This is a genomic window from Alcaligenes sp. 13f (genome assembly GCF_020496585.1).
GTDB lineage: Bacteria > Pseudomonadota > Gammaproteobacteria > Burkholderiales > Burkholderiaceae_B > Alcaligenes > Alcaligenes phenolicus.
Genome location: NZ_JAHKKC010000022.1, coordinates 1 through 56,019 on the forward strand (window position 1 = coordinate 1; position 56,019 = coordinate 56,019).

Annotated in this window: 55 protein-coding genes (1 of these 55 only partly in view); 32 read left to right on the forward strand and 23 right to left on the reverse strand. The window is 56.6% G+C overall.

Annotated elements, in window-relative coordinates:
- Positions 1-693 precede the first annotated feature (693 nt).
- Complete coding sequence (locus KOE80_RS16285) at positions 694-1,059, forward strand: DUF4870 family protein (RefSeq protein ID WP_009459779.1); 366 nt, start codon at positions 694-696, stop codon at positions 1,057-1,059.
- 191 nt (positions 1,060-1,250) lie between these two features.
- On the opposite strand, the gene KOE80_RS16290 is transcribed toward KOE80_RS16285, so the two are convergent.
- The 3 genes from KOE80_RS16290 to KOE80_RS16300 all read right to left on the reverse strand — a co-directional run bounded on the left by KOE80_RS16290 (position 1,251) and on the right by KOE80_RS16300 (position 3,679).
- Complete coding sequence (locus tag KOE80_RS16290) at positions 1,251-1,829, reverse strand: hypothetical protein (protein WP_060186989.1); 579 nt, start codon at positions 1,827-1,829, stop codon at positions 1,251-1,253.
- A gap of 18 nt (positions 1,830-1,847) precedes the next feature.
- Entirely contained in the window at positions 1,848-3,293 is a 1,446-nt protein-coding gene (locus tag KOE80_RS16295) for a cryptochrome/photolyase family protein (protein WP_226349514.1), read from the reverse strand.
- Between the two features lie 107 nt (positions 3,294-3,400).
- On the reverse strand, positions 3,401-3,679 hold the full coding sequence (locus KOE80_RS16300) for an SWIB/MDM2 domain-containing protein (RefSeq protein WP_009459783.1): 279 nt from the start codon (positions 3,677-3,679) through the stop codon (positions 3,401-3,403).
- Positions 3,680-3,997: 318 nt separating this feature from the next.
- Here KOE80_RS16300 and pyrC point away from each other — a divergent pair, with 318 nt between their 5' ends.
- Both pyrC and KOE80_RS16310 read left to right on the forward strand, forming a co-directional pair.
- Positions 3,998-5,056 (forward strand): dihydroorotase, encoded by a 1,059-nt coding sequence (gene pyrC, locus KOE80_RS16305; protein ID WP_035271903.1) that lies wholly within the window; start codon positions 3,998-4,000, stop codon positions 5,054-5,056.
- An 87-nt stretch (positions 5,057-5,143) separates the two neighbouring features.
- Positions 5,144-5,944: a hypothetical protein gene (locus KOE80_RS16310; protein WP_083053146.1), complete on the forward strand. Its 801-nt coding sequence runs from the start codon at positions 5,144-5,146 to the stop codon at positions 5,942-5,944.
- A 4-nt stretch (positions 5,945-5,948) separates the two neighbouring features.
- On the opposite strand, the gene ruvB is transcribed toward KOE80_RS16310, so the two are convergent.
- Positions 5,949-7,019 carry a Holliday junction branch migration DNA helicase RuvB gene (ruvB, locus tag KOE80_RS16315; protein WP_003803078.1) on the reverse strand — a complete coding sequence of 357 codons (1,071 nt, stop codon included), beginning with the start codon at positions 7,017-7,019 and terminating at the stop codon, positions 5,949-5,951.
- Positions 7,020-7,220: 201 nt separating this feature from the next.
- Here ruvB and KOE80_RS16320 point away from each other — a divergent pair, with 201 nt between their 5' ends.
- Positions 7,221-8,180 carry a threo-3-hydroxy-L-aspartate ammonia-lyase gene (locus tag KOE80_RS16320; RefSeq protein ID WP_088450737.1) on the forward strand — a complete coding sequence of 320 codons (960 nt, stop codon included), beginning with the start codon at positions 7,221-7,223 and terminating at the stop codon, positions 8,178-8,180.
- Between the two features lie 72 nt (positions 8,181-8,252).
- On the opposite strand, the gene ruvA is transcribed toward KOE80_RS16320, so the two are convergent.
- The 6 genes from ruvA to KOE80_RS16350 form a co-directional block, all read right to left on the reverse strand.
- Positions 8,253-8,834 carry a Holliday junction branch migration protein RuvA gene (gene ruvA / locus KOE80_RS16325; RefSeq protein WP_083053148.1) on the reverse strand — a complete coding sequence of 194 codons (582 nt, stop codon included), beginning with the start codon at positions 8,832-8,834 and terminating at the stop codon, positions 8,253-8,255.
- Positions 8,835-8,852: 18 nt separating this feature from the next.
- A complete protein-coding gene (ruvC, locus tag KOE80_RS16330; RefSeq protein ID WP_226349515.1) occupies positions 8,853-9,398 on the reverse strand; it encodes a crossover junction endodeoxyribonuclease RuvC in 546 nt (181 codons plus the stop codon).
- Between the two features lies 1 nt (position 9,399).
- On the reverse strand, positions 9,400-10,992 hold the full coding sequence (gene purH, locus KOE80_RS16335) for a bifunctional phosphoribosylaminoimidazolecarboxamide formyltransferase/IMP cyclohydrolase (protein ID WP_226349516.1): 1,593 nt from the start codon (positions 10,990-10,992) through the stop codon (positions 9,400-9,402).
- Positions 10,993-11,018: 26 nt separating this feature from the next.
- Positions 11,019-11,258 carry a helix-turn-helix domain-containing protein gene (locus KOE80_RS16340; RefSeq protein ID WP_003803089.1) on the reverse strand — a complete coding sequence of 80 codons (240 nt, stop codon included), beginning with the start codon at positions 11,256-11,258 and terminating at the stop codon, positions 11,019-11,021.
- A 55-nt stretch (positions 11,259-11,313) separates the two neighbouring features.
- Positions 11,314-12,309 (reverse strand): tRNA dihydrouridine synthase DusB, encoded by a 996-nt coding sequence (gene dusB, locus KOE80_RS16345; RefSeq protein ID WP_021446962.1) that lies wholly within the window; start codon positions 12,307-12,309, stop codon positions 11,314-11,316.
- A 96-nt stretch (positions 12,310-12,405) separates the two neighbouring features.
- A complete protein-coding gene (locus tag KOE80_RS16350) occupies positions 12,406-13,566 on the reverse strand; it encodes an FAD-dependent monooxygenase (protein ID WP_035271914.1) in 1,161 nt (386 codons plus the stop codon).
- 126 nt (positions 13,567-13,692) lie between these two features.
- Between KOE80_RS16350 and KOE80_RS16355 the strand changes: the two genes are divergently transcribed.
- The 4 genes from KOE80_RS16355 (at position 13,693) to KOE80_RS16370 (ending at position 17,217) form a co-directional block, all read left to right on the forward strand.
- Positions 13,693-14,142, forward strand: a complete 450-nt coding sequence (locus KOE80_RS16355) for a hypothetical protein (RefSeq protein WP_226349517.1) — start codon at positions 13,693-13,695, stop codon at positions 14,140-14,142.
- 340 nt (positions 14,143-14,482) lie between these two features.
- Positions 14,483-14,818: a hypothetical protein gene (locus KOE80_RS16360; RefSeq protein WP_226349518.1), complete on the forward strand. Its 336-nt coding sequence runs from the start codon at positions 14,483-14,485 to the stop codon at positions 14,816-14,818.
- A 33-nt stretch (positions 14,819-14,851) separates the two neighbouring features.
- Positions 14,852-15,706, forward strand: coding sequence for a cytochrome c oxidase assembly protein (locus tag KOE80_RS16365; protein ID WP_009460099.1), 855 nt, complete (start codon positions 14,852-14,854; stop codon positions 15,704-15,706).
- Between the two features lie 17 nt (positions 15,707-15,723).
- The gene (locus KOE80_RS16370) at positions 15,724-17,217 is read left to right on the forward strand and encodes a M48 family metalloprotease (RefSeq protein ID WP_226349519.1); all 1,494 of its coding nucleotides are present in this window, start codon (positions 15,724-15,726) and stop codon (positions 17,215-17,217) included.
- 28 nt (positions 17,218-17,245) lie between these two features.
- On the opposite strand, the gene KOE80_RS16375 is transcribed toward KOE80_RS16370, so the two are convergent.
- Positions 17,246-18,376, reverse strand: a complete 1,131-nt coding sequence (locus tag KOE80_RS16375; protein ID WP_226349520.1) for a YheT family hydrolase — start codon at positions 18,374-18,376, stop codon at positions 17,246-17,248.
- Positions 18,377-18,442: 66 nt separating this feature from the next.
- A complete protein-coding gene (locus KOE80_RS16380) occupies positions 18,443-18,655 on the reverse strand; it encodes a zinc-finger domain-containing protein (protein ID WP_021446957.1) in 213 nt (70 codons plus the stop codon).
- A gap of 285 nt (positions 18,656-18,940) precedes the next feature.
- On the opposite strand from KOE80_RS16380, the gene KOE80_RS16385 reads away from it, so the two are divergent.
- The 3 genes from KOE80_RS16385 to KOE80_RS16395 all read left to right on the forward strand — a co-directional run bounded on the left by KOE80_RS16385 (position 18,941) and on the right by KOE80_RS16395 (position 21,452).
- Positions 18,941-19,627 (forward strand): AzlC family ABC transporter permease, encoded by a 687-nt coding sequence (locus KOE80_RS16385; RefSeq protein ID WP_009460096.1) that lies wholly within the window; start codon positions 18,941-18,943, stop codon positions 19,625-19,627.
- Complete coding sequence (locus KOE80_RS16390; RefSeq protein WP_009460095.1) at positions 19,627-19,962, forward strand: AzlD domain-containing protein; 336 nt, start codon at positions 19,627-19,629, stop codon at positions 19,960-19,962. The genes KOE80_RS16385 and KOE80_RS16390 overlap by 1 nt, the downstream gene beginning before the upstream one ends.
- A gap of 113 nt (positions 19,963-20,075) precedes the next feature.
- Positions 20,076-21,452 carry a DEAD/DEAH box helicase gene (locus KOE80_RS16395; protein ID WP_080748056.1) on the forward strand — a complete coding sequence of 459 codons (1,377 nt, stop codon included), beginning with the start codon at positions 20,076-20,078 and terminating at the stop codon, positions 21,450-21,452.
- On the opposite strand, the gene KOE80_RS16400 is transcribed toward KOE80_RS16395, so the two are convergent.
- The gene (locus KOE80_RS16400) at positions 21,432-21,821 is read right to left on the reverse strand and encodes a thioredoxin family protein (protein ID WP_009460093.1); all 390 of its coding nucleotides are present in this window, start codon (positions 21,819-21,821) and stop codon (positions 21,432-21,434) included. The two genes, KOE80_RS16395 and KOE80_RS16400, sit on opposite strands and share 21 nt — an antisense overlap.
- Before the next feature lie 73 nt (positions 21,822-21,894).
- Here KOE80_RS16400 and KOE80_RS16405 point away from each other — a divergent pair, with 73 nt between their 5' ends.
- The 3 genes from KOE80_RS16405 (at position 21,895) to KOE80_RS16415 (ending at position 24,383) form a co-directional block, all read left to right on the forward strand.
- Entirely contained in the window at positions 21,895-22,713 is an 819-nt protein-coding gene (locus KOE80_RS16405; RefSeq protein WP_226349521.1) for an EI24 domain-containing protein, read from the forward strand.
- Positions 22,703-23,512: a competence/damage-inducible protein A gene (locus KOE80_RS16410; protein WP_035271923.1), complete on the forward strand. Its 810-nt coding sequence runs from the start codon at positions 22,703-22,705 to the stop codon at positions 23,510-23,512. Before KOE80_RS16405 ends, KOE80_RS16410 begins: the two co-directional genes overlap by 11 nt.
- 121 nt (positions 23,513-23,633) lie before the next feature.
- A complete protein-coding gene (locus KOE80_RS16415) occupies positions 23,634-24,383 on the forward strand; it encodes an IclR family transcriptional regulator (RefSeq protein WP_035271925.1) in 750 nt (249 codons plus the stop codon).
- 33 nt (positions 24,384-24,416) lie between these two features.
- Here the strand turns inward: KOE80_RS16415 and KOE80_RS16420 are convergent, their stop codons facing one another.
- Complete coding sequence (locus KOE80_RS16420; protein WP_009460090.1) at positions 24,417-24,629, reverse strand: hypothetical protein; 213 nt, start codon at positions 24,627-24,629, stop codon at positions 24,417-24,419.
- Here KOE80_RS16420 and phaP point away from each other — a divergent pair.
- Positions 24,628-25,227, forward strand: a complete 600-nt coding sequence (gene phaP / locus KOE80_RS16425; RefSeq protein WP_009460089.1) for a TIGR01841 family phasin — start codon at positions 24,628-24,630, stop codon at positions 25,225-25,227. The two genes, KOE80_RS16420 and phaP, sit on opposite strands and share 2 nt — an antisense overlap.
- Before the next feature lie 134 nt (positions 25,228-25,361).
- Here phaP and KOE80_RS16430 read toward each other — a convergent pair whose 3' ends face one another.
- From KOE80_RS16430 to KOE80_RS16455, 6 genes are all read right to left on the reverse strand, one after another.
- Positions 25,362-26,396 (reverse strand): quinone-dependent dihydroorotate dehydrogenase, encoded by a 1,035-nt coding sequence (locus tag KOE80_RS16430; protein ID WP_060186980.1) that lies wholly within the window; start codon positions 26,394-26,396, stop codon positions 25,362-25,364.
- A 21-nt stretch (positions 26,397-26,417) separates the two neighbouring features.
- A complete protein-coding gene (locus tag KOE80_RS16435) occupies positions 26,418-27,140 on the reverse strand; it encodes an arginyltransferase (RefSeq protein ID WP_226349522.1) in 723 nt (240 codons plus the stop codon).
- Between the two features lie 48 nt (positions 27,141-27,188).
- Positions 27,189-27,917 (reverse strand): leucyl/phenylalanyl-tRNA--protein transferase, encoded by a 729-nt coding sequence (gene aat, locus KOE80_RS16440; RefSeq protein ID WP_083053156.1) that lies wholly within the window; start codon positions 27,915-27,917, stop codon positions 27,189-27,191.
- A 2-nt stretch (positions 27,918-27,919) separates the two neighbouring features.
- Positions 27,920-28,510 carry an NUDIX hydrolase gene (locus KOE80_RS16445; RefSeq protein ID WP_009460085.1) on the reverse strand — a complete coding sequence of 197 codons (591 nt, stop codon included), beginning with the start codon at positions 28,508-28,510 and terminating at the stop codon, positions 27,920-27,922.
- 20 nt (positions 28,511-28,530) lie between these two features.
- Positions 28,531-29,133 (reverse strand): DUF2946 family protein, encoded by a 603-nt coding sequence (locus tag KOE80_RS16450; protein ID WP_226349523.1) that lies wholly within the window; start codon positions 29,131-29,133, stop codon positions 28,531-28,533.
- Between the two features lie 111 nt (positions 29,134-29,244).
- A complete protein-coding gene (locus tag KOE80_RS16455) occupies positions 29,245-29,802 on the reverse strand; it encodes a MarR family winged helix-turn-helix transcriptional regulator (protein ID WP_021446953.1) in 558 nt (185 codons plus the stop codon).
- An 840-nt stretch (positions 29,803-30,642) separates the two neighbouring features.
- On the opposite strand from KOE80_RS16455, the gene aspA reads away from it, so the two are divergent.
- The 3 genes from aspA (at position 30,643) to hppD (ending at position 34,303) form a co-directional block, all read left to right on the forward strand.
- On the forward strand, positions 30,643-32,061 hold the full coding sequence (aspA, locus tag KOE80_RS16460) for an aspartate ammonia-lyase (protein ID WP_009460082.1): 1,419 nt from the start codon (positions 30,643-30,645) through the stop codon (positions 32,059-32,061).
- Between the two features lie 147 nt (positions 32,062-32,208).
- Positions 32,209-32,958, forward strand: coding sequence for a sulfite exporter TauE/SafE family protein (locus KOE80_RS16465; RefSeq protein WP_226349533.1), 750 nt, complete (start codon positions 32,209-32,211; stop codon positions 32,956-32,958).
- A 268-nt stretch (positions 32,959-33,226) separates the two neighbouring features.
- Positions 33,227-34,303: a 4-hydroxyphenylpyruvate dioxygenase gene (gene hppD / locus KOE80_RS16470; protein ID WP_026484753.1), complete on the forward strand. Its 1,077-nt coding sequence runs from the start codon at positions 33,227-33,229 to the stop codon at positions 34,301-34,303.
- Between the two features lie 98 nt (positions 34,304-34,401).
- Here hppD and KOE80_RS16475 read toward each other — a convergent pair whose 3' ends face one another.
- Both KOE80_RS16475 and KOE80_RS16480 read right to left on the reverse strand, forming a co-directional pair.
- Positions 34,402-35,535 carry an HPP family protein gene (locus KOE80_RS16475; RefSeq protein WP_009460080.1) on the reverse strand — a complete coding sequence of 378 codons (1,134 nt, stop codon included), beginning with the start codon at positions 35,533-35,535 and terminating at the stop codon, positions 34,402-34,404.
- Between the two features lie 55 nt (positions 35,536-35,590).
- The gene (locus KOE80_RS16480) at positions 35,591-36,031 is read right to left on the reverse strand and encodes a hypothetical protein (RefSeq protein ID WP_009460079.1); all 441 of its coding nucleotides are present in this window, start codon (positions 36,029-36,031) and stop codon (positions 35,591-35,593) included.
- A gap of 127 nt (positions 36,032-36,158) precedes the next feature.
- On the opposite strand from KOE80_RS16480, the gene gspG reads away from it, so the two are divergent.
- The 11 genes from gspG to gspF are packed head-to-tail and all read left to right on the forward strand — an operon-like array spanning position 36,159 to position 46,129.
- The gene (gspG, locus tag KOE80_RS16485; RefSeq protein ID WP_203145521.1) at positions 36,159-36,629 is read left to right on the forward strand and encodes a type II secretion system major pseudopilin GspG; all 471 of its coding nucleotides are present in this window, start codon (positions 36,159-36,161) and stop codon (positions 36,627-36,629) included.
- Position 36,630: 1 nt separating this feature from the next.
- Positions 36,631-37,101: a prepilin-type N-terminal cleavage/methylation domain-containing protein gene (locus KOE80_RS16490; protein ID WP_226349524.1), complete on the forward strand. Its 471-nt coding sequence runs from the start codon at positions 36,631-36,633 to the stop codon at positions 37,099-37,101.
- Entirely contained in the window at positions 37,098-37,457 is a 360-nt protein-coding gene (gene gspI, locus KOE80_RS16495; protein ID WP_083053158.1) for a type II secretion system minor pseudopilin GspI, read from the forward strand. Before KOE80_RS16490 ends, gspI begins: the two co-directional genes overlap by 4 nt.
- A complete protein-coding gene (locus KOE80_RS16500; RefSeq protein ID WP_035271938.1) occupies positions 37,454-38,053 on the forward strand; it encodes a type II secretion system protein J in 600 nt (199 codons plus the stop codon). The genes gspI and KOE80_RS16500 overlap by 4 nt, the downstream gene beginning before the upstream one ends.
- Complete coding sequence (gene gspK / locus KOE80_RS16505; RefSeq protein ID WP_035271940.1) at positions 38,050-38,910, forward strand: type II secretion system minor pseudopilin GspK; 861 nt, start codon at positions 38,050-38,052, stop codon at positions 38,908-38,910. The genes KOE80_RS16500 and gspK overlap by 4 nt, the downstream gene beginning before the upstream one ends.
- 4 nt (positions 38,911-38,914) lie before the next feature.
- On the forward strand, positions 38,915-39,880 hold the full coding sequence (locus KOE80_RS16510) for a GspL/Epsl periplasmic domain-containing protein (RefSeq protein WP_226349526.1): 966 nt from the start codon (positions 38,915-38,917) through the stop codon (positions 39,878-39,880).
- Positions 39,877-40,428: a type II secretion system protein GspM gene (gene gspM, locus KOE80_RS16515; RefSeq protein WP_226349527.1), complete on the forward strand. Its 552-nt coding sequence runs from the start codon at positions 39,877-39,879 to the stop codon at positions 40,426-40,428. The genes KOE80_RS16510 and gspM overlap by 4 nt, the downstream gene beginning before the upstream one ends.
- Positions 40,425-41,171, forward strand: coding sequence for a type II secretion system protein N (gene gspN / locus KOE80_RS16520; RefSeq protein ID WP_088450704.1), 747 nt, complete (start codon positions 40,425-40,427; stop codon positions 41,169-41,171). Before gspM ends, gspN begins: the two co-directional genes overlap by 4 nt.
- Before the next feature lie 13 nt (positions 41,172-41,184).
- Positions 41,185-43,497, forward strand: a complete 2,313-nt coding sequence (gene gspD / locus KOE80_RS16525) for a type II secretion system secretin GspD (RefSeq protein ID WP_226349528.1) — start codon at positions 41,185-41,187, stop codon at positions 43,495-43,497.
- Positions 43,494-44,912, forward strand: coding sequence for a type II secretion system ATPase GspE (gspE, locus tag KOE80_RS16530; protein WP_060186973.1), 1,419 nt, complete (start codon positions 43,494-43,496; stop codon positions 44,910-44,912). The genes gspD and gspE overlap by 4 nt, the downstream gene beginning before the upstream one ends.
- A gap of 14 nt (positions 44,913-44,926) precedes the next feature.
- Positions 44,927-46,129 (forward strand): type II secretion system inner membrane protein GspF, encoded by a 1,203-nt coding sequence (gspF, locus tag KOE80_RS16535; protein ID WP_035271952.1) that lies wholly within the window; start codon positions 44,927-44,929, stop codon positions 46,127-46,129.
- 99 nt (positions 46,130-46,228) lie between these two features.
- Here the strand turns inward: gspF and KOE80_RS16540 are convergent, their stop codons facing one another.
- On the reverse strand, positions 46,229-46,792 hold the full coding sequence (locus KOE80_RS16540; RefSeq protein WP_035271953.1) for a recombinase family protein: 564 nt from the start codon (positions 46,790-46,792) through the stop codon (positions 46,229-46,231).
- 665 nt (positions 46,793-47,457) lie between these two features.
- Between KOE80_RS16540 and KOE80_RS16545 the strand changes: the two genes are divergently transcribed.
- The 3 genes from KOE80_RS16545 to KOE80_RS16555 form a co-directional block, all read left to right on the forward strand.
- Positions 47,458-48,654, forward strand: coding sequence for an EAL domain-containing protein (locus tag KOE80_RS16545; RefSeq protein ID WP_170978584.1), 1,197 nt, complete (start codon positions 47,458-47,460; stop codon positions 48,652-48,654).
- Entirely contained in the window at positions 48,651-55,934 is a 7,284-nt protein-coding gene (locus KOE80_RS16550) for a YadA-like family protein (RefSeq protein WP_226349529.1), read from the forward strand. Before KOE80_RS16545 ends, KOE80_RS16550 begins: the two co-directional genes overlap by 4 nt.
- A gap of 74 nt (positions 55,935-56,008) precedes the next feature.
- A protein-coding gene (locus KOE80_RS16555) for an OmpA family protein (RefSeq protein WP_226349530.1) crosses the window boundary here: on the forward strand, positions 56,009-56,019 show its 5' portion. Its footprint extends 763 nt past the window's final position; the window shows 11 of its 774 coding nt (coding positions 1-11); its start codon is at positions 56,009-56,011; the stop codon falls past the right edge of the window.

The following is a 56,019-nucleotide window of genomic DNA, read 5'->3' on the forward strand; positions in this document are numbered from 1 at the left end:
TGTGAAACGCCTTTGCGCCGATGATAGTGGACGGACGTCTGTGAAAGTAGGTCATCGTCAAGCTCTTATTCCTCAAAACCCCCGCAAGCATCCCTTGCGGGGGTTTTGTTTTAGGCGGCGACAAAAGAGCAGGCTACCGGCCTGTCTCGGATTGTTCGAAGGCCTGGCCCTGGATCACCCGGTTCAGGCGCACCGCCACCCCTCCTGGCCCGTTCTGGGCTGCGTGTATTCCTTATTCTTACCGACGCCGTTTGGCCTAAGCCTAGTAGATCGGTCGTGGCATTCTGTCCCTGCACCATAGGATTGACGTTCAATCCGTCGCTGCCTATCTGCAGGGTGGTCGGTCGCTCCACTCTTGCTGTGCCGACTGTTTGTTGTGGAGGCGCGCCTATACACCGCTTCCTCTTCTTCTTCTTCTTCTTCTGCTGCTGCTGCTGCTTTTTTTTATACTGCTGATTGCCCTGGGTAGTGACGCTAATCGGCATGCGCGGTGCCTGTTCTATGAGTGGCCCGCATAGCGTTTGTTTCTTCGGTAACTGCATAGAACGTGACTGGATCATAGAAGCGGCGTTTCATACGCCGCTTCTTCTACCTTGATGGTGGTAGCTCTGCCACTGTCATACGGTTAATGCTCAAAGTATGGGTAAAATAGTTCGGTATAGTTATTGTTAATGCTTGTTTCAGGAGAACCGAATGAATCAGCCCATTAGCCCCGAGCTTGAACCAGGCTTGTCGCTGCGCAAGATTACGCACATCTGCTATGGCTTGTTTTCTTTGGCTATGATCAGTGCAGGTATCTTCGGTGCTGCAGCTGTAGCAGCTGTGATTCTGGCTTACGTCAAACGCGGTGATGCATCGGGCACTATTTATGCCAGCCATCTGGATTGGGTCATCAAGACTTTCTGGTGGGGACTGTTGTGGGTGGTGTTGAGCGCTTTGCTGACGACCATCTTTATTGGTTGGGTAACCGCTCTGGTAGCCATGGTATGGATCATCCACCGTCTGATTAAAGGCTGGTTGGCTTTGGCAGGTGGTCAGGCTCTGGGCCACGACTACTAACGCGATCCCATTTCAGTAGTGTTCTGGCGTAGCCCAGAAAGAAATATTTAAAAGGTGCTCAGATGAGCACCTTTTTTTATTTGATGTTGCTTTGCTTGGGCTTGCTCAGATTTGGCCAGCATCTGCTTGGCTATGCACCCCGGTTCAGGCCCTTGGTCGGTGCGTTTCGCTTATCCCTGTTGAGGAAGACTTTAAGGTGCCAGCAGGTGGATCTGTTCGACATGCATATGATGCAGGCACTCACGCAGCAGCAAGAGGTAAATACCCAGGTTTTGATTATTGACCAGCTGATGGATATTTTCCAAAGAGCCCGCGTTGATCATTTTCAGGCTGACCGCTCCTTGGCTGGCTGCTGCATACAGGGTGAACAGGTCGTCAATCATGTCCCGATTAAGAGTGTGCTGCTCGCTGCCTTGAGCTTCTGTGAGCCAGACGCCAAGCTCTTCAGCAAACTCCCCAGCGGCAAACACCATGAACTGACGCAGATCCAGGCTGGCTGGCATGATCGCGTCTTCCACGACCTCGATAGCATGTTCCAACTGCGCTGCGCGCGAGCTGGAGTCTGCGAAACAGCTTGCCAAGAGCTGGACCCCACTAAGTTCCGGGAAGTGCTCGGTATGAACAGGGACACCTTTATGAGCCATGCTTATTTCGGCGTGATCGGAGCCGAAATCAAGGATAGCCACTTGTGCTTGAGGATGAGCGGTTTGCAGGTTTTGCAGTAATACCGGGGTACTGGCTGGAGGTGGTGGTCGGGAGCTGTCTGACATAAATATCCTTAAGGTATTTCAATCCGTTTGCTCTTGCTCTCCTGCTTGCTTGAATAGCGCCAAAGCAAGATGCCGTTGTGTGTCGTGATCCACGATGGGGGCCGGGTAATCCTGTCCCAGCCTGAATTCGATAGGAAGCTGCTTGGCCTGCCAGGGGGCATGCACGGCCTGCTTGTCCAGGGAAGCCAGCTCGGGGACATACCGTCGTATGAATTGCCCATCAGGATCAAATTTACGCGATTGGGTAATGGGATTAAAGATGCGAAAGTAAGGCTGCGCATCACATCCGGTAGAAGCGGCCCATTGCCAGCCTCCCACATTGGAAGCCATATCGTAATCAAGCAGCTTCTGAGCGAAATATTGTTCACCCCAACGCCAGTCTATCAGCAAGTCTTTCACCAGAAAGGAAGCGCTGATCATACGGAGCCGGTTGTGCATATAGCCTGACTGGTTCAATTGACGCATGGCGGCATCCACAATCGGGTAGCCGGTCTGGCCTTCTTTCCAGGCCTGGAACCAGTCTTCGCGATTAGGGAAGGGCAGATCCTTGTAGGCGGGCTTGAAGCTCTCTGAGGCCGTTTCAGGGTGGTGCCACAGGAACTGCTGATAGAACTCTCGCCAGATCAATTCGCTCAGCCATGTTGCTGCGCCCTCGGAGTCGCTGGGCCAAGCTAAAGATACCGCCTGGCGGATCGAGAGGGTTCCAAAGCGTAGATGGGGGGCCAGATAGGATACCCCTCGTTTGGCTGGAAAGTCTCGGCGCTCCTGGTAAGCGTGGATTCTGGGTTCGAATTCTTCCAGCAAGGTTTGGGCGCCTTGCCAACCGGCGGGGTTCAGTAGTTTTGCGCGAGACTCGTCTTGAAAGCCCAATTGCTCCAAGCCAGGCAAGGCTTGCTCGGGCAGCGCGGCCCATTGGCCTTGCGAGCAGTCGTATGCTTGCACATGTTCAGATTGGATACGCGCCAGCCAATTGCGCTTGTAGGGCGTAAAAACCGTGTAGGGCTGCTTCTGTTGGGTCAGGATTTCATCCTGCGCAAAGATCACCTGGTCCTTGAATAGCTGCAGTTCCATGCCTTGTGAGGATAGAGCATGGCTGACAGCCCGATCCCGCGTGATGGCCGCAGGCTCGTAGTCCTCGTTTGTATAGACGGTTTTTGCATTCAGGCTGATCGCCAATTCTGGAATTTTCTGTACGGGGTCCCCATAAACCGTGATCAGTTCACTGCCATTTTGACGCAGCTGCTCCTGAACCTGTAGCAGGCTGTCGTAGATAAAAGCCAGTCGGACATCATTGGCGGGTAAGGATTGCAGGATGGTGCTGTCAAAGACAAACACACAGGCTACAGGCAAACCACTTTTCAAGGCATGGTGCAAGGCAGCATGATCGTGCAAACGTAGATCACGGCGTAGCCAGCACAAGGCGCGTGGGGGTTGAGCGGGCGGGGTAGAGAATGAAATCGACATGAAGACGAGAAAGCAGCGGACTTGATGCCGCCAAATGAAAAAAGGGCCGCGGCTGAAAGCTCAGCGGCGCGGCCCGATATTGCCAGAGGTGCCTGGGCACCCCGTGCTTATTTCAGGTGAGCGCTGACCAGCTTGGTCAGTTCAAACATGGAGACCTGGTCCTTGCCGAACAAGGGGCGCAGCTTGGCGTCGGCATTGATGTTGCGACGGTTCTTGGGATCCTGGAGATCGTGTTTCTTGATGTATTCCCAGATTTTCTTCGTAACTTCAGTACGCGGCAGCGCGCCAGAGCCAATCACCGCAGCCAGTGTTGGGCTAGGAGTGAGTGGTTTCATGAAGGCTGCATTGGGTTTGCGGGTAGCAGGCTTTTTTTCAGTGCTGGCCATGAACGGAACTCCTGAGAAACGAGTTGAAGGGGCGGGTTATGCGCTAGGGCACGACTTGTCTGTCAGCATACCGTGATACTCCCGATACGTCCAAGTCCTTTGTGAGCAAGAGCTTTGCGGGTCTGTAAGCAGATTTTCCAGTGTTTACAGGCTGCTGCAACGCACTATGGATTTGGGTTCGGGATTCCTGTGCCAATCATGCGCAGCACAGGTAGCTGTAGCATAATGATGGATTCGGCCTGCTGAAAGGCAATTGTGGCACCTGTTGCTTTATTGACGGTTCAAAGCACGGGCCTTTGTTTGATATTGAGTAAAGATATGAGCCCTACTGTGGATACCCTGGTCATTCGTCGTCCTGATGATTGGCATTTGCACCTGCGCGATGGCGCTGTGTTGGAATCGGTCTTGGGCCATACCGCGGCACAATTTGACCGGGCTATCGTCATGCCCAACCTGACGCCGCCCGTTACCGCAACGGCACAGGCTCTGGCCTACCGCGAGCGTATCCTGACCGCTTTGGCCAAAACTGAGTACGCTGGCAAGTTTGAGCCTTTGATGACCTTGTACCTGACCGACAATACTCAGCCAGAGGAAATTGTCCGCGCCAAGGAAAGCGGAGTTGTGCATGGCGTCAAGCTGTATCCTGCCGGTGCCACCACCAACTCCGACGCGGGCGTGACAGATTTGTTGAAGAACTGTTCCAAGGTGCTGGCCCAGATGCAGGAATCGGGTATGCCTTTGCTGATGCACGGAGAGGTCACAGACCCCAGCATCGACTTGTTCGACCGGGAAGCCGTATTCATCGAGCGTGTGATGATCCCCATGCGCAAGGCCTTCCCCGAACTGAAAGTGGTGTTTGAGCACCTGACCACGGCAGAGGGCGCTGCCTATGTGAGCCAGGCGGAAGGCCCGGTTGCCGCAACCATCACCGCCCATCACTTGCTCTATAACCGTAATGCTTTGTTCCAAGGCGGTTTGCAGCCACACTGGTACTGTTTGCCTGTCTTGAAGCGCGAGAAGCATCGCCAGGCCCTGGTTGATGCTGCCACCAGCGACAGCAATCGTTTCTTCCTGGGTACAGACAGTGCACCACACTCGCGTAGCCGCAAAGAACAAAGTTGTGGCTGTGCGGGCTGTTATACCGCACTGCACGCGATGGAGCTGTACGCATCGGCTTTTGACAAGGCTGGCCGTCTGGATCGCCTGGAAGCCTTTGCCAGCTTGAATGGCCCTGCTTTCTACGGCCTGCCCGTCAATGAAGGAACAATGACCTTGCAGCGCAGCCAGTTCACGATCCCCGAGTCTGTGGAGATGGCCGGTGAGCCATTGATTCCTCTGGCTGCCGGTCAAGCCCTGGACTGGAGTGTGGTGAGCTAAGGATGACAGAAGCCGCCTGGCTCCAGCGTCTTTACTAGCGCTGAGTCAGGCTGCTCTGGATACCTGGTTTCACCGCGAGATACCGTCGTGGAAACTGCTTTTCTTGATGTGGCGTGGTCTGCCTTGGCAGTCCGCATGGCCGCCACCGCTTTGGTTGTTGTTCTGGTGTCGTGGTCAGTGGGCGCATTTGGCCCATTGATTGGTGGTGCTCTGGCGGGTTTGCCCATGGTGTTGGGCCCCGGCTTCTATTTTCTGTCCCAGCAGTTCCCCGCCGATTATGTGCAGCAGGCGGCAACCTATGCCGTGTATTCGCTTAGTGCGACTCAGCTGTTTTTGCTGCTCATCATTCTTTGTGCTCCCACCTTGTCGCCTTGGCGCACCTTATTGTGTGCGGTCGCTGGTTGGGCGGTGGCCGCCTTGCTCTTGTCCTTCATGCCCGTGCAACCTGTGTTGGGGCTGGCTTTGTTTATTGCTGTGACTGCGTTCAGTTTGCGCGTGTCGCGTCGTCTGGCCGGCATGAAAGGGACCAGCAAAGCAAAAGCGGGTTGGGGCTTGCTGATATTCAGAGGGGCCTTGGCAGGACTTCTGGTTGCTATCGTGACCACCAGCAGCTCTTTGCTGGGGCCGAGCTTGTCGGGGCTGATCATGGCTTTCCCCATTGGCTATACCGTGGTCGCCGTGACCATTCACCAAACCTTGGGTGCAGCCAGCTTGGTCGCGACGTTGCGTTCGGCCTTGTGGGGAACAGGCAGTCTGGCGGGGTTTTGCACCACGCTGGCGTTGACCTTCACGCATTTACACTGGCTGACAGCCTTGCTGCTGGCTGCCGCCGTGTCGATTGCGATTACCTTGCTGTTGGTGTTCCGCCCCTGGGCTCGCCGGGGCTAAGCGCTTATTCTGCGTCGAACAGATCCTGACCCTGCGTGTTGCGTGGCGGCGTGAGCCCCAGGTGACGCCAGGTGTTCAGGGTAGCAATGCGGCCTCTTGGGGTGCGTTGCAAAAAGCCATGCTGGATCAGATAGGGTTCGATCACATCTTCGATCGTGTCGCGTTCTTCACCAATGGCAGCCGCCAGGCTGTCTACCCCAACCGGGCCACCGTCGAATTTATGCACGATGGCCTCCAGCAATTTTCTGTCCATCAAATCCAGGCCTTGTGGATCCACTTCCAGCATGGACAGGGCAGCCTGTGCGCATTCGGTATGGATGATGCCGCCGGTTTTGACTTCGGCGTAATCGCGTACTCGGCGCAGAAGTCGGTTGGCAATACGCGGGGTGCCACGCGAGCGGCGGGCAATTTCGTAGGTGCCTTCATCCGTCGTGCTGACATTCAGTAACCCGGCACTGCGCGCCACGATATGCGTCAGATCTTTGACGTCATAAAACTCCAGACGGGACACAATGCCAAAACGGTCACGCAAGGGGTTGGTCAACATGCCGGCACGAGTCGTGGCACCGACCAGGGTGAAGGGCTGCAAATCCAGTTTGACGCTGCGTGCTGCCGGGCCTTCGCCAATCAGGATGTCAATTTGAAAGTCTTCCAGTGCCGGATACAGAATTTCTTCGACGACGGGAGACAGGCGATGGATCTCGTCAATAAACAGGACGTCGTTAGGTTCCAGGTTTGTCAGCAAGGCGGCCAGATCGCCGGGGCGCTCCAGCACGGGGCCGGAAGTCTGGCGCAGGTTCACGCCCATTTCATGGGCAATGATGTGGGCCAGCGTGGTTTTACCCAAACCGGGAGGGCCAAACAGCAAGACGTGGTCCAGCGCTTCCTGGCGTTGGCGAGCAGCCGCAATAAAGATTTCCAGCTGTTCGCGCGCCCGAGCTTGCCCGACATAGTCCTCCAGCATCTTGGGTCGCAAGGCGCGTTCGATGGACTCTTCGTTGGGTGACAAGGGTTTGGGCGTAATGATGCGCTGTTCAGAAGGCAGGCTGGAGAGCGAATCGGAATGTATGGCCATGATGACTACGCTGATTGAATATACAGTATGGTACACCAAGCACCCACCGCCTGAGTATCAGGGCACATGGCAGTGTGCATGGAATGCGTGGGCAAATCGGTCATCCGTAGCAGCCAGGCTGGATTTGTCCGGCCAGCGCTAGGCTGCTTCGCATGGCATCGCGCATAATGTGGGTTGGAGTTTTTAATCGAGATTTTAGCCATGTCCTTGGAATTACCTGATTTTGCTGATGTTGTAGCCGCCGCTGAACGCTTGGCGCCTGTGGCACACCGCACACCGGTCTTGACTTCCGCAACCTTGAACGAGCGCCTGAATGGCGAAGTCTACTTCAAGTGCGAGAATTTTCAGCGTATTGGTGCTTTCAAGTTTCGCGGTGGGTTCAATGCGCTGGCGCAGTTGAACGAGCAGCAGAAAAAAGCAGGGGTCGTCGCTTTTTCCTCGGGCAATCATGCGCAAGCTGTGGCCCTGTCGGCCAAGCTCTTGGGGATACCGGCCACCATCATCATGAATTCGGATGCTCCGGCTGCCAAATTGGCGGCAACGCGTGGCTACGGTGCCAAAGTGATCGAGTACGATCGCTTGACCCAAGATCGTGCCCAAATTGCACAAGAGCTGGTCGAGCGTGAAGGGCTGACCTTGATTCCTCCCTTTGCGCATCCTGATGTGATCGCGGGGCAGGGGACGGCGGCACTGGAGCTGTTTCAGGACGTGCCGGACTTGCAGCAGTTCTATGTTCCATTAGGGGGCGGTGGCTTGCTGTCGGGCTGCTTGCTGGCCGCCAAGGCTATGGCACCGGCTTGTGAAGTCTTTGGTGTTGAGCCGCAGGCTGGGGATGATGCCCAGCAGTCCCTGCGTAGTGGGGAGATCGTCAAGATTGCTCCGCCTGCATCGATTGCTGATGGGGCGCTGACCCAAGCTTTGGCACCCATGACGTTTGAGCTGATTCGCAGCATGATTACAGATATTTTGACGGTGCCTGATACCGAGCTGGTTCAGGCCATGCGTTTCTTTGCAGAACGCATGAAGATGGTTGTGGAGCCTACAGGTTGCTTGGGTGCCGCGGCGGTAATGCGTCAGGGTGATTTGCAAGGCCGCAAGGTTGGCGTACTGATCAGTGGTGGGAATGTGGATGTATCCGCCTTGGGGCGTCTGCTCGCTTGATAAATGGAATAGTTTAAAAAAGTCGGGCCGTTCATATGAACGGTCCGACTTTTTATACATAGCAGTGTCGTCTCAAGCGCGTGACAGCGATTTCAGCGCTTGCTTGATCCCTTCTGACACATCAATATCATCCGGCAAGGCTTTGACAGCAACACTGGCTTCCTTGTTGGAGTAGCCCAATGCTTCCAACGCGTGCAGCACATCATCACGGCTATTGGGAACGGCGCTGACTGTACCGCTGCTGCCCAGGTCTGCACCCAGCTTGCCACGCAGTTCCAGTAAAAGACGCTCGGCTGTTTTCTTGCCTATGCCTGGAATCTTGACCAGACGGGACGTTTCCTGGCGCGTAATAGCATCGGCCAGTTCTTCTGCACTCATGCCCGAGAGCAAGGACAGCGCGGTGCGGGCACCAATGCCCGTGACTTTGATCAGTGCCTTGAAGGTGCTGCGCTCGTTCAGGCTGGAAAAGCCAAACAGCACGTGAGCATCTTCACGAATAGCCAGATGGGTGAACAGATTGACCTGTGCGCCCAGCTCTGGCATTTGGTAGAGCGTACTCATAGGTACATCGATTTCATAACCGACCCCCCCCACATCCACACAGATGGTAGGCGGCTGTTTTTCGATCAAGGTACCCCGGATGCGACCTATCATGACATTCCTTCTGGAGAGTTAACCCAAGATCCGGCCTGCGCGAATGCGACGGCGCGGCCCGGTGGTGATGGCTCCGCTTTTTTGCAGGCCGCCCACCACACTGCTGTGATGAGCATGACTGATGGCGCAGGCCAGAGCGTCGGCCGAGTCCGGTGCGGGCAGGCCGTTCAGCTGCAAGAGCCGCTGGACCATCAGCTGGATTTGTTCTTTGGCAGCATGGCCGCTGCCGGTGACGGTTTTCTTGATCTGCAACGCTGTGTATTCATGTACATCCAGGCCGGCTACGGCCAACGCACACAAAGCGGCGCCCCGTGCCTGCCCCAGCAAAAGGGTAGAGGCAGGGTTGCTGTTTACGAAGACTTTTTCGATGGCAGAGGTATCGGGCTTGCTTTGCTCAATCACCTCGGTGATGTGAGTCAGAATCAGCTTTAGCCGCTCTGCAAGAGGCAGATCAGGCGGGACCACGATGGTCCCGCTGGCCACATAGCGCAAGCTGGGCCCCTGGGCGTCGATCACTCCGAAACCAGTGCGACGCAAGCCAGGGTCTATGCCCAGGATTCGCATATTAGTGACGGAAGTGGCGTGTGCCGGTCAAGACCATGGCAATACCACGCTCGTTGGCGGCGGCAATGACTTCGTCATCACGCACGCTGCCGCCGGGTTGAATCACGCAGGTGGCGCCCGCTTCGGCAACCACATCCAGACCATCGCGGAAGGGGAAGAAAGCGTCGGACGCAACCGCCGAACCCTGCAGGGTCAAGCCAGCGTTTTCAGCCTTGATGGAGGCGATGCGGGCTGAGTCCACACGGCTCATCTGGCCAGCGCCTACACCCAGGGTCATGCCTTGACCGCAGAACACGATGGCGTTCGATTTCACGTACTTGGCCACGTTCCAGGCAAACAGCATGTCTTGCATTTGCTGGGCGGTGGGCTGTACTTGTGTCACGACCTTGAAGGCTTCGGTGTTGTCGCGGAAGGTGTCGGGCGTTTGCACCAACCAGCCGCCGCCGACACGTTTCACGTCGAAAGCGTTGTGAGCCTGACCGGGCTGAATGCTCAGCACGCGCACGTTCTTTTTCGCGGCAAACACGTCCAGAGCACCTTGCGTGTAGGAAGGTGCCAGCAGCACTTCTACAAACTGGCTGCTGATCGCCTGGGCAGCGGCTTCGTCCACTTCACGGTTGAAGGCAATAATGCCGCCAAAGGCCGACGTTGGGTCAGTTTGGAACGCTTTGCGATAGGATTCCTCGGCGGTTTCGCCCAGAGCTACACCGCAAGGATTGGCGTGCTTGACGATGACGCAAGCGCCCGCGTCAAAGCTGCGGACACATTCCCACGCGGCATCGGCGTCAGCAATATTGTTGTAGGACAGTTCCTTGCCCTGCAGCTGCTTGTAGCGACCCAGCAGACCTTCGCCAATGGTGCCGTCTGTGTAGAAAGCCGCGCTTTGATGCGGGTTCTCGCCGTAGCGCAGAGTCTGTTCCTGTTTGAGCTGAATGGTCAGCACATTGGGCCAGGTGTTCACTTCGGGGGCGCTGTCCTGGGCAGGCTCGGCCTGAGCCAGGCTGGTGAGGTACGCCGCAATAGCACCGTCGTAAGCGGCGGTGTGGGCGTAAACCTTGGCGGCCAGTTCCAGACGCAGGCCGTAAGAAGGGTGACCAGCAGGGCCATCCATATCAGCCAGTACGCGTTCGTAATCGACAGGGTCAATCACCACACAGGCGCCGCCTTCAGGCGTACCGTGGTTCTTGGCAGCAGCGCGCAACATGGCGGGGCCACCAATATCAATGTTCTCTACCGCATCGGCAAAGGTGCAACCCGGCTTGGCAATGGTTTCACGGAAAGGGTAGAGGTTGACGACCAGCAGATCGATACGGTCAATGCCGTGCTCTTCCAGAGTCTTCAAATGTTCGGCGCTGTCGCGACGCGCCAGCAGGCCACCGTGAATTTTTGGATGCAGTGTTTTGACACGGCCATCCAGAATTTCTGGCGAACCGGTGTGCTGGGCCACTTCGGTAACTGTCAGGCCAGCTTGGGCCAGCAGCTTGGCGGTGCCACCAGTGGATAAAAGCCGCACTCCGCGTTGGGCGAGTGCTTGGGCAAATTCGACAATACCGGTTTTGTCGGAGACAGAGAGAAGAGCTGTCTGGATTTTCATGGAAGGTGAGACGTGAGAGTTAGGAATCAGGGTTGCAGATTGTGGGCACTGAGCTTCTTGCGCAAAGTACTACGCGTGATGCCCAGCATTTCTGCGGCCTTGGATTGGTTGCCCGCGGATTTCTCCAGGGCAACTTGCAGGACAGGCCGTTCCACGCAGGAGATGACCATCGACAACAGATCGCGTGGCTCGGATTCGCCCAGATCGGCGAAGTAGCGTTCGAGGCGTTCACGTACGGACTGTTCTAGTGGGTTGGTCGTTGACATTTTTTTCTGAAGGTATACGTAGTACTTAAATACAAAAGAGCCACACAGCTGTCTGTTATTGCAGGTAGGGCTGGTCCAGGTCGCATTCTTGAAACCAGTGAGTAATGGCTTCTAATTGATCTGCACAGTTTTCGATACGATTAATCTGGTCCAGCCAGTGTCGGGAGTCCGGCATATCCGACAAATACCAGCCTATATGCTTGCGGGCAGTACGTACTCCAGTGTGCTGCCCATAGAAAGCGTAATGGTCTTGCAGGTGTTCGATCATGCAATCGCGCAGTTCGCCGAAGGTGGGGGCTGCACGATGTTCGCCATGTTCGAGGTAATGCAGGATTTCCCGGAAAATCCAGGGTCGTCCTTGCGCGGCTCGACCGATCATGACGGCATCCGCTCCGGTGTACTCTAGTACGAATTTTGCCTTTTCGGGACTATCGATATCCCCATTGGCGATGACCGGAATAGAGAGGCTGTTTTTGACTTCGCGTATGGTGTCGTATTCGGCGTGGCCCTGGTAGAAGTCGCAGCGGGTGCGGCCATGCAGAGTCAAAGCGGCGATGCCGATATCCTCGGCCAAGCGGGCAATACGAACAGCATTGCGCGATTGCGCATCCCAGCCGGTGCGGGTCTTGAGTGTAACCGGAACCTGGTAGGGAGTACATGCCTTGACAACGTGTTCAAGGATTTCAATGATGCGTGGCTCGTCACGCAAGAGGGCGGAACCCGAGGCCACGTTACACACTTTTTTGGCCGGACAACCCATATTGATATCAATGATGCGAGCGCCTTTGCTGATATTGAACACAGCGGCTTCGGCCATCATTTCAGGGTCGGAACCGGCAATCTGTACAGCCACCGGATCCGCTTCACCCTCGTGATTCAGACGTCGTGATGTTTTCACGCTGTCCCACAAGCGCTTGTTGCTGGCGGCCATTTCCGAGACGGCATAACCGGCGCCCAGCGTCTTGCACAGACGACGGTAAGGTCTGTCTGTGACTCCAGCCATGGGGGCAATGAAAATAGGGTTAGGAAGGGTCCAGGGGCCGATACGCATGGGGAAGATTTTAACCCTGCGACACGGGTTCGTGGGCAAGGACTTACAAGAAGAATAAGGGGTGGCCCCGCATCGGGGCCTGTAACACAGGTGGGCTTAGGCGCGCATTCCTTGCAGCAGCTGCCGGGCAAATGGCTGCCGGGCGAAGGGCAGGGTGTCCATGGCCAACAGTCCCAGACCACATGCATGCTGGATCAATGGATTCCTGGTGGCGAACAGACGCGGCAAGGTGTCGGTGATGGCAGCGGTCAACCAGCGATCCGGGCGACGCAAACGGGCATAGCGGGCCAAAAAGGGATCGGGGTTCTGGCTGCAATCAGCTTGCCAGGCGGCCAGACACTGTGACAATTGTGCGACATCACGCAAGCCCAGGTTCAGACCCTGACCGGCAACCGGGTGCAAGGTCTGGGCGGCATTGCCTACTGCCAGCAGGCGTTCGGACAAGCGACTGGGGCCAGCATGAAAGGCAAGCGGGAAGATGTGACGCTTGGACACCAGCTCCAGATGTCCCAGGCGCTCTCCAAAGGCTTGCAGCATGGCGGCCTGGAACTCTTGAACAGGCAGCTCGGCCAAGGATTGGCTGCGTTCCGGGCTATTGCACCAGACGATGGCATATAGATCGGGAGCGTCAGGGTGGGGCAGAGCTGCAAAGGGGCCGTGCTCGGTGAAGCGCTCGTAGGCCCAGCCGGTTTGAGGCTGGCTGGCGCGCACCGTCGTCAACAAGGCATGTTGACCATAATCGCGTCGCACGCCGGTAGGGCGGACGCCATCACACTGTACGGCAATCAAGGCTGTGGCCTGACCCGCATCGTGGTCGACCAGAATCTGTTTGGGGGCGGAGTGGGTGCGGGCTTGCTGAGCGGGCAGTAGCGTAACGCCGCTGTCCCGGAGCCGGGCGTGCAAGGTCCAGAGCAAATCATCGTAATGAACCACGGCGCCCAGGTCAGGTACGCCCAGTTCGTCGGCCTGAATCAGACAGCGACCCAGGCGTCCTTTTTGGGAAACATGCACGGTGCGCATCAGGGCGGCACGCTCGGGCCAGGCTTTGAGCTGATTCAGAATCAGACGACGGCTGCCGTGATTGAGGGCCAGCGTGCGTGGATCGCCCTGAGCATGTTCGGTGCTGGCCAGATCGAAGTTTTTCCCCAGAACGGCAATGCGTGACGGGCTTGGGTGCTGGGCAGCCAGCATTAGCGCCAAAGATGCGCCTACGGGACCGGCGCCACAAATGGCGATGTCGTAGTCGGTGGCATTCATGGGGGACCTCATGACGGCAAGGAAGTAATTCAGGTATTGTACGGGAAGGTGGCTGTCAAATTGGCTTTAAGCAAATGACAGCTGTGCGCAATGGCTGGCAGCACAAGCCCGGATTGGATGCCCTGCATGTCTCAGCAGACTTTGTCATTTGAACAGACCAAACCTTTTCGCCATAAAGTCACCGCCGCGTGGCTGTCTCTTTTATTAGGTATGGTGGGTGCGCACCATCGCTATCTGGGCAGACGCTTTTGGTATGTCCCTTTGGTGTTTACTGGCCTGGCCATTCTGGGAACGCTGGTGTTTCAGCAGGGGCTGGATTCGTTATTTCCCAATTTGCTGATCTTGCCTGTCAGTGCCGGGATTATCGAGGCCGTGATTCTGGCGCTGCGTAGCCCCGAAAAGTTTGACGCCCTCTACAACCCGCAAAGCGATCAGCATAATCAGCATGGCTGGCCCAGTGTGTTGACGGCAGTGGTGTCTACGGTTGCCTTTGCCAACATCAGCCTGTTCTGGCTGGTACACATCATCATGGCCTTTTATCGCTACATGGGCTGGCTGGATTTGTCTGTGTATTAAACACATCAAGTGCCTTGTAAAGTAAAGGTTTTTCACAGGGCTGCCCTTGTGGCGCTGCCTTGCGCACGTTACAATACGGGTTCTTTGGTTTTATAGGAGCTGTGTGGTGAATCCCGACCCCGGCGACAGTGCTAGTCGATCTATGTTCGACCTATCTATGTCCAGGCGCGTTCAGGCCCGCTGATTCCTTCACAGCTTGCCGCGTCCTGGAAGTTTCAGGGCGTGGTGTCTCAGGCGGCTGTTCTGCTGCCTTAAATTCCCCGCCATTTCATTCTCTAGAAAGCCTTTGGCTTTCCGAATCCTGATGTGTTGCAACTTTTATGTGCAATAGGGGGAATGTATGCGTATTTTTGATCTCTTTTTGCGCCGTGCCGGCATCCAGGCTTCTGCCCTGCGTGCTCGTGCCCCTTTGTCCGTCTCCCATTTGACGGTTGTCTGCCCTCGTGGCGATCTGGCCCAGATCCGGCGTCGTATTTACTCGGACCTGAATACCGCGGGCATCCGCGTGGCCAATGTGCAGGTAGACCATTCCGATACGCACGATACCGCGTGCGTGACCTTGACTTGCCCGCCTGAACTGCGTGCAGAACTGATGCAGCGTGCCCGACTGATTCGGGATTATCCCGGTGTGCTGAATGTGAAGTGGGCAGGGCGGGAGCGTATTGCTATAAACTAAACCGCAACTGGATTTGTTGCGGATGGCGCTGCTATGTCCTTGCTCGACTGGCTGACACCTTGGGAGTTTTCTCCTGTTCTGCTTTTGACCTTCTTGCTGGTCATCGCTTTGTACGTCCGGGGGCGGCAAGTACACCGCCCCAATCTTTTGCGCCAGTCCTTCTTCTGGATTGGTCTGATTCTCCTCTACCTTTCCTTGCACACGCGCCTGGATTATTACGCCGAGCGCATGTTCTTCATCCATCGGGCCCAGCATTTGATCTTGCATCATCTGGGCCCCTTGTTCCTGATGGGTGCCTATCCCGGTCAAACCTTGCGTGCGGGGCTGCCGTTGAGCTGGCGGCGGGCTTTGGCTCAATGGTTGCGCCGACCCAGTGGCCGACGTGTTCAGGCTGTCCTGACCAACCCGATACTGGTCGCCTTTCTGTTTGTTTTCCTGGTCCTGATATGGATGCTGCCTACGGTGCAGTTCTATTCCATGCTGGACTGGCGTTTGTACCGTTTGATGAACTGGTCTGTGGTCATCAGCGGGATCATGTACTGGAACCTGATTCTGGATCGTCGGCCTTCACCACCGGCCCGGCTGTCGGTGGGTGGGCGTATACTTTCGCCGGTTATTACGATGGTGCCACAGATGATTGTGGGCGCCATCATCACATTTACTGAATACGACCTTTATCCGATTTTCGATTTATGCGGTCGTGCCATTCCGGGTATGGATGCGCTGGCTGATCAGGTCATGGGTGGCCTGATTATGTGGGTGCTGGCCGGTCTGGTTGAAGTGTTTGGCCTTTTGTATGCCTTGGGCACCTTGATGCGCCTGTCAGCGCGTCACCGTTTGCCAGAATCTCGCAAGCGGACAAGCGCTATGATGGTCAGGGCCAATTGATTTTGTCGGGAGTATCCATGCAGTTTAAACCCGCCCGTTCCGCGCTTTCTCTATGTCTGGCTTTGTCGCTGGCTTTCGGTTCAGTGTTGCCTGTGCAGGCGCAGCCTGTGGGCATCCCTTCAATGGGAGCAGCTTCGGGTGCCGAGTTGTCTCCGGCTTTGGAGCGGACTTTGGGCAATGCCATCATGGAGCAGGGCAGGCGTTCACCCGACTATGTCTCGGACCCGGATATCAATCAGTATTTGACGGATATGGGCCGCAATCTGGCCCAGTACGGTCCTGCCATGGCGCAGCCAGTGACGGTATTTGCCCTGCGTGATAGCAGCATCAACGCCTTCGCCTTGCCCGGTGGCTATATCGGTATTCATAGCGGGCTGTTCACGGCTTCACAGTCCGAGTCCGAATTGGCCTCGGTGCTGGCTCACGAAATTGCCCACGTAGCGCAACGTCACGTGGCTCGCGGTATTACCCAAAGTGCGCAAAGCAACCATTTGCTGATTGCTGCTCTGGCCGGAGCCTTGTTGGGGGCCCTGGCGGGCAGTGGTGATCTGGCTATGGGGGCGGCTGCTTTCGGACAAGCAGCGGCCGTGGATAGGCAGCTGGGTTTTTCTCGTCAGGCCGAGCAAGAAGCTGACCGCGTCGGTTTCGAGATGCTGCTCAAGGCTGGTTATGAGCCACAAGGTATGGTGCAGATGTTTCAGCGTCTGGCCGCGGCTTCGCGTCTGAATGAGCGCGCGACAGCCAATGAGTACGCCAGCACTCACCCCATGTCTCAGCAGCGTGAATCGGACATCAGTAACCGGGTGCGCGGTCTGCCAGCCAGTAATTATCAGGACACCCCTTCGTTCTGGTATATCCGTGCGAAGTTGATGGTGATGCAGGCTGGGGGTGGGCAGTCCTTGCGTGTTCTGGAACAGGCGCTGCAAAGTACGAACCAGTCACAAAGTGATCTGGAGCGCTCTGCGGCGCAGTACGGTCTGGCCTATATTGCGCAAGGCCGTCAGGATTATGAACAGGCTCGTGCGCATCTGACCGAAGCGCGGGGACAGGGCAAATTCCAGGCTCCGGAGCTGGATACCCTGGGTATACGCATTGCGATTGCCGATCGAGATGTGCAAGGTGCTTTGAATTTGGCCAAGCAGGCCTGGCAGCGTTGGCCCAAGAGCCAAGGGGTGGCTTTGGCTTATGTGCAGGTCTTGCAGCAATTGGGGCAAAACGATCAGGCGCAGGCTTTCTTGATGGAGCGTATCAAGCAATGGCCTGATGAACCCCAGCTGCATCAGTTGCTGGCACAAACCTATGATCGTTTGGGCGACGGTGTAAAGGCCCGACGTGCCATGGCTGAGTACTATGAATTAGTGGGGGCTCTGCCTACCGCTGTGGAGCAATTGCAGCAGGCGCGCAATTTGACCCAGGACTTCTATCAGCAATCCGAGCTGGATACGCAGATTCGTCAATTGCGTGAACGTGTGGAAAGTGAGCGTATCTTGCTGGAGCGTTTCCGCTCCTGATGAGCCCGCAGGCCCGCTTTAGCCGATCTTAGCTATTGGTTTCAAAGAAGCGGGCCAGTCTTGCGGGTAACCAACCCATATTGCCGGGGATGCTGCCCGTGATGAAACCGACGTGCCCGCCTTCGGCAGGTTGATGCAGCAGGATGGAGTCCGAGCAGTCCTGAATGGTCGGCAAACTGGTGTGCGGCACGAAAGGATCGTTGCGAGCATTCAAAACCAGCGTAGGGATTTTGATATTGCGCAGCAAAGGCTTGCTGGATGCGCGCGTCCAGTAATCCAGCGCATGGCTGAAGCCGTGCATGGGCGCGGTATAAATGTCGTCGAAGTCGCGTATGGTGCGGGCCTGATTCAAGCGGGCAGTATCGACCATGCCTGGAAAACGGTGAGCCTTGTCCTGCAGCTTGCTGCGCATGCTTTTCAGAAAATAGGGCGAGTAAAACCAGCGGCCCATTCGGGATTCGGACAGGTAGCGGCCGCAAGCGACCAGATCCAGTGGTACCGAAATGGATGCACATGCCTGCAACCAGGACACTTCATCACCCGCTTCCCCCAAATATTTGAGCATGGCATTGCCGCCCAGCGAGGTGCCGGCTACGTGCCAGCGCACATTGGGCAGGTGGCCTCGAACCGTATTCAGGATAAAGCTGATTTCTTCCGAGTCACCCGAGTAATAGGCGCGTGCCATGCGATTCGGGAAGCCTGAGCAGCCCCGGAAATGGGCGACCACCACAATCCAGCCACGGGCGCGGAAGTACTGGGCGATTGCCTGGATGTAATGGCTGCGGCTGCTGCCTTCCAGCCCATGAAACAGAACCAGGGCATGGGTATCGGCCGTGCTGGGCAGGCTGACCCAATCCTGAGGCTGCATCCAGCGACGGGCGGCGGTGCGGGATAAGTGGGCGTCTGGTTGGGCGGTGGCACCGTTGGCCAGCTTGTCGGCAAACAGACCAGGCCCGGTCCAGTCCAGGTCCAGGAAGTCGCCATCGGGTGTATCAATTCTTTGACGAACAAAAGCGATATGGTGATGGCGGGCAAAAAATGCCCCGTGAATGGTTTGTATGTGTCCGCCAGGCAACCAGGCGGGCAGGGGGCAGGCGCTGGAATCCAGACGCGCAACCACGTCGGTGTGACGCCAGGGTTGCGCGTCTGCTCCGGGCACGGGGCCCGGTTCTATCGCATTGCCAGAGGGGGGAGCGGTGGGGTCCAACGAAGCCAGATTCAGAAATTAATGACCGTGAACCTTCTCGCCTTCTTTCAGGCGGTAGCGGGCACCACAGTAAGGGCAAGCGGCTTCGCCGGTCTTGCTGATATCGATATACACGCGGGGGTGCATGTTCCACAGTGTGCCACCTGGACGGGGGCAGTGCACGGGCAGATCGTCGGCTCCGACCATAATCAGTTCGTGATCTGCTTTTTTAGGTTCGATAGCGGCGCTCATAAGGTTCCTGATAACAATGAGAGAGGTAAGAATACCGTGCACGCAACGGCGGTGCCGAACTTTACGTGCGTAGACTAGCGATTGTAGCAAGACCCGGCCTGTTTTTTCTTGACCTTATCAACAGAGCAAGATGTTCGTGCCTCGGTTTTGCTTCTAGAATAAGAAAAATCATAAGCAAAGCTGCCGCCGCTGTTTACAGCTTGCGGGCAGCACATCTCAGGAGACGGCGTGTCAGCCATCACAAGATTATCGGCCTTGTTGCCTAGTGCACAGGATCGTGTACACATGCGCGCCGGTTTCATCGACTTCATTCCCGCCTTGATTGCCACTGTGGTCTGGGGCTTTGTAACGGGCGTGGCCATGGTCAAGTCCGGCTTGAGCGGGTTTGAAGCCACCTTGATGACCTTGTTTGTGTATGCGGGCTCGGCCCAGCTGACGGCCTTGCCGCTGATCGAGTCCCACGCGCCCTTGTGGTTGATTTTCACTGCCGGGTTCATCGTCAATATTCGCTTCATTATTTTTGGAGCGGCCTTGCAGCCTTTTTTTCGTCATCTGAGCTGGAAGAAACGCCTGGGCTTGGGCTATATCACCAGTGATATGGTGTTTGTGCTGTTCATGTCCAAGTATGGCGACTCCAAAGAGCGCGGCTCTCGCGAGCATCTTTGGTATTACCTGGGAATCATCCTGCCTGGTTGGCTAAGCTGGCAGATTGCCTCCTTGTCGGGCATTGTGCTCAGTGCCTATGTGCCGCCTTCCTGGTCGCTGGAGTTTGCGGCCATTCTGGCCCTGCTGGCGCTCCTGATTCCCTTGGTCAACAACCGTGCCATGTGGGCCTGTTTGATTACGGCCAGCGTGATTGCATGGGTCGGACAGGCGCTGCCCCTGCGTTTGGGGCTGGTGGCAGCGGTGCTTGGCGGAGTGCTGGCTGGCGTGGCGGCAGAACAACTGCAACGGCATAGGGATGCACGGTGATGAGCGATTGGCAGTATGATTGGTACGTTTTGGGTGCAATCGCCCTGTTGGTGTTGTGCAGCTTGCTCACCCGCTCCGGCTATTTCATGTTTGGTGATTTGCTGCCCCTGACCGAACGTATGCGGCGCGCCTTGCGCTTTGCTCCGGTAGCTGCTCTGGCAGCAATCATTATCCCGGAACTTTTGCCTTGGGCTTACGGCGACACCCCCCGATTGGATATTAAAGCTCTGGCCAGCCTGGTGGCTGTGCTGGTGTTCATCCGTACCCGTAACGCTGTTTGGGTAATCGTGGCCGGGATGGTGGCGTTCTGGCTGATACGTGCCGTGATGCCATAAAATCCTGAACCGAGTACTGACATGCCCGTGACTGCTGTGAGGCAGGCGGGCATAAGTTAAAATAGGATTGTTACAAATGCTTGCCACTGGTGGCAAGCCGACTTTTTGCGTACATGACAGATAAAACTCCTTCGACCCCCAATGACCTTACGTTTGCTGATTTCGGTCTGCACCCTGGAATATTAAGCGCCGTTACCGAGGCGGGATATTCCAAGCCTACGCCTATTCAGGCCGAGGCGATTCCCGTGGTGCTGGCCGGCCGTGATGTCATGGGGGCAGCACAGACGGGTACAGGTAAGACGGCAGCCTTTTCCTTGCCTATCCTGAATCGTCTGATGGCGCACGCCACGACCAGCGCTTCGCCCGCCCGCCACCCGGTGCGGGCTTTGGTGTTGACACCAACACGCGAGCTGGCCGACCAGGTGGCCGAGAGCATTGCGCTCTACAGCAAATCGGTCCCCTTGCGCTCGACGGTAGTGTTCGGTGGTGTGGATATTGGTCCGCAAAAAGAGGCCCTGCGCCGTGGTGTTGAAATTGTCATCGCCACCCCAGGCCGTCTGCTTGATCACATTGATCAGCGCACGATCAACTTGAGCCAGGTCAGCATTCTGGTGCTGGATGAAGCTGATCGCATGCTGGATATGGGCTTCCTGCCCGATCTGGACCGTATTGTGTCCTTGCTGCCCAAGAATCGTCAGGGCCTGTTGTTCTCGGCGACGTTCAGCAAGGAAATCCGCAAGCTGGCCCGCAACTTTCTGAATGATCCGGTCGAGATCGAAGTGGCTGCCCGTAACGCGACCGCATCGACAGTCACCCAGGTGGTGTACCCCATGTCGGCGGACGAGAAGCGTCGTGCCGTGGCGCATCTGATCAAGACCAAGAAGCTGACCCAGACTATCGTCTTTTCCAATACCAAGATTGGTGCTGGTCAACTGGCCCGCTATCTGGAGCGTGAAGGCATCAAGGCGGAATCCATCCACGGCAATAAAAGCCAGCTGGAGCGCATGAAGGTATTGGACGCCTTCAAGAGCGGCAGTGTGGATGTATTGGTGGCAACCGATGTGGCCGCCCGCGGTCTGGACGTGGCCGGTATGCCCTGCGTGATCAACGTGGACTTGCCGTACAACGCTGAAGATTATGTGCACCGTATTGGCCGTACTGGTCGTGCTGGCGCCTCGGGTGAAGCCATTGCCCTGATGGCTCCTGATGAAGAGCATTTGCTGCAAGAAATTGAGAAGCTGATTGGCACGGCTGTGCCACGTCTGAAGCTGGATCTGCCAGCGGCTGCCTCCTCGTCCCGTTCCGGTTCCAACCGTCACGAGCGTGGCGAGCGTCGTTCGTATCAGTCGAACACGCCACCCGTGGATGAATTTTTCCTCAAGCCTTACGAGCCATCGACCGCTGCTGCGCCCAAGCCAGCGGTGACGACTCCTTCCAATACAACGCGCAAGCGTTCGGTGGGTGTGCTGTTAGGCGGCGGCCGCTACTAAGGCGCGCAAATCCCCAGGCCCGGCATCAACGACCGGGCTGCGTTCGGAGATGCTGTGCACCAGACGCTCCAGATGTTCGATATGAGGCAGCATGGGACCGTAGAAAACGGTCCCATTTTCGTTCTGGATCAGCAGCGTGGGGAAATCTTCAATATCTTCATCGCCCACTAGCTCGGGCTGCTCTTCAATATCAATCCAGATCAGGCAAGCCTGGGGAAACTGTGTGGCCAAAGCCTCAAAAGCGGGTTGATACTGCTGACAGGTTTTGCACCATTCGGCGCAGAAACAGGCAATCAACAAAGCATCGGGTTCGGCTTGCAGGTGGGCCGCCAGGGCGGTCAGATCGTGTTGGGCGTTGAACAAGGCCATAATTTCATACAGACAAAAAGAAGCGACTGTGTCTATGATACTCGGGTAATCGATTTTGCTTAGCAGGAGCAGTATGTCCGTATCTTCGTCTGCCCCATCGCGATCGGGCCCTGCTGGTGGTTGGGCCAGCATCTCCATCGCCTTCAAGCGTTCTTTGGTGTCGCAATTTCAGCCACGCATGCTGGTGGCCCTGGTCATGCCTTTCCTGATCATGTTTGTGGGCCTGATTTTACTGAGCTGGCTATTGTGGACCCCCATTCAGACCTGGTTGCTGGAGCTGCTGGGGGGCTGGAATGCCTTTGAATCCGTGGATCAGTGGTTGGTGGGCTTGGGCCTGTTCTCGCTGAAAGTGTATCTGGCGCCCTTGTTGGCTTTAGGCATTTTGTTGCCTCTGGCCGGTGTGTTGGGCCTGATTATTGCCGCTGTGCTGGTCATGCCTTTGGTCCTGGGCCATTTGCAGCAGAAAGACTATCCCGATCTGGTCAAGCAAGGCCACAATGCCACGGTCTACAGCGTCTGGAACGCGGTGTGGGTGGGAACCTTGTTTGTAGTGGGTTGGCTGGTCACCTTGCCGTTATGGATTTTTCCTCCTTTTGCGCTGATTTTGCCCGTGCTGTGGTGGGTTTTTGCCCTGACGCGCATGTTGCGGGTGGATTCCCTGGTTGAGCACGCGAATGTGCAAGAGCGCAAGTATCTGTGGTCCCGTCTGAATAGCCAGTACTGGTTGATCGGTCTGATCTTTGCCCTTTTGAACCTGATTCCACCGGCCTGGCTGGTCTTGCCTGTGTTCTCGGCTCTGGTATTTGCCCACTTCTCTTTGGAAAATCTTCGTCGCCTGCGCCAGCACGAGGCAGCAGCGGCTTCTACTACGCTTATTGACCATGACAACTAAGGATCAAGCCATTATTCGTCTGATTATTATTGGCGACGAAATCCTGTCGGGACGTCGCTACGATAAACACTTTTCAAAACTGATCGAGCTGCTGGGGGCCAGGGGCTTGCAACTGGGGGGCGCCCAGATCATCCCTGATGACCTGGATACGATTGCCGCCACCCTGCAGCGCAGTTTTGCGACGCCGGATATTGTGTTTTGCTGTGGTGGGATTGGTGCGACACCGGATGATCAAACCCGCCAGGCGGCGGCCAAGGCTTTGGGTGTGGAGCTGAAGCTGCATCCCGAGGCCGCAGCCTTGATTGCTGAGCGCTGTGCTGAAAATGAGCGTAATGGCGTGGGTAGTGCAGATATGTCCTTGCCCGAGAACCAGCAGCGCCTGCAGATGGGTGTGTTCCCGGTGGGTGCCGAAATTGTGCCCAACGTCTACAACAAGATTCCCGGTTTTTTCATTCACAATCACACCTTCATGCCGGGTTTTCCTGTGATGGCCTGGCCTATGATGGAGTGGACGCTGGATACTCGCTATCGGGAACTGCACCATCTGGCTCATCGAGTCGAACACTCTTTCCTGGCCTTTAACTTGCCAGAGTCGCGTATTACGCCGGCCATGGAGCATGTAGAGTTGAATTGGCCAGGTGTGAAAGCGTTTAGCCTGCCCAGCGTGGGGGAAGCGGGCGGACAGCCACATATTGATCTGGGCGTTAAAGGGGAGCCGGAACCGGCGGCAGAGGCCTTGGCCTATTTGCGCCAGCAGGTGCTGGACTTGGGCGGGAGCTTGAGCCCTGCGCTAAAATAGCGCTTGCCAAGCGCGCGACCATTTCATATTATGGAATTTGTTGCGTTGCATCATAATTCTCCTAATAATGACAACAAATTCCTTTACGCCCTCAGGCGCGTCGTCAAACAATGGTGGTCAGATGTCGATCCAGGTTCTGGAACGCGCCATGATTCTATTGGACGAACTGGCCAAGCAATCTGAGCCAGTGGCATTGAAGAATCTGGCGGCTGCAACTGGCCTGCATACCTCAACCACTCACCGTATCCTGAACGATCTGGTGGTGGGACGTTATGTGGAGCGCGTGGACAGCGGTTTATACCGACTGGGCATGCGTTTGCTGGAGCTGGGCTCCCTGGTTAAAGGCCGTCTGAATGTGCGTGCGGCTTCCCTGGCCCCCATGCGCGAGCTGCACAAGTACACCGGACAAACGGTGAATCTGTCCTTGCAGCAGGGCGATGAAATTGTCTATGTGGAACGTTCCTGGAGCGAGAGCTCGGGTATGCAGGTGGTGCGCGCCATTGGTGGCCATGCACCTTTGCATTTGACCTCGACCGGCAAGCTGTTTCTGGCTTCCTGGGAACCGCGTCAGGTGCGGGCCTACGTCATGCGTACCGGCCTGGCCGGTGCTACCCGTAACAGCATTACTCAACTGGAATTGCTGGAGCGCGAATTGGCGCAAGTTCGTCGTCTGGGCTATGCCCGCGATAACGAGGAGCTGGAGATGGGTGTGCGCTGTATTGCGGCTGGTGTGTATGACGACACCGGCAAGCTTTTGGCCGGTCTGTCTTTATCTGCTCCGGCCGAGCGTTTGCACGATGACTGGATTCCCGTTTTGCTGAATACCGCCGCTAAAATTTCCGAAACGCTGGGATACGACAAACAGCGTTAAGTCTGTGTTTTAGTGTTGTTTTTCCAGTCTTGATTACAAGTCCATGACGGTTTTGTTGCAGCGCAACAAATTACGTTGACTTTGTTTTGGATAGCGCTTAAAGTTGAATTGTTGCGGTGCAACATAGAAGGTTTGCCTTGCGTAGTTGCGAATGGGCCGGGCCTTCTTCAGACCCTTGTCTAGTAACACTGACACTAATTTCACGCTGGCTTGACCCAGGCCACGTATCTCCAAGGAAAACATCATGAGTGCTATTCCACAAAACGTACTGGAATCCCAACAAGCTACTTTGAACAACCTGTTCGCTGCTCAAGGTCAATTGCTGCAAGGCTTTGAAAAGCTGGTTGGTCTGAACCTGAATCTGCTGCGCAGCTCGCTGGAACAAGCGGCTGGCCAATCCCAGCAAGTTATCAACGCCAAAGACGTGCAAGACGTTGTGGCCCTGTCGCAAAGCGTGGCCAAGCCTAATGCTGCCCAGGCTCTGGAATATGGCAAAAGCGTTTACGACATCTTCTCCGATCTGCAACTGAACCTGTCGCGCATCGCTGAAGCTCAACTGGCTCAAGGTCAACAGCACGCTGCTGACGCTATCGACCAGCTGGCCAAAAACGCACCTACCGGTACCGAAAGCGCTGTTGCTTTGCTGAAGTCTTCCTTCGCCACGGCCTCCAACGCGGCTGAAACCGTTGTCAAGGCTGCTCGCCAAGCTGCTGATGCTGCTGAAAGCAACATCCAGGCTGCTACCAACGCCAGCCTGAAAGCTGCTGCTCAAGTTACCGAAGCCAGCAATAAAACCGTTGAAGCGGCTGCCGCTGCGGCAACGGCTGCTACCAGCAAGAAGTAAGTCTTTGCTGGTCTGATTTAATCAGGCGCTAAAGAAAAAGCCAGCTCATCGAGCTGGCTTTTTTCTTGCTTGCCGTGCCAGTAGTGAACTTGCTTCAGGATGCTAGTGCCCGCGTCACGCGGGCACGATGCGTTTTACAGGGCGCGAATGCACTCGGAGATCAGGGCGGGGCCTTTGTAAATCAAGCCGGTATATAGCTGTACTGCTTGGGCTCCGGCCTGGATCTTTTCCTGAGCCTGACGGCCAGATTCAATACCACCCACACCAATAATCGGGAAGTCGGGGCCTAGTTGCTCGCGCAGACGACGAATGACGTTCAAGGATAATTCGTGCACGGGTGGGCCGGACAAACCGCCTTGCTCCTGACCGTGACGCAAACCCTGTACGGCATCGCGCGACAAGGTGGTATTGGTGGCAATAATGCCGTCCAGACCTTGCGAGGGTACTGTGTCCGCAATGGCATCAATTTGCGATTGATCCAGGTCAGGAGCGATTTTCACCACGATAGGCACATAGCGTTGGTGCTCTTGTGCCAATTCCGTACGTAGCGCTTGCAAGGAACCGAGCAGACGGGCCAGTTCATCCTGAGCCTGCAGCGCACGCAGATTTTGCGTGTTGGGTGAGGAGATATTCACAGTGACGTAATCAGCGTGGGGGTAGACCGCACGCAGACACGTCAGATAGTCCTGATCGGCCTGCTCAATGGGGGTAGTCGCGTTTTTGCCAATGTTCAGACCCAGAATGCCGCCTTGCGAGCGGAACTGGCTTTTGCGCACATTATCAATAAAGGTATCCAGGCCGTGGTTGTTAAAGCCAAAGCGATTGATCAGGCTATTGGCTTCAGGCAAGCGGAACAGGCGTGGCTTGGGATTGCCGGGCTGCGCTTTCGGGGTCACTGTGCCAACTTCGACAAAGCCAAAGCCCAGTGCGCCCAGGGCATCAATATGCGCGCCATTCTTATCCAGGCCTGCGGCCAGACCCACAGGATTGCGCAGCTTCAAACCCATCAGTTCCAAAGGCTTGCTGGGCAGGTCTTTCAGCAAACTGCCCAAAATAGGAGTTTGGTGGGCGCAATGCAGGGATTTCAGAGTCAGTTCGTGAGCGTGTTCAGCATCCAGACTGAACAGCACCCGGCGAGCCAAGGGATAAAGGCTGAATAGGGCAGACATGGGGATCGATAAAAGAGGACGTTAAGCCAGCCATTCCCAACGGCCTTTTATCAGGAGCTGGTAGGGGCGAAAGCGGGTTTTGTAGGCCATTTTACGGCTTTCTTCGATCCAGTAGCCTAAATAGAGCCAGGGCAGGGATTGTTGACGGCAATAGTCCAACTGCCAGAGCACGGCGTAGGTGCCCAGGCTGCCGGTGTCGTCGGGATCAAAAAAGGTATAGACAGCGGAGAGTCCGTCTTGCAGCACGTCGATGACGGCCACAATTTTCAAGGTACCGTCGGGCTCACGAAACTCCAGCAGACGCGAAGTGACATGGCTGGCCAGCAGAAACTGGGCGTACTGGGACTGGTCGTCCTCGTCCATGCCGGCGCCGGGGTGTCGACTGGCCTGGTAACGGCGGTACAGCTCGTAGTGTTCGGCATTCCAGTGCAGGGGCAGATCTTGTACGACCAGATTGCCGTGGCGTTTTTTGGCACGGCGCTGGGCTCGGTCGGGCTGAAAATGCAGGGTGTCACAACGCAGGGGCAGGCAAGCGCGGCACTGGTCGCAATAGGGGCGATAGGTGAAGGTGCCGCTGCGTCGAAAGCCTTGCTGGACCAGCTTGGAGTAAACCGTGTCGTTAATCAGGTGAGCAGGAGCGGCAACCAGCGAGCGTGCCTGTTGTTCTGGCAGGTAACTGCAACGATAGCTGGCCGTGGAATAGAATTGCAGCGTTTGGGAACTGGGTGCTTTGGGATAATTCATGCGACTCTGCCAAGCGTGATAGAGCCATTATGGGATGCTCGCGCCAGCCTAGCAAGTTGGGGGCAGGCCTAGTTGCAATGCCCCGCGCGGCCAGACCGGGCTGGGTTGATCTTTGGCCCAGGCCAGGGCAGCCATAAAGTCTTTCCGGGGGATGGGGCTGGCACCCAGACTGGCCAGATGCGATGTCTCTTGCTGGCAGTCTATATACGGGATGCCCGCGAACTTCAGAAACTCCACCAGATGGGCCAGGGCGATCTTGCTGGCATCGGTTTGCAAGGCAAACATGGATTCGCCAAAGAAAAAGCGGCCCAGATTCACCCCATACAAACCGCCGACCAGCTTGCCGTCCATCCAGGTTTCTACGCTGTGGGCGTAGCCACTGTGGTGCAAAGCTGTATAGACCTGCTCAATATCCGGGCTGATCCAGGTGCCGGTCGCACTACGTTGGGCGGCGCATTGGCCTATGACTTGCTCAAAGGCCAGATCGCAGGTGACTCGGATAGGGGCGTCGTCCTGATCTTGCTGCCGTGCAATCTGGCGCAGTTTTTTGCCCAGGGAGCGGGAAATCTTGAATTGATCGACCTCCAGCACCATGCGCGGATCAGGAGACCACCACAGAACCGGGTCGCCAGGGCTGTACCAGGGAAACATGCCCTGGCTATAGGCTTCCAGGAGGCGTGGAACGCTTAAGTCCAGACCGGCAGCCACCAGCCCTTCGGGGCTGGCGTGTTCAGGGCTGGGCAGGGCCTGATCAGGAGCGACCCATACAAGCGACATGATCAGCCGTGGTCGCGGGGGGCGATATCAAATTCGTGAATCTGGAAGCGGCCTGCCTTGTGGTCTTCGACGTAACGCTCCAGGGTGGCGGTTACGGTGCGAAAAGCCAGGTTGTCCCAAGGGATGTCGTCCAGGTGGAAGAAACGGGCTTCCAGGGACTCCGGACCGGGGTCCAGCACGTCGCTGATGACTTTGGCCAGGTAGTACACGTGAACTTGTTCAGCGTAAGGCACGCTGATAACGGTAAAGAGCGGGCCGGGTTCGACTTGCGCACCCGCTTCCTCGCCCATTTCACGCAAGGCGCCTTGCCCCAGCGTTTCGCCCAGCTCCATGAAACCGGCGGGCAAGGTCCAGGTGTTGTAGCGCGGCTCGATGGCGCGACGGCACAGCAAGACCTGATCGTCCTTCCACATGGGCACAATACCGACCACATTGCGGGGATTCTGGTAGTGCACCGCGCCGCAATTTTCGCAGACATCACGCATGCGGTTATCGTCCGGGGGCACCAGGCGTGTCAATTTGCTGCCACATTGATTGCAGAAGTTTTGCGTGCGTGGGGCGGGGAAATAGAAAGAGGCGGATGGCTGGGTCATGCAGATTCTGTGATGGCGGTTCAAATGGGATCGGGTTCTGGCAAAACAATATACGCCAATTCCTCGGCGGGCGACACGCAGGACGACCAGACTGTCAGGGAACAGGCTTGTGGGTACGCGGGCAAGGACCAGCCTTCGCTGCGCTGGGCTTGCTCCAGATCCAGACTCTCCAGGCCGTGTTGATCTGTGCGTAACTGATCCAGCAGGGCAGGAACATCACGGCCCGCCAACAAGGCCGGGCCTGCGGAGCTGCGCAAATAGAGCCTGCCCTCAGCGCTGATGTACCAGGCCTGAATAGTTTCAACGGGACGGCCAGTATGGTCTTGCAAATGGGCTTGATCCTGGGCCAGGGAAACAATCAGTGGGGCCGCGTCCAGACGGACATAAACACGTTGCGGACCATTCTGGATAAACCAGCGGCCTTGTTCATCCGCCTGATAATTACGGTTGAAAAATGCCAACAAACCCTGGTGGGCAATGCGCTCGCCCACTTGCCCTGGGTGCTGGTTAGCATCGCCAGCCGGGTGATGACGCCAATGACCAGACTGATCTAAAGAGATATACCCGCTGACAGCGGGCACATTGGGCCATTTTTTCATGGCATCCATAACAGCAGCATCCATAAGTTTCAGCCTTGCAGGGACGAAAACAAAGGGTGGCACCGATACGGTTGCCACCCTTGACGGTGTAGGGTCGACGACAAGGTCGACCCAGGGGCAAGGCGAGTTTGTGCCTTAAGCCATATAACTGCGCTGCATGGTTCCGGGGATGGTGTGCGAAAGAGGCTTTTCAACTTTGATTTCCGGTGTGTCGTTGCCTTGCAGGGCTTTGGATAACAAATTGGACAAGCGTTCGCGCACGTCTTGGGGCACATGACTAAATACGCCCGATAGCCACTCGATGTAATAGGGCAGCAGGTGCTCGCACAACTCTTGTCCGGCCTCGGTGAGTTTAACAGTGAGCACGCGGCGGTCCGAGGTATTGTTCTGGCGTACCAGCAATTGCTGCTGTTCCAGCCCGTCGAGCAGGCCGGTGATGGTGGCGCGGGTCACGCCAGCTTGTTCTGCCAATAGCGCGGGGCTCAGGCCAGAGGGTTGGCGGCTAAGCAAGAACAGTAGAACCAGACGTCCTTCGGACAGACCAAATTCGTTCAGAACAGAGCTGGAAGCGCGATTAATGCTGGAGGCCAGCGACAGAACGCGTAAACACAGTTCGATATCCTCGGTTTTAGGGTGGGCCTGGCGTTGGGATTCGCTCAGGATAGTTTGATATTTCAGATCGAGTAATTTCATAGTGCTGTGCCGTTAAGGAGTGCGCGGCAAAGAGCAGTAGTTATTTAGAAAGAATCAATAAAACCCAATAAAAACGGGTTTGCTTTCTTTTATTACTGAGCCGCTGCTTTTAATGTGGAAATTTATCTTATTTTTTAATTCCATTTTTACTGATTTAAACATCTTTTATTGATTAAGAATTTTCATTTAGTAAAATAAGACCGGTTTTTTTCAGTATAAGCGGCTATGGGTTTACAGAATAGTCGTAAAGCCTGTGTATACTCTTTTGCCTTCCTTTTTTTCTCAAACTGCAAGGTTTCCGGACTTCCTATCCAGGCAGCATGGGATGATTTTTGATCTTGTGTTGTGAGTCTTATGGCTTGAACGCATCAAAATGATGCAAGCGCGCAACGCTCGTGTCCAAAGCGCCAGACTCTTGTTACAGACATGATGAGCGAGCTATATCGGAGATACACCGCTAAATTAAGCGAGTTTTCAACTGTCAGTCAGGAAGACAAGGCGGCCCAACTCAAGAAAAACCGCAAAACGACGTGCATGTGAGCGCTCGGCGTTTACAATGTTCAAAGCGCTTCCCGAGCTCGACGATGCCTTCAAAAAAGGCGGTTGGATCATTCACCCCGCTTGGCGGATTGCAATAGAGGCCCGTTTTTTACGGGCCTTTGCTTTCCGGAATTGGATACAAGCATTATCCAAAGCTTATTAGCGGTATTTGCCAGCATGTCCCCGAGCCCCTGCCAAGTTCGCAAGAAATGGTAGGGCTTTGTTCCGTTTGTAGTCCGGGATTGAGTATGAGGCGTATCAAAAAAGTCTTGCTATCGTTATTAAGGAAACGAAGGAATTATGAGTCAGTTCCGTATCGAACATGATTTGCTGGGAGACCGCCAAGTCCCCGATGAAGTCTATTATGGTGTTCATACCTTGCGTGCCAAGGAGAATTTCCACATTACCGGTACGCCTATTTCAACTTACCCGGAACTGATTAATGCTCTGGCGCTGGTCAAGCAGGCAGCTGCTCAGGCCAATTTCAAACTGGGTTTGCTGGAGCAGGATAAGCACGACGCCATTGTGGCTGCATGTCAGGCCGTACAAGCGGGCAAGTGCCATGAGCATTTCGTGGTAGACATGATTCAGGGCGGCGCAGGTACCTCGACCAATATGAATGCCAACGAGGTTATCTGTAACCTGGCCTTGGAACATATGGGTCACAAGCGCGGCGAGTACCAGTATCTTCACCCCAATGAAGATGTGAACATGGCCCAAAGCACCAACGATGTCTATCCAACGGCTTTGCACCTGGCTGCCTACCGTTCGCTGGACCCGCTGTTTGCCGCCATGGAACGTCTGCGCGACGCCTTCCTGAAAAAGTCCGAGGAATTCTCCTCGTACATGAAGATTGGCCGCACTCAGTTGCAAGATGCTGTGCCCATGACCCTGGGTCAGGAGTTCAACGCCTTTGCCACCATGATCAACGAAGACATCGTGCGTCTGAAAGAATCGCGCAAGCTGATGTGTGACGTGAATCTGGGCGGTACGGCTATTGGTACCGGCATTACGGCTCACCCTGAGTATGCTCAGCTGGCTGTGGCTGCCTTGTCCGATCTGTCCGGTGTTCAACTGCGTGTCTCTGACGATTTGATCGAAGCCACTCAGGATTGCGGCGGTTTCCTGCACCTGTCGGGTGTGTTGAAGCGCGCTGCCGTCAAGCTGTCCAAGCTGTCCAACGACTTGCGTCTGCTCTCCAGCGGTCCTCGTGCTGGTATGGGTGAAATTTGTCTGCCCGCCGTGCAAGCTGGTTCGTCCATCATGCCCGGTAAAGTCAACCCCGTGATCCCTGAAGTGGTCAACCAGGTTGCCTTTGAAGTGATTGGTGCCGACATGACCGTGACCATGGCTGCTGAAGCCGGTCAGTTGCAGCTGAACGCGTTTGAGCCTGTGATTATTCACTCCTTGCTGCGTAGCATGGCTTTGTTGAGCAATGCTTGCGACACGCTGACCCAGTTCTGCGTGGTAGGTATCACTGCCAACCGTGAATGCCTGGAAAGCAATATCGAGCGTTCCATTTCCCTGGTCACCGCCTTGAACCCGTTCATCGGTTACAAAGCGGCTACCTCGGTTGCCGCCGAAGCCTTCCAGACAGGTACCAATATTCGTGACGTGGTTCTCAAGCGTGGTTTGATGGATGCCGAGACCCTGAATGACGTGTTGCGTGCCGAATCGCTGATCCAACCTCGTGATCTGCGTGCTGCTGACCCAGCCTGAACCAATCTGAACCAGGCCTGATTGGCCAGTCTTGGCCGACGCCGGTAACAGTTTGGGAAGCCTCCATTGTGGAGGCTTTTTTCTGCCCGCTCGATTCGTAAAGAGAGATACTGTCGCTTGTCTACAGGCAAGGAGCAGCGGGGGATGATGGAGTCGGTTTACTGGGCGGTGGCTGTTGGCGCCATTGTGGCGGGTTTTGTGCAGGGTTTGTCGGGCTTTGCCTTTGGCATGGTGGCCATGTCCTGCTGGGCCTGGTTTCTGGAGCCTCAACTGGCGGCGGTGCTGGCGGTATGCGGTGCCTGGACAGGGCAGATGATTGCCGCCTTCACCCGGCGGCGTACCTCTTATTGGCAGATCCTGTTGCCGTTTCTGGCCGGCGGCCTGATTGGTGTGCCTTTGGGGATCTATTTGCTGCCTTTCCTGGATGCAGCCGTATTCAAGGCGTTTTTAGGAACCTTGATGGTGATCTGGTGCCCGATCATGCTGATGTCCAGCCGTTTGGGCCATGTGAGGGTGCGTAGCCGTCTGGCCAATGCCGTGTCGGGTTTGATAGGCGGCATCATGGGCGGGCTCGGTGGGATGACGGGGGTGATTCCTACCTTGTGGACCACCATGACCGGGCTGCCCAAAGATGAGCAGCGCGCCGTTATACAAAACTTCAATCTGGCGACCTTGTCGGTAACTTTGCTGGCCTATATTGCTTCCGGTTCTATTCTGCTGTCCATGTTGCCGTCTATAGGACTGGTGATGCTGGCTGTGCTGATCCCTGTGCTGGCGGGCGCGCGCCTGTATGTGGGCATTAGCCAAAGCACGTTTCGAGCCCTTGTTTTAAGTCTGCTGACCCTGTCCGGCATTGCGATGCTGGTCTCTTTGGTACCCCAGCTGCTGGCGCGCTAGAGCAGGTGATTGAAGCCTCTAGGGTAATGCTCTATATCGAAAAAAGGCCTGTTTACCTGATAATAAATGTCGGCGATGGGAATGCATTTCGGCTTCCCGCCCACTGGAGCTGAGCCTGTGAGGTTTCTGGGATTTCAATTGTTGTTTGGTGATCACTTGGCACGCAGTGTGCGTGGGGTATCCTGCGCGCCCCCCTGCAAGGCTTGAGCCCAAGTTTCAAGGCGTTTTTACGCCATCTTTGATTACCTGATTGCAACTGGAGTCTGCTATGACTGACTTGTTCGAAAATCCAATGGGCCTGATGGGCTTTGAGTTCATCGAATTTGCCGCTCCCCAGCCTGGTGTGATGGAACCTGTCTTCGAGATGATGGGGTTCACCAAAGTGGCGGTACACCGCTCCAAGAAAGTGTCCCTGTATCGCCAGGGCGAGATCAACCTGATCCTGAATGAAGAGCCCAAGAGCCACGCGGCTTACTTCGCCGCCGAGCATGGCCCTTCGGCCTGCGGCATGGCGTTCCGGGTGCGCGATGCGCAAAAGGCCTACGAGCGGGCGCTGGAACTAGGTGCCCAGCCTGTCGATATTCCTACCGGACCGATGGAACTGCGTCTGCCTGCCATCAAGGGTATTGGTGGTGCCCCTCTGTACCTGATCGACCGTTTTGGTGAAGGCAACTCCATCTACGATATTGACTTCGTTTACCTGGACGGCGTGGATCGTCATCCTGTGGGCGCAGGCCTGAAAGAGATCGATCACCTGACCCATAACGTGTATCGCGGCCGCATGGCTTACTGGGCCCAGTTCTATGAGCACCTGTTCAACTTCCGTGAGATTCGCTATTTCGACATCAAGGGCGAATATACCGGCCTGACGTCCAAGGCCATGACCGCCCCCGATGGCAAAATCCGCATTCCCCTGAACGAGGAATCTGCCAAGGGCTCGGGCCAGATCGAAGAATTCCTGATGCAGTTCAATGGTGAAGGCATTCAGCACGTGGCTTTCCTGACCGACGATCTGATCGCCTCCTGGGACAAGCTCAAGGCCATGGGCATGCGCTTTATGACCGCACCGCCACAAACCTATTACGAGATGCTGGAAGGCCGCCTGCCTGCACACGGTGAACCCACCGCAGAACTGCAAAGCCGTGGCATTTTGCTGGACGGAACATCGGAAGGTGGCCACCGCCGTCTCTTGCTGCAGATTTTCTCTGAAACCTTGATGGGCCCCGTGTTCTTCGAGTTCATTCAGCGCAAGGGCGATGATGGTTTTGGTGAAGGCAACTTCAAGGCCTTGTTTGAATCCATCGAGCGCGATCAGTTGCGCCGGGGTGTCTTGCAGGCCGAGTAACAAGGTTCTGCGCCTGTGCTAGACACACGGGTGCCGATCTGTCCCCACTGTTTGGCGATGGCAAGCAGTGGGGATTTTTTTGGGCTGAATCTTTATATTCAGTCCTGCTTGCCGCGTGGTGGCTGCAGGATTCTGAACAGCTCCAGCATCAGGTCAGATTGGGTAATCATGCCTACCAACTCTTTATGGTCATTGACCACAGGCATGTGACGGTGGCGGCCCTGGCTGAACAAGGGAATCAGCTCTGCCACCGACCAGTTTGCGTTGGCGGTGACGGCAGGCGCAGTCATGATCTCGGCCACTGTGGGGGCTGCACGTTGTCGGGGGCTCAAGAAGCGCTTGAGTCGCTGGCGCAGATTATCCGGCTGATCCAGTCCGGCGCGTTGCAAGAAGTCCGACAGGGCCAGGATGCCAATCACGTGCTTGTTCTGATCCAGCACGGGCAAGGCCTTGATCTTGCGCTCGCGCATCATGTCCCAGGCTTGCTGCAAGGGCGTACTGACCAGGCAGGACAGAGGCGCATCATTCATCAGGGTGGAGCAGCGGCGTGTGCCCAGATTGCGTCGGAAGGCAGACTGGTGCACATAGCTGACCAGCTTTTCCAGATCATCGTGGCTGATGTTCAGCGTCTGGTTGTAGTGGCTTAAAGCCGCATCGTAATCCTGGTCCGTAAAGCGGGCTGGCGTGGCGGCTGGGCGTGTTGCGGGTTTATGTACCGGCGGATAAGCCACGCCGGTCAGGCGGTTGTACAGCATGCCCAGAAGGATCAGCACGCAGGAGTCAAACAGCACCGGAAACAGGACGAAGTCGTAGTTCTGAATACCATTCAGAGCGGGAAAGACCGCCATTGCCAGACTGGGAGGATGCACGCAGCGCAGGGCCAGCATGATGGGCATGGCAACGCAGACGGCCATCGTAATGGCAGCAATCGGATGAGGGAGCAGCACTGCGCAGGTAATGCCTGTGAGTGCGCCCACCAGATTGCCCAGCAATATGTTCCAGGGCTGTGCCAACGGGCTGCTTGGCACCAGAAAAATCAGCAAGGCGCTGGCAGCCAGGGACGCCACCAACCAATGATGCGTATGTGCAAAATCCGACAGGTACAGGCTAAGAGAGGAAACCAACAACACGCTAAGCGTGGCGCCTAGCGTCGCACGCAGCATTTCAGGGCGTGCAATGGCCAGCGACTTGGGGCGCAGGCTGTCAAACCAGTGACGAAGTAAAGCAGGCATACCCACCAGGGTGAAGAAGAAAGACAGCTTTAAATCATACTGCTAACTCTTCAATTCAGGGCTTAGCCCCTTGCTGGATACCGGGAATGATGGCGGGGCCTTTGCGCTCGGTGGCGATTTGTTGAGGCACGGCATCTACCGTAATCACAATGTGTTCGCGTTGCAGCGAATCCAGCAGCACACCCGGTGCCAGCTCCTGGCCAGGGCGATACGCACGTACCGGCTGTTGATTGATGCTGAGCAGGGCTGCCCCCGACTGGCCGCTTACGATCATGCCATGCAAACGCAACTCGGGCAGCGCGGTGCTGCCTCCAAACCACTGCGCAATTTGCTGCGTGCTGATCTGTTCGCGGTGGTCTTCTTCCAGTACTGGCGCAATGGTCCCATCCGAGGGCAGGAACAGGTTGATCAGCAAATTGATCAGGGCCAGAGCGATACCGGCCTGACACAGACGCAACCAAAGATGTGACGGAAATATGGCGGAAATAATACCCATTTAGACTGCATCGCATAGTGCTTTGGCAGACGGCCGAGATGGCTGTCTTAAGGGCTCTTAGTGTGCGTGTGCTGCATGAAGCCCGTATGACAAGAGCTTGGGTTTTTTTGGGTAGCTTATTTCCTTCATGTCTCGATCTACTTTATCTCGCTGTCCGGCACGCCGTTTGGCCGGCTCTGTTCAGTCCCGCGCTCAACAAGGTTTTTCTCTGATTGAGGTCATGGTGGTGGTGGTCATCATGGGCATTATGGCGGCCCTGGTTGTCCCCAGTCTGATGGACCGTCCCGATCAGGCACGTGCCGTCGCCGCTCGTCAGGATATTGCTGCCCTGACACAGGCCCTGAAGCTGTACCGTCTGGATAACGGCCGTTACCCCAGTACCGCTCAAGGTTTGGCGGCACTGCATCAGCGTCCCACCCAGCCTCCCGAGCCACGCAACTGGCGTCCTTATATGGACCGCCTGCCCAACGACCCTTGGGGCAATCCGTACCAGTATCTGCAACCCGGCGTTCATGGCGAGATTGATGTGTTCTCGCTGGGGGCGGATGGGCAGGCCGGTGGGTCGGGCAGTGATGCCGACATAGGCAATTGGGACTGATGTGGCTCAGCGGGGCTTTTCCTTGATCGAGACCTTGGTGGTCTTGCTGATCGTGGGCATTGTCAGCAGCGCCGGTTTAAGCGTGCTGGTGCTGGACCGGGATCAGGGGATACAGCGAGAAGCCCGTCAACTGGCTCTGCGTCTGGCCGAACTGCAAAGCTATGTGCGTGAAAGCGGGCGTAGCGTCGTCTGGAGTGCGGATCAGCAGGGCTATCGCTTCAGCTTGATCCCGGACGCTACGGATGGTGCCAGCCCCACACCGGGCTGGCTGCGCGATCAGGCCCGCTTTGCCCAGTTGTTTCCTCAACGATCCTGGACTTTGGAATCAGTGCGTGTGCGCCTGGAGCCGGCGGGACCGTGGGTTTTTGTGAATGAATGGTTGTCCGTGCCGCGTCAGCTGGAGCTGGATGATGGTCACGAGGTCCTGCATTTACGCAGTGACCCGACGGGCCGTTTTGATGTGCAGTCATGACAGAGCGTGGCATGAGTTTGATTGAAGTATTGATTGCGCTGGCGATCGTCTCGGTGGCCTTGACCGCCGGATTGCGTGCACTGGGCCTTAGCGCCTCTGGTAGCCAGGCCATGCATGAACGTAGCCTGGCTCTGTTGGCAGCCGATGGTGTGGTGGCCGAGATGCGGCTGCGCCGCCTGTTTCCCGATCCGGGTGAAACCGTTGTGCCTTGTCGTCAGGGTTCCTTGAACTTGCAGTGCAAGCAAACCGTGCAGGCCACGGCCAATCGCTTTTTTCGTCAGGTAACAGTACAAGCTTTCTTGCCTCAAGGCCCCGTGCTGGCCGAGTTGCACGCGACCTTGGCGTCCTTGCCATGACAGACGCGAGCCAGGAAGGTTTCACTTTGGTGGAAATGTTGGTGGCCCTGACCATCATGGCCCTGATCAGTCTGATGTCCTGGCGTGGCCTGGATGCGGTCTTGCACGCGGATGAGCAGCTTGGCCGACAGGCGCGCCAGACCCAGGCCTTGTTCAATGTCTTGTCCCAAATGGGCCGGGATCTGGAGTTGCATCTGCCCACCGCGCCAGGTCCTGCGGATCCGACGGGGGCGATGGCGGTGTTGCCCGCCAGTATTCGCTGGCAAGCCAAGGGCGAAGGCCCGGCCATCCTGATGATTGAACGTCGCGCCGAAGCCGGAGCGGGAACCCAGCAGATTCAATGGCGTTTGCAGCAAGGCGTGTTGCAACGGGCGATTGCCCAGGCAGGAACGGTTTACCCCTTGCCCGAGTTGGGCCCCTTGCAAGATGTGCTGGAGCAGGTCACCGCCTGGAACTTGCGTATCTGGATTCCGGCGCGTGGCTGGCAAAGCTGGCCGTGGCCCGATCAAGCCGGGGCAGCCGCTACAGGCATAGAACTGACAGTGCAGTTGGAAGGGCAGGAGCACCCGTATCGCAAGGTGGTGATGCTGCTATGAAACGGGCATCTCAACAAGGCATGGCGGTGATCAATGCGCTGGTGGTCGTGATGGCGGTGTCCATTGCCACCATGGGCATCGTCCAGCGTCAAAGTGGGCTGGCAACCCAGTTGGCCAGCGAGCGCGATTACATGCAGGCCAACTGGTTGCTGCGCGGCGCGCTGGATTGGGCTGTGCTGGTCTTGCGTCTGGACTCGCAGCGCTCCGCTGTGACGCACAAAGGTGGACTGTGGGCGCAGGCCCTGAGCGAGCTGAAGATAGAGACTCCGGACAAGACCCGTGCGGCTTACTTCTCCGGCTATATCCAGGATGAGCAGGGCAAATTCAATCTGGCTTTATTGCTGCGCGATGGCCGCATTCAGGCCCGCTATGTGCAGGCATTGGAGCAATTGCTGGGCAGTGTGCAGCAGGAACCCTCTTTGGCTTTGGAGCTGGCCCAGCGATTGGAGCGGGCACAGGCCGGGCAAGCGCCTTGGCCCTCTCATTTGCAGGATTTCTTTCCCAATGCAGAGCAACAGGCCAAGCAGCTGGAGCCATATCTGAGCTATTTGCCGCAAGCCAAATCCGTGAACGTGAATACCGCCAGTGCCCAGGTGCTGGCGGCCGTGCAGCCTTCCGTCAGCCTGGTGGAATGGCGTGGCCTCTTGGAGCAGCGCGACCGGGGCCAGTGGTTTCGGGATCAGGCCGATGTGCAGGCCCGCCTCCAACGTCAGGAGGCGCTGGAGGGGCAAACGCTGAGCGTGCGCAGTGAATGGTTTTTATTAAGTGGCGAGTTACGACTTGACCATAGCCGGGTGGCAACCCAGGCCCTGATCAACAGGGCTGCGGACCGCAGCCGGATTGTCTGGATTCGTTGAAGTGATGAGCAAAGTGCTGCGTATTTATTTGGACTCTCCGCCAAGGCTGGATCAGCCGGTGGACTTTGTGCTGCGGGACAAGCGCGCCAGGGTATTGCGCCATGGGCGGGGAGAGGTGCAGGAGTTCAAGGGCCTGGCCCGCTCTTTGGAGCTGGTCCTGCCTGCAGGTATGGCGACGGTGACGGAAGCGCGTATTCCCTCGGTCAGCGCCTCGCGGCGGCAGGCTGTGGCGTGTAGTGCGGTCGAGCCTATGTGCTTGAGTCCTATCGAACAGGTGTGGGTGGCCTGTTCGGCACCGGGGCCGTCCGGGATGAGTCAATTGGCCTGGACGGAGCGCCAGCCTTTGCTGGCTTTGGGGGAGCAGGCGCGTCAGTTGGGACTGCCTTTGAGCGGGGTTTACGCCTGGTCCGATGGCCATGAACAAGACAGGCAGGGCCAGGGCCAAAACTTGACGGTGCCGGCCTGCTCCTTGCTGATGCCAGAGATGGCGTCGAATGGTGGTAGCAGCGTGCTACGACAAAGCCTGTGGTGGACTTTGGCCGCCATCTTGAGCTGGACCTTGGTCTTGCAGCAGCAGGCGCAATCGTTGCGATCACAGATGAAACAGGTACAGACCCAGATGGAGCAGGCGGTTCGGCAAGCCTTGCCACACCTGCCCGTTATCGTTGCACCCTTGACGCAGGCCAGACAGCATCGTGATGGTTTGCTGACCGAGAAAAGCCCGGCCTCGGCTCCCTTTGATCGTTTATTGATGGCCAGCGCCGTGCAGTGGCCTGCTTTGCAAGGACAGGTGCGGGCATTGAGTTTCAAAGATCAGCAATTGCATTTGACGCTGGCCAGCGAACTGGCCGCGCAGCCTTTGCCGGCTGAATCGGATCTGGAGTGGAAGCAGGGCGAGTCTGCCCGCCAATGGGAAATCGGCTTTAGCAAAGCAGCGCAAGCAGCCAGCCAGCAGGGGGCGCCGCAATGAGCAAATTCACCGCACTTCAGCCTGTATGGCTGACCGTACAAAGCAAGCTCGCCCTGGCAAGACAGTACTGGCAAGCCTTGGGCCGTCGGGATCAATTGGCCTTGTCGGTATTGGGCGCTTTGCTGGTTTTGATGTTTCTGTGGTTGTTGCTCTTACGTCCTGCCATTCGTGATCTGGCCTTGGCAAAACAGGAGCTGCCTCGTCTGCAGTACGAGATGGCGCAGCTGCAAACCGTGCTGTCGCAAATTCAGGTGCTGGATAAAGAGCTGGTCGCGCCTGTGGATGGACAAGGGCAAGACAAGGCGTTGCAGCGCAGCTTGCAGACCTTGGGTACCCAGTGTCAGACAGAGCAGTCACAGGCCGAGCAACGTGTTCTGGTCTGCCAGGCTGTGGCCGCTCCTGCCTTGATGGATTGGCTGATGCACGCCCCCCGCGTGCTGGGCTTTGCCGTGCAGGAAGTCAGCATGAGTCGCTCTGTGGTCGATAGCCGTGAACGCGCCGGTCTGCTGGATAGCCGCATTGTGCTGCGTGCAGGAGAGCCTTCATGAAAAAGCTGGCCAAGATCATGGGGTGGGTTTTGCTGGCGCTGTGTCTGCTGCTGGCCGCCGTGCCCTTTCTGCCTGCCCGCATGATGCTGGCCTGGCAGCCCGAGCAGTTGCCGCTACGGCTGGAAACCGCCCATGGCAGCCTGGCCTCCGGTCAAGGCTTGCTGGTAGTGGGTTCGGGTCTGTTGGCCCGCACTGTTCCCGGTCCTGTCAACTGGCGTTGGCGTTTGGCACCCTGGCCGCAAATGGAGTTGAGCCATGGCTGGCTGGATCAGCCTGTGCGCCTGCAAGCCAGCCTGCAAGGTTGGCGTATTTCGGGCCAAAGCCTGACCGCTCCCGCCGCGCTGTTAGGACGTTTGCATCCTTTGTTGCAGACCGTGCAACCGCAAGGGCAATTGCAGCTGCGCTGGCCCAGTCAGGCTCTGGCCGCTGAAAACGGGCCGTTGCTGGAGCTGGATTGGCGTAATGCACGCTCCGCGCTGGCGGCCCAGGCCGAGCTGGGTGATTACCAATTGGCAGTCAGCCGCAAGGGGCAGGGCGTGCAGTTAAGCCTGCGTACCTTGGCGGGGGATTTGACCTTGGCAGGTCAAGGTCAGTGGGGGCCGGATGGCGGGCTGTTTGAAGGACGCGCCCAAGCCAGACAAGCCGACGATCAACGATTCAAAGAGTTACTGGAGGCCTTGGGGCCTCAGCGTCAGGGTGTGACCCAATGGCGAATAGCCACAACGACTAGCAAGCAGGAATAACGATATTTTGACTATGAGTACCTTGACTAAACGACTTCCTGGGCTGCGGCCTCGCTTCCTTTTAGGCCTGGGTGCAGCCGTGCTGTTGAGCGCCTGTGCGAGCAATGGTCAGAAACCTGAGCCCGGCCCCGATCCTTCTTCGTTTTTTGCCTCGGTAGGCAAGACGCCTGTTCGTAGCACTCAGGCTGACCCGCGCTTTGCCAATAGCAATACCTCGCCTCCGGCCGTGACACGTCGGGTTCCACAACGTGTCGGGGGCAGTGCCGCCCCGATCGACTTGCCCGACCCGGCCGAGTTCCCGCAAGGCAACGACATCACGCTGAATTTTGTGGATGCCGAGCTGGATGGGGTTGTGGCTGCCTTGGCCCGTTTTACCGGCCAGAACTTCATCGTGGACCCTCGCGTAAAAGGACAACTGACTTTGGTGTCCGAAGTACCGGTCGATGCCCGTACCGCCTACGAGATGCTGTTGTCTGCCCTGCGCATGCAAGGGTTTGCCGTGTTGCGTAATGGCAAGGTCAGCCGCGTGGTGCCCGAAGCCGAAGCGCGTCAACAAGGTGGTGCCGTGCGTGCCGCGGGTGCGGGGGCCAGCGGCAGTGGCGAGCTGGAAACCCGTGTGTTCACCCTGCGTTATGAAAACGCCACGGCCTTGGTGCCTGTGTTGCGGCCCATGATTTCGCCCAACAACCCTATCAATGCCTACCCGTCCAATAACACTCTGGTCGTAACGGACTATGGCGACAATCTGGATCGTATTGCCCAGGTGATTGCTGGGATTGATACCCCCGCAGGCTTGAATACCGACATCATCCCGATTGATTACGGAGTAGCTCTGGACGTGGCGGCACTGGCTTCGCAAATGCTGGACACGCCCGGCAACGATGTGGCGCAGCGCATTACCGTAGTGGCTGATCCGCGCAGTAATTCCGTGCTGGTGCGGGCAGGCAGTCCGGCCCGTCTGGATCTGGCGCGCGATCTGATACGCCGTATCGACAGCCCGGAAAGCAATAAGGGTAATTTGCATGTGGTCTATTTGCGTAATGCCCAGGCGGTGCAGCTGGCTGAAGTGCTGCGGGGGGCCTTGACTGGGCAAGCGCCTTCGGGGAACGCGAGTACCGGGAATCAACAGGCGAACAGCAATAGCCTGGCACCCGCCGCCAACGCCAGCACCACCGGCGGTGCCAAAGCCATGGACACGTCGGCCACCGCCAAGCAGCAGCCTCAGGCCGAGATGGGGTTGAGCGCCGCAAACAATGCCAGCGGCACCGTGGCCTTTAGCGCTGGCGGTGCCACTGTGCAGGCTGATCCATCCACGAATACGCTGATCATTTCGGCCCCTGATCCGGTTTACCGCAGCTTGCGTGAAGTGATCGATCAACTGGATCAACGTCGCGCTCAAGTGCTGGTCGAGAGCCTGATTGTGGAGGTGAATGCGGAGAATGCGGCCGAGTTTGGCATCCAGTGGATGACAGGCGGTGGCAATATTGCCGATGGAGGTTCAGGTTTTGTCGGGGGCGCCAATCTGGGCGGCAGCGGGATTAACAAGGCCGGGGTGACCACGCTGGATTCTTTGGCGGCGGGTTTAAGTCTGGGCGTGGTCAAAGGCACGGTGAACGTGCTGGGCCAGCAGATTGTCAATCTGGGCGTCCTGGCCCGGGCGATGGAGCGCCAGGGCGGCATCAATATTCTGTCCACGCCCAACCTGATGACGCTCGATAACGAAGAAGCCAGCATCATGGTGGGCCGTACCGTGCCCTTTGTGACGGGGCAGTACACGACCACGGGTGATGGGGCCAGTAATCCCTTTCAGACCATTCAGCGCGAGGATGTGGGCCTGACCCTGAAAGTGCGTCCGCAGATTTCCGAAGGTGGGACCGTCAAGATGGCTCTGTACCAGGAGGTCAGCAGCCTGGATCCTACTATGTCGGTATCGCCCAGCGCGCCTGTCACGCGTAAACGTGCCCTTAGTACCAATGTCCTGGTCGATGATGGGCAGATTATTGTGCTGGGCGGCTTATTGGAAGACTCGATTGAGGATGGTCAGCAATCGGTTCCCTTGCTGGGCGATATTCCGTTGGTGGGCAACCTCTTCAAATACGAGAAACGCAAGCGCACCAAAACCAATTTGATGGTGTTCCTGCGCCCTCATATTGTGCGTAATGCCCAAGATAGCCAAAGCCTGTCTTTGGACCGCTACAACTATATGCGTGCCGTGCAGACAGGCTTGCCGGATCGCTCCACCTGGTTCCACCCGGATGCGGGACACATGGTCTTGCCGCAGGCCGCAGGCTCGTCCGGAACTGTGGACTTGCGAGAGACCTTATGACCCGCCTGCCGTACTCCTGGGCACGTCAGCACCGTGCGGTGCTGACGCAGCAGCAAGGTGTGGGTACGCTGGTCATTAGCGAACGCACACCGGATTGGGCCTTGGTGGAATTGCGGCGACGCTACCCCGAGCTGGACGAGCGCCAAGTGCCTGATGCGGAACTGGATACCTTGATTGATGCCAGTTACGCACAGGGCGACGATGCCGCCAGCGTGGTGGATGCGGCCGCCAACGAGGTAGACCTGGATCGTCTGATGCAGGAACTGCCTGCTGTCACCGACTTGCTGGAAAACCAGGACGATGCGCCGGTCATCCGCATGATCAACGCCTTGTTCACCCAGGCGGTGCGGGATGGTGCCAGTGACATACACCTGGAGCCGTATGAAACCCATTCGGTGGTGCGCTACCGGGTGGATGGCCGTTTGCGCGATATTGTCAGCCCGCGCAGAGCCTTGCATGGTGCTCTGGTGTCACGTATCAAGATCATGGCCAGTTTGGACATTGCCGAAAAACGGTTGCCGCAAGATGGTCGTATTGCCTTGAAAGTGGGGGGCAGGGCCCTGGACCTGCGTGTCTCGATCCTGCCTACCGGACATGGCGAACGCGCCGTAATGCGTTTGCTGGACAAGTCAGCCGGGCAACTGGAGCTGGAGCGTCTGGGCATGGCCCCGGACATCCTGGCTCAGCTCGATGAGCTGATTCATCAACCACACGGCATTGTGCTGGTTACCGGGCCTACCGGCAGCGGTAAAACCACCACCTTGTATGCCGCTCTGGGCCGTGTCGATACAGCCCGCAGCAATGTGCTGACGGTGGAAGATCCGATTGAATATGACTTGCCCGGCGTAGGCCAGACGCAGGTCAATCCCCGTATTGAGTTGAGCTTTGCACGTGCCTTGCGTGCCATATTGCGACAGGACCCGGACATCATCATGATCGGGGAAATTCGGGATCTGGAAACCGCACAGATTGCGGTGCAGGCGTCTCTGACAGGCCACCTGGTTCTGGCCACCTTGCACACCAACGATGCCGTGTCCGCCGCGACTCGCTTGGTCGATATGGGTGTGGAACCTTTCTTGCTGGCGTCTACCTTGCGTGGGGTGCTGGCCCAGCGGCTGATACGCAAGCTGTGCCAACATTGTCGTCAGCCTGCCGAGCACGGGCAGTATCGGGCCAGTCCTGACGGTTGCGAGCAATGCGCTCACACGGGTTATCAAGGCCGTACCGGGATTCACGAGCTGTATCGCATCGATGAACGTGCCCAGCACTTGTTGAATGCTGCCGGAGCCGAACCTGCCTTGCGTCAGGCCGCGCGTGAATCGGGCATGCGTAGTTTGCGCGAGGACGCCCAGCGTTGGGTAGAGCAGGGCATCAGTACCCCTGAAGAAGTATTGCGCGTCACGCGCGAGTTATAAGGGGGCGAAAGAGCATGGGTACTTATCACTATGAGGCGGTGGATCAGGCCGGACGCAGCGAGCGGGGTGTGCTGGAGGCCGAGAGCGAACGGCTGGCGCGTCAGCAATTACTGTCCCGAGGGTTGCTGACGGTTTCCCTGAAGGCGGGCCGTAGCCGAGCCGCTGCCCGTGCTCGCAGTGCGGGTCTGCGTCGTACCGAGTTATCCTGGCTGACTCGTCAGTTAGCCAGTCTGGTGGCGGCGGGCTTGTCTCTGGAGGCCAGCCTGGGAGTGGTGATTGAGCAGGCGACGCGTCGGCCATTGGTGCAATTGCTGGCAGCCCTGCGTGCGGATATTCGGGCAGGGCAAAGCTTGAGTGATGCCTTGGCGAATCACCCGCGCGACTTCCCGGAAATCTATCGGGCATTGGTACGAGCAGGGGAGCAGTCGGGCGAGCTGGAGCAAGTGCTGGATCGTTTGGCCAGCTTTATCGAGGATAGCGGCGCCCTTCGTGGCAAGGTGCTGACGGCCTTTATTTACCCTGCCATTGTCAGTCTGATTTCGGTGGCGATGGTGGTGTTTTTGCTGAGCTACGTCGTCCCGCAAGTGGTAGGGGCCTTCACCCAAGCCAAACAGCAACTGCCCATGCTGACTCGGGTCATGATCAGCGCCAGTGATCTGCTGCGTGAATGGGGCCTGGTGTTATTTGTTGTGCTCTTACTGGCGGCTGGCCTGGTGGCTTTTTTGCTGCGACAGCCGACCTTGAAGCTGGCCTTTCATCGGCGTCTGTTAAGCGTACCCGTTCTGGGGGGCTACTTGCTGGGTGTCGATACCGCTCGCTTCGCTGCCACGCTGGCCATTCTGGCTGGCAGCAATGTGGCCTTGCTAACGGCATTGGAAGCGGCCGGGCGTACTGTGTCCAATCTGGCCTTGCGCGATGCCGTGAATCAGGCCGCTATTCATGTGCGCGAGGGTCTGCCTTTGGCGACCGCTTTGCAGCGCAGTGCCTTGTTCCCGCCGCTATTAGTCCAACTGATTGCCAGCGGTGAAAAAACCGGCGAACTGGCACCCATGCTGGATCGGGCCGCGACGACCTTATCAACCGAGCTGGAGCGCAAAGCCCTGACCATGACCGCCTTGCTGGAACCTTTGATGATTTTGCTGATGGGTGGTTTGGTGCTGTTGATTGTTCTGGCCGTGATGCTGCCAATTATCGAGATGAATCAGCTGGTGCAGTAAAAGGCGGTAGGGTGCTTGCCCTGTTCCCCTACAGATCATTGCCGCCACCTAGTTGTCTGGCGGCAATGCTGACTAATAAAGTCACTTGCGTTGAGCCCGCTATGTCGAGGCCATGGCCTTGATGCGGCGTATCGTCCTGGGATGCACGTCATATTTTTTGGCAACGATGTCCAGCGGAACTTGATTGGTCAACGCAATAAGGGCTTCTTTATGTTGGGCGGGTGATAAGGCAGGACGTCTGCCTAGTGGCCTGCCATTGGCACGCGCTGCTGCCATTCCTGCGCGAGTGCGTTCGCTAATCAGCGAGCGTTCAAACTCAGCCAGGGCGGCCATCATATGAAACAGCAATCTACCACCCGATGTTGTCGTGTCTATATTTTCCGTCAAGGAAATGAAATGGATATTCTCTTTGCCTAAACGATCGATCGTGTCGACCAAATAGCGTAGTGATCGGCCCAGCCTATCCAGACGCCAGACAATAAGCGTGTCACCCGATTTCAGTTTTCGCTGCAGATGATTCAATCCTGGACGTGTTGCTTTAGCCCCGGATATCCCTCTATCCGTATAGATATGATCACAATTCACCTTTTTTAAAGCCGCGATCTGTAGGTCCAGGTTTTGATCCTGTGTTGAAACGCGTGCATATCCATATTTCTTACTCATAGTACCCATCTTCCTAGCGCAAAGCGCAGCCTCCCCCCTCCCACTCGACTACATCTCAGTGCAATCGATGTTAGTAAACCCAAGATGGTCCCAGTGGAATGTTGGCCACGCGATGTCAAGTTTTACTAACCGCATGCAAACCTGCTGCCACGTAAACGGCGATTGAGGTAGCTCGTACTGCAATAAAAACTATTACGTAATTTTTTATTAACGCTGTGTTTCAGATGCAGATACTGATTAAGTGTTAGCGGCGGCCACATGTGTGTCAACACGAAGCAGGTCTGGCCGATGCACTTTCTGAAGAACGTTGCAGCCAGCCATAGGCAAGCGTCAACAATGGTTAAGAAAAGGCGTAAATAGGCTTGCGATTTTGACAAGAAGCCTCCTTTTAGTCCCAACCGAATAGCGCATCGAAATGATCCTTTTCAGCGTAATTTTCACGTACAAACGTGTCTATTTGTTATGGAATCGATGTTGACATAAAGGAGGCTTTTTGACCGCTGTCAGGTGGAAAGCCAGACGCTGATTCACGCACAGCGTCCAGAGTGCCAACCAGCGATGCGGGGCGCGTAATGGGCGTCCAGTCGCTAGAGTCATTGTCTTGCTGGTTGCAGCAAGTTACTCCTTCAAGCAGCTATTTGCTTTTAGGCTTGCGAAGACTGGCAATGCTTGCCCAGGCCTACGATGCGCGCCTGTTCCAGCAAGCCTTTTTGTCCGCCATTTCGGTGCGTCTGCGTCCCTACGGCATAACACGCAGCGACATTCTGGTGCTTGATCAAGTGGTGTTGATTGGCTTGACGAATTGTCGTCTGCCCACCCAGTTTGACAAGGACCTGTTTCTGGAACGAGTCAAAGCGGCGTTGTGCTACGAACCCGTTCGCTGCGGCTCGGACCGCATCCTGGTCAATGTTGTTCCGGCCTGGGTTGAAGCATCGGGGGACCGTCCGGTTTGCCTGTCTCATTTGCAGTCTCTGGCCAGCACCATTGCCTTCTCCGAGCTTGAGCCTCCCGTTTGCGAACAGACTCGGCGCGACATGGCTTTGGCGACTCGTTTCTTTGCAGACATGCGGGACGAGAAGGTTGCCCTGTCATTTCAGCCTGTGGTCTTTGTGCAGGATCGCGAGCAGGTTCTGTACTACGAAGTGCTGTTGCGCTGGGATGATGCGCAGAACAGTACTGAGCCCGTTTCTTGTGCGCAGGTTGTTCAGGCCATAGAGCGCTTGCATGTGACCGAACGCCTGGATGCCAGCGTTCTTTGGTCGGTGGTACAGGTGCTGGAGCGTTATCCGGATGTTCACCTTGCCTGCAATATTTCCCCCTTGTCTTTGCAACAGGGGCCGTGGTGGCGGCTGCTGATTGCGGTGCTGCGTGGTGCGCCGCAACTGGCCAGTCGTCTGACCCTGGAAATTACCGAAACGGCTTCTGTCTTTGATCAGGACGCTGCTGCCAGCTTGCTGTGCACCTTGCGTGACCTGGGTTGCAAAGTTGCCATTGATGATATTGGGACCGGATTCAACACTCTGGGTCTGGCTCGGCAGATCCGTCCCCAGGTCATAAAAATTGATAAGTCCCTGGTGCATCAGGCACGGGACAGGGATGGCCTTGCCACCCTTCATTCTTGGGTTCATGCCGCGAGTGGCATCAGCCAATACGTCATCGCCGAAGGAATTGAGACTGCCCTGGATTTCCAGTTGAGCGTCGATGCCGGCGCGCACGCCGTCCAAGGCTACTTCATACAACCTCCCTGCGTCCTGCCCCCCTGGGAGGGGGCGGAGCCTTTGTGCGTTCGAGACAGTTTCAACCCTACTCACACCCACGTAGCACTCAACACGTATTCCTTAAAGGATCAGGAACAGAGATGAATCACGTCTACAAAACCATCTGGAATGAGCAAACGGGAACATTTGTTGCCGTTTCTGAGCATAAAAAAGCGAAAGGCAAGCGCAGTTCCTCGTGCGTAAAAGGAGGAAAGCGTGCGTCTTTTTCCGCACGCATGGGATGGCTCGCCTTGTTGACAGCAAGCGCATTGGCGATGAGCAATGCCTGGGCGGCAGTCGAGATTCCAGGCGACGGTCAGAACAACCTTATTGACTTCACCAGCCCAGGCGGCTCCATCCGGTTTACGGGCGGTGGCAGTATCGTGGGGTTGAGTAGCCTGACGATCTCCGGCGCCTTGAGTGCCGATCAGATTACGGTGGGTGGTGAGTCTGTGGCGACCCAGGCGCAGCTCAATGTTACGTCCGCTGAGGTGCAGACCAATACCGGCAAGATTGATGGGCTGGAAGGGCGGGTCACGAGCAATGAGTCCACTCTGACGGATCATGGGACTCGCATTACGGACAATGAAACGGCCATTACGGGTCATGACACCCGGATTACGGATAATGAAACAGCCATTACGGCCCATGACACCCGAATCTCGAACAATGAAACGGTTATTGCTGATCATGGCAGCCGCATTGGAACGGCTGAAGCAGGGTTGGTGACGATCAACGATCGTCTGACCGCCTTGGGTGTGGATGATACCAATCCTGGTGTGAAGTATTTCCGTGCCAATTCAGAGCAGCCTGACGCAGAGGCGAACGGCGAAGAATCCATTGCAATTGGCCCTGAGTCCAAGGCAGAGGGTGATCGCAGTATCGCTGCAGGGCAGGGCGCTTTGGCCGATGCCCAGAGCGCGATTGCATTGGGTGACGGTGCCAGTGTCGCCAGCGCAGACAGTCGACCCAAACCGGAGGCGGCCATTGCGATTGGCAAGGATAGTCAGAGCAGCGGTCTGGCCAGCGTTGCGGTAGGCCGCGAAGCAGCGGCGAGTGGAAATAATGCGCTTGCCTTGGGTATGCAGGCACAGGCCAGCGGGGCTAACGGGATCGCCTTGGGTCTGGATGCTCAGGCTGATGCAGAAAACAATATCTCTATCGGTAATGGTGCTGGCCGGGCGACTGGCAATCATCTGCCGGGTGATCGTTCGCATAATATAGCCATCGGTCAGGCCAGTGGTCAGAACGTCAAAGGTCAGTTCAATGTGGCGTTGGGTGATGGCACCGGCAATGGCGTGGATGGCAACGAGAACGTGGCACTTGGCCGAGATGCTGGCCAGAATATCATTGGCGATAGCAATGTCAGCCTGGGCAAGAATGCGAATCGGGGGCTGTCATCAAACCGTGCGATCGGTATTGGTGAGGACTCCGGCGCTGAAACAGAAGGCGTGGCGATTGGGTACAAGGCGATTGCCGGTAATACCGGGGTTGCGGTGGGCCGTCAGACAACGGCATTGGGAACGGGTACAGCCATTGGTCCTAATGCACATGCAGACAGCAATTTTGTAGCCCTGGGTTTGAACTCGCATGCCGCACAAAGCGATGTGTCTGGCTTGAGCAAGTTCACCAATAGAGGCTTCAATGGCAGTGCCGTTTCCGTTGGTAGCAGCCAGTCGGGCAGTGAGTTCACTCGTCGTATAGTGAACGTGGAAGACGGTGCCAATGACACCGATGCTGTCAACGTGCGCCAGTTGCAGTCGGCTGTTGATCAGGTGACGCTGGGTGCGACTGTGGATTATGAAAAGCTGGCCGAGAAGGTTGGCGAGGACTGGGGCCAGCAGATTGCCGATAGCAAGACTGGTTACTTCAGCGTCAATGATGGTGGTGTGGACAAGGGCAACAAGAATAATAATGGTGCTGCTGCCTCCGCCATTGATTCGATTGCCATCGGCCCGGATGCGACCGCCAAGGAGAAGGACTCCGTTGCCATCGGGCATATGGCAGGGGCAGAGGGAGCGTCATCTGTTGTGCTGGGACACAACATCAAGGGCTTGGGGCTGAATTCCACGACTATCGGCAACTCCCAATCTGAAGCGCGGGACGAGAGCGGCGTGGCAATTGGTACGCACGTTGTCAGCCGTGACAAGAACTCCATTGTCATTGGCCGGGATTCCTACACAGATCGTCAGGCAAACGGTCCCTCGGTCGAGAACTCGATTGTGATCGGTACAGAATCCAGTTCCACAGCCGTGGAAGGGATTGTGATCGGTAAAAATTCGGTGGTGAATGCGGCTCGCGGTATCGCTCAGGGTAGCAACGCGACGGCAACGGCTAATGACGCCATGGCGTTTGGTACTCGGTCACAGGCAACAGCCGGTAATTCCCAAGCCAGCGGTACGGATGCCAAAGCCTTTGCGGCGCGCGGTATTGCAATGGGTACTAACGCTCGCTCCGGCCAATCTAATCCTGATGTCGAAAATCAGGACAAGAACCGCGATTCGATTGCGCTGGGAACGGACTCCATTGCCCAGTTCAATAGCAGCATCGCGGTAGGTCGTGAGGCCGAGGCTACGGCCGACTTTGCGCAGGCACAGGGCAAGGGCGCTCATGCCTTTGGCGAGGCATCGATTGCACAAGGCCGGGACGCTTGGGCTCTTGAGCGGCAGGCGATCGCGCTGGGTGACGGTTCCCGCAGCACGGCCGACCGTGCCGTCGCTATTGGTCAGGGCGCACGTGCTGGCAATGCACGTTCGGTAGCGCTGGGCGATGGTGCAGAGACAGCAGGCGCGGTTGGCACCTCGAATGCCTCTTTGAACGGGCTGACTTACGGTAACTTTGCCGGGGATCGTCCTGTTGCTACCGTCAGCGTGGGTACGGACGAGGAAAAACGTACGTTAACGAATGTGGCCGCGGGCCGGATCAGCGCCAGCAGCACAGATGCGATCAATGGCAGCCAGTTGTATGCCACGAATTCGGTACTGGGTAATGTGGCCAACACTACGAAAAACATCCTGGGCGGCAATGCCACGCTGGCCTCTGATGGCAGTCTGAGCATGAGCAATATCGGTGACACCGGTGAAAACACGGTGCACGACGCGATCAAGTACGCAGCTCAGGGCTGGCATGTGAGCGCTAATGGCGCTGCCACGGAGAACGTGAAACCGGGTGGCTCGGTGGACTTCAGCAATGACGATGGCAACATCACCGTCACGCGTACCGGCACCGATCTGGCTTTCAACCTGGCCGATGATCTGACCGTGGGTAACAGCATTACGGTGGGCGACACCGTGATCAACGGCGACAGCGTCACCACCAACAATCTGACTGTTCAGGGTGAAACCCGTCTGGGTGACAACTTTGTAGTTAACAACACGGGTGATGTCATTTACAAGGGCAGTGAAGTTGCTACGCAGAATGACGGCTTGAGCTTTGCTGGAAACACCGGCAGCACCATTGCCAAAACGCTGGGTGATAACACGCCATTGACCGTCTCCGGCGAACTGGCCGAGGGCGAAGCCTCCACGGGAGCCAACCTGCGCGTTGATAGCGACGGCAACCAGTTGAACCTGGTGATGGCTCAGAACCTGACGGATCTGAACAGCATCACCATCAATAACGGTGGTCCAGTGATCAATGGTGACGGCATCAATATGAACGGTAAGAAGATTACCGATCTGGCCGCTGGCACGGATGACACCGATGCGGTGAACGTGTCGCAGTTGAAGGATGTTGAAGAGGTTGCCAACGCAGGCTGGAACATCAGCGCCAATGGTGCAGCTGCTGAGAACGTCAAACCTGGTGGCTCGGTAGACTTTAGCAATGACGATGGCAACATCACCGTCACGCGCACCGGCACCGATCTGGCCTTCAATCTGGCCGATGATCTGACCATCGGCAACAGCATTACCGTAGGCGACACCATCGTCAATGGCGATAGTGTCACGACCACGAACCTGACTGTTGAGGGTGCCACCCGCTTGGGTGACAACTTCGAGGTCAACAACGCGGGCGATGTTATCTACAAGGGTAGCGAAGTAGCGACCCAGACCGATGGCTTGAGTTTTGCGGGTAACACCGGCGGCACCATTGCCAAGGCGCTGGGCGATGACACACCGCTGACCATTTCGGGTGAACTGGCCGAAGGCGCAGAGTCCACGGGTGCGAACTTGCGTGTCGATAGTGACGGCAACAAGTTGAACCTGGTGATGGCTCAAAACCTGACAGACATCAACAGCATCACTATCAATAACGGTGGTCCGGTGATCAACGGTGACGGCATCAATATGAACGGTAAGAAGATTACCGATCTGGCCGCTGGTACGGATGACACCGATGCGGTGAATGTGTCGCAGTTGAAAGAGGTCTCGGACGTTGCTAACGCAGGCTGGAACATCAGTGCTAATGGTGGTGCAACTGAAAACGTGAAACCCGGTGCTTCGGTGGACTTCAGCAATGATGATGACAACATCGTCATCTCGCGTGATGGCACCGATCTGGCTTTCAATCTGGCCGATGATCTGACCGTAGGCAACAGCATTACCGTGGGCGATACGGTGATCAACGGTGACAGCGTCACGGTTGGGGACACGGTTGTTAATGGCGATAGCATCACCACCAACAACCTGACTGTTACGGGTGAAACCCGCCTGGGCGACAACTTTGTAGTCAACAACGACGGCGACGTTATCTACAAGGGTGGTGAGATCGCCAACCTGAATGATGGCTTGAGCTTTGCGGGCAACACCGGCGGCACCATTGCCAAGACTTTGGGTGAGAACACACCGCTGACCATCTCCGGCGAACTGGCCGAGGGCGCAGAGTCCACGGGTACGAACCTGCGTGTTGATAGTGACGGCAATAAGTTGAACCTGGTCATGGCCCAGAACCTGACGGATCTGAACAGCATCACCATCAATAACGGTGGCCCGGTGATCAACGGCGATGGCATCAATATGAATGGTAAGAAGATCACCAATCTGGATGCTGGCACGGATGATACCGATGCGGTGAATGTGTCGCAGTTGAAAGAGGTCTCGGACGTTGCCAATGCGGGCTGGAATATCAGCGCCAATGGTGCTGCTGCTGAGAACGTCAAACCCGGTGCTTCGGTGGACTTCAGCAATGACGATGGCAACATCACCGTCACGCGCACCGGCACTGATCTGGCTTTCAATCTGGCTGATGATCTGACCGTGGGCAACAGCATTACGGTGGGCGACACCGTGATCAACGGTGACAGCGTCACCGTAGGCGACACGGTAGTCAATGGCGATAGCATCGCCACTAACAACCTGACTGTTACAGGTGAAACCCGTTTGGGCGACAACTTTGTGGTCAATAACGGCGGCGATGTTACTTACAAGGGTAACGAAATTGCCACCCAGGCCGATGGCTTGAGTTTTGCGGGTAACACTGGCAGCACCATTGCCAAGACGCTGGGTGACAACACACCGTTGACTATCTCGGGTGAACTGGCCGAGGGCGCAGAGTCCACGGGTGAGAACCTGCGTGTTGATAGTGACGGCAACAAGCTGAACCTGGTCATGGCTAAGGATCTGACGGATCTGAACAGCATCACCATCAATAACGGTGGACCGGTGATCAACGGTGCCGGCATCAATATGAACGGCAAGAAGATCACCAATCTTGCCGAAGGTACGGATGACACCGATGCGGTGAACGTATCGCAGCTGAAAGAAGTTTCAGAGGTTGCCAACGCAGGCTGGAATATCAGCGCTAATGGTGATGCTACTGAAAACGTGAAGCCTGGCGCTTCGGTGGACTTCAGTAACACGGACGGCAACATCAATATTTCGCGTGATGGCACGGACCTGGCCTTCAACCTGAACAAGGATATTGATCTGGGCGCAGACGGTAGCCTGAAGACAGGAAACACGGTCGTGAACAACGACGGTCTGACTGTGGATGATGGGGCAGGTAACAAGACCTCCACGACTGCGGCCGGCACCACGGTCAGCAATGCCGCCGGAGACACGACTACCGTAGGCGCAGGTTCGATCACGGTGGCCGATGCGGCCGGTAACAGCACGGCTATCGGCAGCACGCAGGTCGTGGTGGGCGGAGCAAACCCGGTCACGATCAATGGTGATACCGGCCGAATCGGCGGACTGACCAATCTGACTTGGGATCCGGACAACTACACCAGCGGTCAGGCGGCCACCGAAGATCAGCTCAAGCAAGTCAATGACGTTGCCAGCGCTGGCTGGAATGTGACCGATGCGGATGGCAATAGCGCCAATATTGGCCCGAACGGCCAGGTTGCCTTTGTCGGTGACAAGAATGTCACAGTTGAGCAGACTGGCACCGATGATTCCGGGCAGGTTGAAGTCAAGCTGAACAAGGACATCGATCTGGGTGCTGATGGCAGCCTGAAGACCGGCGATACCGTCATCAACAACGCAGGGGTTGCGGTAGGAAACGACGTACACCTGGGTAACACCGGCCTGACCATCAATAATGGGCCGAGCATTACCCTGGCTGGCATCAACGCAGGTGATATGCGCATCACCAATGTGGCCGCCGGCCGCAATCCGACGGATGCCGTCAATTACGGTCAGCTCCAGCCTATCGAGTCCTTCATTGGTCTGGATGGAAACGGCTCGTTTGCCTACAACGGTGGCCAGCACTCCTCCTTGAAAGATGTTCTGGACAGCATGCACTGGAATGTTGAAGCACCGACGGATGGCAAGGAAGGCGGCAATACCGGTGGTTCCAACGGCAATGGTTCCGGCTCCACAGGTGGTGGCAATAATGGCTCCGGTGACGGCACGCCTATCCACAATGGCAACACGGTGGGCTTTGTTGAAGGGGACAACATCGTTATCTCCAAGACGGACCGGGTCAATGATGCAGGCCAGACCGTTGGCGCTGATATCAAGGTGTCGGTGTCCCAGGATCTGAAGGTCAATTCCATTACGGCAGTGAATGTTCAGGCCGATGAAATTCAGATCAATAACGGTGGTCCGATCATCAACGAGAACGGCATCAATATGTCCGGCAAGCACATCACCAATGTGGCGGCGGGCGTGAATGACACCGATGCGGTCAACGTAAGCCAGTTGAATCAGGTGGCGGGCAATCTGCAAGGTCAGATCAACAATATTCGCCACGATATCAATCGTCTGGATAACCGCTTAAGTGCAGGTGTGGCGGCCGCGATGGCAACAGCGTCTCTGCCCCAGGCTTACTTGCCGGGCAAGCACATGATGTCCATGGCCGGCGGTACCTGGCGTGGAGAGTCCGGTATGGCCATTGGTTTCTCCGGTATTACCGATAACGGTAAGTGGGTTTACAAGCTCTCGGGCAATACCACCTCGCGCGGTGATTACGGTGGTGCCGTGGGTATTGGTTATCAATGGTAAGTCGGCCCTGACTCTATGGTGCATCGGCGCATTGGCGCCGATGCACAGCACACACTTTTGAAGGAATTCAGATCATGAAGAAAAA

Bases quoted from the DNA above. Each gene is read 5' to 3' on its own strand.
- gspM (WP_226349527.1), top strand. From the start codon at position 39,877: ATGAGCAAATTCACCGCACTTCAGCCTGTATGGCTGACCGTACAAAGC.
- ruvC (WP_226349515.1), bottom strand. From the start codon at position 9,398: ATGCGAATCCTGGGCATAGACCCTGGCTTGCGTCGCACTGGTTTCGGA.
- KOE80_RS16395 (WP_080748056.1), top strand. From the start codon at position 20,076: ATGACAGATAAAACTCCTTCGACCCCCAATGACCTTACGTTTGCTGAT.
- ruvB (WP_003803078.1), bottom strand. From the start codon at position 7,019: ATGGCCATACATTCCGATTCGCTCTCCAGCCTGCCTTCTGAACAGCGC.
- KOE80_RS16500 (WP_035271938.1), top strand. From the start codon at position 37,454: ATGACAGACGCGAGCCAGGAAGGTTTCACTTTGGTGGAAATGTTGGTG.
- KOE80_RS16365 (WP_009460099.1), top strand. From the start codon at position 14,852: ATGTCCTTGCTCGACTGGCTGACACCTTGGGAGTTTTCTCCTGTTCTG.
- KOE80_RS16300 (WP_009459783.1), bottom strand. From the start codon at position 3,679: ATGGCCAGCACTGAAAAAAAGCCTGCTACCCGCAAACCCAATGCAGCC.
- gspI (WP_083053158.1), top strand. From the start codon at position 37,098: ATGACAGAGCGTGGCATGAGTTTGATTGAAGTATTGATTGCGCTGGCG.
- KOE80_RS16410 (WP_035271923.1), top strand. From the start codon at position 22,703: ATGACAACTAAGGATCAAGCCATTATTCGTCTGATTATTATTGGCGAC.
- KOE80_RS16465 (WP_226349533.1), top strand. From the start codon at position 32,209: ATGGAGTCGGTTTACTGGGCGGTGGCTGTTGGCGCCATTGTGGCGGGT.
- ruvA (WP_083053148.1), bottom strand. From the start codon at position 8,834: ATGATAGGTCGCATCCGGGGTACCTTGATCGAAAAACAGCCGCCTACC.
- KOE80_RS16420 (WP_009460090.1), bottom strand. From the start codon at position 24,629: ATGATGTTTTCCTTGGAGATACGTGGCCTGGGTCAAGCCAGCGTGAAA.
- gspD (WP_226349528.1), top strand. From the start codon at position 41,185: ATGAGTACCTTGACTAAACGACTTCCTGGGCTGCGGCCTCGCTTCCTT.
- KOE80_RS16540 (WP_035271953.1), bottom strand. From the start codon at position 46,792: ATGAGTAAGAAATATGGATATGCACGCGTTTCAACACAGGATCAAAAC.
- KOE80_RS16400 (WP_009460093.1), bottom strand. From the start codon at position 21,821: ATGGCCTTGTTCAACGCCCAACACGATCTGACCGCCCTGGCGGCCCAC.
- aspA (WP_009460082.1), top strand. From the start codon at position 30,643: ATGAGTCAGTTCCGTATCGAACATGATTTGCTGGGAGACCGCCAAGTC.
- KOE80_RS16295 (WP_226349514.1), bottom strand. From the start codon at position 3,293: ATGTCGATTTCATTCTCTACCCCGCCCGCTCAACCCCCACGCGCCTTG.
- gspN (WP_088450704.1), top strand. From the start codon at position 40,425: ATGAAAAAGCTGGCCAAGATCATGGGGTGGGTTTTGCTGGCGCTGTGT.
- KOE80_RS16390 (WP_009460095.1), top strand. From the start codon at position 19,627: ATGAGCGATTGGCAGTATGATTGGTACGTTTTGGGTGCAATCGCCCTG.
- gspF (WP_035271952.1), top strand. From the start codon at position 44,927: ATGGGTACTTATCACTATGAGGCGGTGGATCAGGCCGGACGCAGCGAG.
- purH (WP_226349516.1), bottom strand. From the start codon at position 10,992: ATGAAAATCCAGACAGCTCTTCTCTCTGTCTCCGACAAAACCGGTATT.
- KOE80_RS16385 (WP_009460096.1), top strand. From the start codon at position 18,941: ATGCGCGCCGGTTTCATCGACTTCATTCCCGCCTTGATTGCCACTGTG.
- gspG (WP_203145521.1), top strand. From the start codon at position 36,159: ATGTCTCGATCTACTTTATCTCGCTGTCCGGCACGCCGTTTGGCCGGC.
- KOE80_RS16475 (WP_009460080.1), bottom strand. From the start codon at position 35,535: ATGCCTGCTTTACTTCGTCACTGGTTTGACAGCCTGCGCCCCAAGTCG.
- dusB (WP_021446962.1), bottom strand. From the start codon at position 12,309: ATGCGTATCGGCCCCTGGACCCTTCCTAACCCTATTTTCATTGCCCCC.
- hppD (WP_026484753.1), top strand. From the start codon at position 33,227: ATGACTGACTTGTTCGAAAATCCAATGGGCCTGATGGGCTTTGAGTTC.
- KOE80_RS16510 (WP_226349526.1), top strand. From the start codon at position 38,915: ATGAGCAAAGTGCTGCGTATTTATTTGGACTCTCCGCCAAGGCTGGAT.
- KOE80_RS16355 (WP_226349517.1), top strand. From the start codon at position 13,693: ATGTCTCAGCAGACTTTGTCATTTGAACAGACCAAACCTTTTCGCCAT.
- phaP (WP_009460089.1), top strand. From the start codon at position 24,628: ATGAGTGCTATTCCACAAAACGTACTGGAATCCCAACAAGCTACTTTG.
- KOE80_RS16320 (WP_088450737.1), top strand. From the start codon at position 7,221: ATGTCCTTGGAATTACCTGATTTTGCTGATGTTGTAGCCGCCGCTGAA.
- KOE80_RS16450 (WP_226349523.1), bottom strand. From the start codon at position 29,133: ATGGATGCTGCTGTTATGGATGCCATGAAAAAATGGCCCAATGTGCCC.
- KOE80_RS16350 (WP_035271914.1), bottom strand. From the start codon at position 13,566: ATGAATGCCACCGACTACGACATCGCCATTTGTGGCGCCGGTCCCGTA.
- KOE80_RS16445 (WP_009460085.1), bottom strand. From the start codon at position 28,510: ATGACCCAGCCATCCGCCTCTTTCTATTTCCCCGCCCCACGCACGCAA.
- KOE80_RS16405 (WP_226349521.1), top strand. From the start codon at position 21,895: ATGTCCGTATCTTCGTCTGCCCCATCGCGATCGGGCCCTGCTGGTGGT.
- KOE80_RS16415 (WP_035271925.1), top strand. From the start codon at position 23,634: ATGTCGATCCAGGTTCTGGAACGCGCCATGATTCTATTGGACGAACTG.
- KOE80_RS16290 (WP_060186989.1), bottom strand. From the start codon at position 1,829: ATGTCAGACAGCTCCCGACCACCACCTCCAGCCAGTACCCCGGTATTA.
- KOE80_RS16340 (WP_003803089.1), bottom strand. From the start codon at position 11,258: ATGTCAACGACCAACCCACTAGAACAGTCCGTACGTGAACGCCTCGAA.
- KOE80_RS16545 (WP_170978584.1), top strand. From the start codon at position 47,458: ATGCTTGCCCAGGCCTACGATGCGCGCCTGTTCCAGCAAGCCTTTTTG.
- KOE80_RS16370 (WP_226349519.1), top strand. From the start codon at position 15,724: ATGCAGTTTAAACCCGCCCGTTCCGCGCTTTCTCTATGTCTGGCTTTG.
- gspE (WP_060186973.1), top strand. From the start codon at position 43,494: ATGACCCGCCTGCCGTACTCCTGGGCACGTCAGCACCGTGCGGTGCTG.
- aat (WP_083053156.1), bottom strand. From the start codon at position 27,917: ATGTCGCTTGTATGGGTCGCTCCTGATCAGGCCCTGCCCAGCCCTGAA.
- KOE80_RS16550 (WP_226349529.1), top strand. From the start codon at position 48,651: ATGAATCACGTCTACAAAACCATCTGGAATGAGCAAACGGGAACATTT.
- KOE80_RS16285 (WP_009459779.1), top strand. From the start codon at position 694: ATGAATCAGCCCATTAGCCCCGAGCTTGAACCAGGCTTGTCGCTGCGC.
- KOE80_RS16480 (WP_009460079.1), bottom strand. From the start codon at position 36,031: ATGGGTATTATTTCCGCCATATTTCCGTCACATCTTTGGTTGCGTCTG.
- KOE80_RS16360 (WP_226349518.1), top strand. From the start codon at position 14,483: ATGCGTATTTTTGATCTCTTTTTGCGCCGTGCCGGCATCCAGGCTTCT.
- KOE80_RS16435 (WP_226349522.1), bottom strand. From the start codon at position 27,140: ATGAATTATCCCAAAGCACCCAGTTCCCAAACGCTGCAATTCTATTCC.
- pyrC (WP_035271903.1), top strand. From the start codon at position 3,998: ATGAGCCCTACTGTGGATACCCTGGTCATTCGTCGTCCTGATGATTGG.
- KOE80_RS16455 (WP_021446953.1), bottom strand. From the start codon at position 29,802: ATGAAATTACTCGATCTGAAATATCAAACTATCCTGAGCGAATCCCAA.
- KOE80_RS16380 (WP_021446957.1), bottom strand. From the start codon at position 18,655: ATGAGCGCCGCTATCGAACCTAAAAAAGCAGATCACGAACTGATTATG.
- KOE80_RS16430 (WP_060186980.1), bottom strand. From the start codon at position 26,396: ATGTCTGCCCTATTCAGCCTTTATCCCTTGGCTCGCCGGGTGCTGTTC.
- gspK (WP_035271940.1), top strand. From the start codon at position 38,050: ATGAAACGGGCATCTCAACAAGGCATGGCGGTGATCAATGCGCTGGTG.